Source organism: Paenibacillus curdlanolyticus YK9 (assembly GCF_000179615.1).
Classification (GTDB): Bacteria; Bacillota; Bacilli; order Paenibacillales; family Paenibacillaceae; genus Paenibacillus_T; species Paenibacillus_T curdlanolyticus.
The window spans coordinates 53,428-103,427 of the sequence record NZ_AEDD01000005.1 but is presented as its reverse complement, the minus strand read 5'-3'; the positions used below and the strand labels follow the sequence as shown (position 1 = coordinate 103,427).

The following is a 50,000-nucleotide window of genomic DNA, read 5'->3' as shown; positions in this document are numbered from 1 at the left end:
CTGGGGCTGAAGTAGGTCCCAAGGGTTGGGCTGTTCGCCCATTAAAGCGGTACGCGAGCTGGGTTCAGAACGTCGTGAGACAGTTCGGTCCCTATCTGTCGTGGGCGTAGGAAATTTGAGAGGAGCTGTCCTTAGTACGAGAGGACCGGGATGGACGCACCGCTGGTGTACCAGTTGTTCCGCCAGGAGCATCGCTGGGTAGCCAAGTGCGGACGGGATAAGCGCTGAAAGCATCTAAGCGCGAAGCCCCCCTCAAGATGAGATTTCCCAGTATGTAAGACCCCTGGAAGACGACCAGGTTGATAGGCTCGAGGTGGAAGCGCAGCAATGCGTGCAGCTGACGAGTACTAATAGGTCGAGGGCTTATCCTAAGCGTTTTGGCGAATGCCAAAATCGCAACTTCGTGAGCAAGACTAAGCTAAGGATTCATCATTCGCATCCAGTTTTGAAGGTGTAACCTTCAGCACGCGTCGCAGCAGCTAGTCTGAGCGATTGCACGTTTGGTGTCGATGGCGGAGGGGTTCCACGCGTACCCATCCCGAACACGACCGTTAAGTCCTCCAACGCCGATGGTACTTGGACCGCAGGGTCCTGGGAGAGTAGGAAGATGCCAAGCACGATGAGCCACTGTCCATGGACAGTGGCTTTTTTGTGTTTGTGCCCTTGGTTTGAAATCATATTGGATAAAACTCCTTCTCAACCACGGGCAGCTTTCCGCTCATACTACAAGCATGAACGAAGAGGGGGAGGTCCTGCTGAAAATGTTCACTAACAGCTATCGAATCGGCTTGAAGTTCTTCATTGTAGTCATGTTATTGGTCGGCGTGAGTCAAATTCAAGGATCAATGAAAAGCGCTGCTGCGGCGGCTCGAAAAGACAATCACGTAAAGGGCATATATATATCAGGATGGGTGGCGGGCAGCCCGGCCCGAATGGATCGATTGATCGGACTGTTGAGAAGAACCGAGCTTAATGCAGTCGTGATTGACGTGAAAGATGATTTCGGTCGATTGACTTATCGTTCTAGAGTGCCTGCTATACAGCAAATAGGCGCAGACAAGCGGCCCGCAATTACAAATATAAAACGTTTAATAAACAGGCTGCACCGTGAAGGGATTTATACAATCGGCCGAGTAGTCGTTTTTAAGGACCCTTATTTGGCCCAAAAACGGACGAGCTTAGCGATTCACAATAAAAACGGCTCAGTGTGGAAGGATGGACACGGACGTCCTTGGGTAGACCCTTACCGTACGGAGGTGTGGAATTATAACATTAATGTAGCAAAAGAAGCAGCCGCATTAGGTTTTGATGAAATTCAGTTTGATTATGTTCGATTTCCGGAGGGTATTCGGACGAAGCCGGTTAAGTTCGCCAATAAGGAAGGGTGGAACCGCTCGAAAGCGATTCATCAATTCTTGCATGAGGCGAAGCAGCCGCTTCATCGGCTTGGCGTAAAGGTTTCTGCGGATGTATTCGGTCTCGTAACATCGACTTCAGACGATATGGGCATTGGCCAGAGCTGGCGGGCTGTAAGCACGGAGGTTGATGCGATTTCTCCAATGGTGTACCCGTCCCACTACAGTGACGGGATGTACGGAATTGCTCACCCGGATATGGCGCCCTATGCGGTTGTAAGTCATGCGATGACAGATGCGAAGCGTAGAAACGGATATTTGGCACAAAGCGGTTTGAAGCCAGCGGCTATTCGACCTTGGCTGCAGTGCTTTACTGCTACTTGGGTGCATCCGCATCTCAAATATGGGGATCGGGAGATCAAGCAGCAGATTAAGGCATTGCATGATCAGGGCTTAGAGGATTACTTACTTTGGAATGCTTCGTGCAAATACGATTTTAATTCATGAAAGTTCGCTAAATTGTACATTTTATACATGCGAAATTAATAAAGTTAATGAATTCTACCGGTTGAAAATGATAATGAAAACGCCTTGAAATGGCGTGTTTGTCAGCTTGACAGCCTATAACCCCTCTGATAAGATATGCAATAATATACGTGAGCAAGGCTTGTAAGGGACGAAATAAAGGGAGGAACATACTCGTGTGGGATACAAAATTCGCCAAAGAGGGACTAACGTTTGATGACGTGTTGCTCGTTCCGCGCAAATCCGAAGTGCTTCCGCGTGAAGTTTCGGTTGGAACAGTACTCAGCGCTAACGTAAAGCTGAACATTCCGCTCATTAGCGCAGGCATGGACACTGTTACGGAAGCGGCAATGGCGATTGCAATAGCTCGTGAGGGCGGTCTTGGCATTATTCATAAGAACATGTCGATTGCTCAGCAAGCGGAGGAAGTGGATCGCGTTAAGCGCTCGGAGAGCGGCGTAATTACGAATCCATTCTCGCTGACGCCTGAGCATCATGTGTATGATGCAGAAGCTTTGATGGGCAAATATCGAATTTCCGGCGTGCCGATTGTGGATGACGCTGGCAAGCTGGTAGGCATTTTGACGAATCGCGACTTGCGTTTTGTCCATGACTACTCGATGAAAATCAATGAAGTGATGACACGTGAAGAGCTCGTAACCGCACCGGTGGGTACGACGCTGGAGCAGGCGGAAGGCATCCTTCAAAAGCATAAAATCGAGAAACTGCCTTTGGTGGATGAGAACAATACGCTTAAAGGGCTTATTACGATTAAAGATATCGAGAAGGCGATTCAATTCCCGAACGCGGCGAAGGACCATCACGGACGTCTCGTTTGCGGCGCTGCAATCGGCATCTCCAAAGATACATTCGATCGTGCGGAAGCGCTTGTGAATGCCGGCGTTGATGCGATCGTCGTTGACTCGGCGCACGGCCATCACCGCAATATTTTGAATGCAGTAGCTAAACTCCGCGAAAAATATCCAACACTGACGATCATTGCTGGTAACGTTGCAACAGGCGATGGTACGCGTGATCTGATTGAAGCAGGCGCTTCGGTCGTAAAGGTCGGTATCGGACCAGGCTCCATCTGTACGACGCGCGTAATTGCAGGCATCGGCGTACCGCAAATTACGGCGATCTACGATTGCGCATCTGTAGCACGAGAATATAACATTCCGATTATCGCTGACGGCGGCATCAAGTATTCCGGCGATATCGTCAAAGCAATTGCTGCAGGCGCTAGCGCAATCATGGTGGGCAGCTTGTTGGCAGGCACGGAAGAGAGCCCAGGCGAGCAAGAGATTTATCAGGGCCGTCGTTTCAAAGTATATCGCGGTATGGGTTCGCTCGGCGCGATGAAAGAGGGCAGCAAGGATCGTTACTTCCAAGAGAACGAGAACAAGCTCGTTCCGGAAGGTATCGAAGGCCGTGTACCATACAAGGGTGCAATGGCGGATACGGTTCATCAGCTCATCGGCGGACTTCGTTCCGGTATGGGCTACTGCGGCACGAGCTCGATTGAAGAGCTGAAGAATGATACGCAATTCATTCGGATTACGGGCGCAGGATTGCGCGAGAGCCATCCGCATGACGTTCAAATTACAAAAGAAGCGCCTAACTACTCGCTGTAAGCGATAGAAGCGCCAAGCCAGATAGGGAGAAAGCGGTACTCGCAATCTCCTTCGTCTGGCTTTTTTATACCCTGCTTACTATGTTACAATAATGAACGGACATAGCTTATGGGGAAATGGGGAGAAGACGTTGAAATTGAGTTTCAAGCTGGGGCGCCTGCGCGCGATGACAGCGGCAGGGTTGGCGGTATGGATGTTTATGTTGGCGTTAGGCTCCACAGCTGCGTTTGCAGAAGGAAAAGCGGCGGACGCAACGGCTTCCGCAGGGACAGGCAATCCGCTGGGCATTAATGCGAAAGCAGCCATTCTTATGGAGCCAACGACGGGTCAAGTGCTGTATGAGCTTAACGCGGATGAAGCATTGCCACCGGCGAGTATGACGAAGATGATGACGGAATATATCGTGCTGGAAGAGATTAAGGCAGGACGGTTGACGTGGGATACAGTAGTATCTACTTCGGCTGAAGCTGCAACGGTCCCACCGGACGGCTCGCAGGTATACTTGGCTGAGGGCGAGAAGCATACGGTGAAGGAGCTTTACATTGCGATGGCGGTCGGTTCCGCCAGCGATGCGACGATTGCGCTTGCGGTGCAAATCGGAGGCTCTACAGCAGGATTTGTTGATAAAATGAATGAAACAGCACAAAAGCTCGGACTTACGTCTGCGCATTTTACAGGGCCATCTGGTCTGGAAGAAACGACAGTAATTTCAGCACGCGATATGGCGAAACTGGCATCGACGATTATTTTGAATGACCCGGAATTTTTAACTTACTCCAGCATTCCGCGTTATAAGTTCCGTGAACGGGACCAAGGCGAATTGATTAACTACAACTGGATGCTCGGTTCGAATAAAAATTCGGAAGAGCTGAAATCCTTCGCTTACCCTGGCGTCGACGGTATGAAAACAGGATACATCGGCGCAGCTGGCTATTGCTTCACGGGCACAGTCGAAGTGAACGGTTTGCGTTACGTGAGCGTAGTGATGAATACGAAGACGAAGCAGGCTCGCTTCCGCGAGACGGCGAAGCTTTATGATTTTGGATATGCAAGCTTTGAAAAGAAAACGATTGTAGCGCCAAAATCCGAAGTAGAATCGGTAAAGACGGTTAAAATAACGAAGGGCAAGTCCAAATCCGTACCTGTCATTACGGGAACGGACGTAAGCTTCCTTGTGAAGAAGGGAACAGAGGCGAAAGCAACTGTTCTCAAAACAAACCTGCTGCCGGAGAAGCAGCTTGTCGCGCCAATTAAGCAAGGACAAAAGCTGGGTACAGTTACGTACGAGTACAAAAATCCGGATAACGGACAATCGTTGACGAAGACCGTTGATCTGATCGCAGCGAAGGATGTTAAGAAAGCCGGCTGGTTTAGCTTGCTGTTCCGCAGCATCGGGCACTTCTTCTCGAGCCTGTTCAGCGGAATTGCGAATCTATTCGGTTAATTTATACAAAATGATGCAGCAATCGGCAGCTTCAGGGTTGTCGATTGGCTGCGCTTCATGTAAAATTAGTGGTTAGAATTACATTCGGAGCAAGCAATGTATCCGCATATAAATAGGAGGAATTCAGGAGATGGAAACGGGAACTTCGCGCGTTAAACGCGGTATGGCTGAAATGCAAAAAGGCGGCGTCATTATGGACGTCATGAACGCTGAGCAAGCAAAAATTGCTGAAGCAGCAGGTGCTGTTGCAGTAATGGCGCTGGAGCGCGTACCTTCCGATATTCGTGCAGCAGGCGGCGTAGCTCGCATGGCTGACCCAACGATCGTAGAAGAGGTAACGAAAGTGGTTTCGATTCCAGTAATGGCAAAAGCGCGTATCGGCCACTATGTGGAAGCGAAAGTGTTGGAATCGATGGGCGTTGACTACATCGACGAGAGCGAAGTTCTCACGCCAGCTGACGAAGTATTCCACCTCAACAAAAATGAATTCACAATTCCATTCGTATGCGGCGCTAAAGATCTGGGCGAAGCACTCCGCCGCATTCAAGAAGGCGCGTCGATGATCCGTACGAAAGGTGAGCCAGGAACGGGGAACGTGGTTGAAGCTGTTCGCCACCTTCGTCTCATTCACGGCCAAATCCGTAAAGTACAAAACCTGTCGAAGGACGAGCTGTTCCATGAAGCGAAGCTTCTGGGCGTGCCTTACGACCTGCTGCTTCAAGTAGCAGAAGCTGGCAAGCTGCCAGTCGTAAACTTCGCTGCAGGCGGCGTAGCAACGCCAGCTGATGCGGCTTTGATGATGCATCTGGGCGCTGAGGGCGTATTCGTAGGCTCCGGCATTTTCAAATCGGACAACCCGGAGAAGTTCGCTCGTGCAATCGTAGAAGCTACTACGCATTATACGGACTACCGCCTGATCACGGAAGTATCGAAAAACCTCGGTACGCCGATGAAAGGCATCGACATTAAAACGCTGCAAGGCTTCGATCGCATGCAAGACCGCAGCGTATAAGCAATAGCTTATATCGGTTCGGTTAGCAATATAAAGATAGCGGAGAGAAAAGCCCCTTATACAGGGGCTTTTCCGCAATGCAGGGATATCTGAGCTTATCATGGTTAAGCTTCGTAATGGCGGAAAGGCAGGGATTGTGATGAAAATTGGCGTACTGGCGCTGCAAGGCGCTGTTGTAGAACATATTAGAAGCTTGGAATTGGCGGGAGCGGAAGCTGTTGCTATTAAACGAGTAGAGGAACTGGAAGGTCTTGACGGCTTAGTCGTTCCAGGCGGCGAAAGCACAACGATCGGCAAGCTGATGCGGAAATACGGTTTCATCGAGGCGATTCGTGAATTCTCTGCGCAAGGCAAAGCCGTATTCGGCACATGCGCAGGTCTGATCGTATTGGCAAGCGAAATTGAAGGGCAAGATGAAGCGCATCTGGAGCTCATGAACATGAAGGTTCAGCGTAACGCGTTCGGACGCCAACGGGAAAGCTTTGAGACCGATCTAAACGTTACCGGCATCAATGAACCGATTCGTGCGGTCTTCATTCGCGCACCGCTTATCGCGGAGGTAGGGGAAGGCGTTGAGGTCATCTCCACCTACAAGGATGAGATCGTGGCTGCACGGCAAAACCACTTGCTGGCTTGCTCCTTCCATCCGGAGTTGACGGACGATTACCGGTTGCATGCTTATTTTGTAGATATGGCGCGTGAAGCGGCTGCAGGCCGCAGCTAGTTGAAATACAGGCATTATGCTGCTGATGATATAGAGAGGAGAATGACGCATGTTAGACGTTAAATGGCTGCGCAACGATTATGATAAGGTTGTACAAGCGCTCGTCAATCGCGGTAAATCGGAGGAGCTGGTAGCGGCATTCCCGGCGCTCGATACGCGTCGACGCGAGATTTTGCAAGAAACAGAGCAGCTCAAAAACCGTCGTAACACGGTATCGCAAGAGGTTGCTCAGCTGAAACGCACAGGCGGTGACGCTGAAGCGCTTATTATCGAGATGCGTGAAGTAGGCGATCGGATTAAGGAAATCGATGATGAGGTTCGCGCATTGGAGGCTCAGATCGATGAGCTGATGCTGGCGCTTCCGAATTTGCCAAACGAGGGCGTGCCGATCGGTGCATCGGAGGAAGACAATGTCGAGGTGCGCCGCGCAGGCGAAGTGAAAACGTTCGATTTTGAGCCAAAGCCGCACTGGGATATCGCGCAAGAGCTTGGCATTCTCGACTTCGAGCGTGCAGCTAAAGTAACGGGATCGCGCTTCGTATTCTATCGCGGATTAGGCGCGCGTTTGGAGCGTGCGTTGATCAACTTCATGATGGACTTACATAGCGATAAGCACGGTTATGAGGAAATTTTGCCTCCGTATATCGTTAACCGCGATAGCTTGTACGGAACAGGGCAGCTGCCGAAGTTCGAAGAGGATCTGTTCAAAATTGCGGATTCGGATTATTACCTGATTCCGACGGCAGAAGTGCCGGTGACGAACATTGCGCGCGAAGAAATTTTGAGCAGCGAAGAGCTGCCGAAATATTTTGTCGCTTATAGCGCTTGCTTCCGCTCGGAAGCAGGGGCTGCGGGTCGCGATACGCGCGGTTTGATCCGCCAGCATCAATTCAACAAGGTAGAGCTTCTCAAGCTTGTTAAACCGGAGACCTCGTATGATGAGCTAGAGGCAATGACAGCCAACGCTGAGAAGGTGCTGGAGCTGCTCGGCCTGCCTTATCGCGTACTGGCGCTCTGTACGGGCGACATGGGCTTCAGCGCAGCCAAAACGTACGATCTTGAGGTATGGCTGCCAAGCGCGGATACGTATCGCGAGATTTCGTCCTGCTCGAACGTAGAGGACTTCCAAGCACGCCGCGCCAACATCCGTTTCCGCCGCGAAGCGAAGAGCAAGCCGGAGTTTGTTCATACGCTGAACGGCTCGGGATTGGCAGTTGGCCGTACGCTGGCTGCCATTCTGGAGAACTACCAGCAAGCGGACGGCTCGGTCATCGTGCCGGAAGCATTGCGTCCATACATGGGCGGGATTGAAGTCATTACGAAAAAATAACGGACAAAAGGGCCCTTGGGGCCCTTTTGTAGTTGCTTGTTCAATTTCGATTGTGGTACAATCTTAATGTTCAACTTTTGTGGAGAGGTACCGAAGCGGTCATAACGGGGCGGTCTTGAAAACCGTTAGGGTGCAAGCCCACGTGGGTTCGAGTCCCACCCTCTCCGCCAGTTCTTAATAGTCGACATTCGAAGGATTGCGCTTATTGCGCAGTCCTTTTTTTGTTGCCCTTAGCGTATGGCGACATCGCATAAAATAGGGGAAAGCTTCGCATCTTAAAGGTTGTGGAGGTGGATAGCGATGGGACATAGCGATTTTTTGGATATGGATCAGCAGGTGCTGGCCAATGCATGGGCAAGTACGCTGCCGACAACGATTAATCAGGCTGATCAAGCAGAAGTATGGCCGGATGAAGGCGATCCGAGTGCCTTGCGCGTAACGATTCATACAGCAGGACATCAGGATTATTCGTTTGATTTTAAAGTAGGGTACGTCGATAGCCGTGAGGTGCATGTGGAGCTGATTGATGTCGAGAAGGCAGGCCAATCCGTTGATGAGCGGACCGATATCATTCAACAGCTGGCGCTCGATTATAAACGGCATATTCACGAATGTGCGCAGGCCGTACAGTCGATCACCAATCACTGATTCGATGAAGGAGTGGAGCGACATTGACTAAGGCAAAGGGCTCAGCCGACAAAAATTTATCGAACGTCGTTGACCAGCTCGAGCGTAATCCGGTGAACAGCCATCATGCGCAGCAGCTGCAGCAGGATGCGAATGATCGGCGCAATCAAACGGCGATGAATCATGATCATCCGTCCGATTTGTCCACGCCAGAGACCTAACAAACTCGGTTTTCGACACAAAGCTATGTAAAAATTTAGCTTAAATTTTGTTAAAGTTTTGAACCGGAATTGGAAGCCAGGAACGAGTAGGAGGGACCCCATGAGCAAGCCAGATAGCGTACCTGTACCGAACCCCGAATCGGATAGCCATCGCAGCCAATCCCGCGACAGGAGCGGGAATTCGCCGCAAAAGCCGATGTCCGGATCGAAGAAAACGAAGCAGCAAAACCACTCGCGGCACAACAATGGCGAAGGCTAAATAAGGCGCTTATCCTCATAGAAAATCCCGTTTTCCAGAAATGTTGGAAACGGGATTTTTTGTTTTTTAACTGTTAATCGCGGTGTAAATCGCGTATGATGGATGGGTTGCGTAAAAACACATCATACATTTAGGGGGAACTTATTCGTGAAATGGATCCAGCGTTGTGCCATTATTGTTATGGCTGCTATGTTGTTAGTAGCCGCGGGCTGCAGCAGCAGTAAACCGCCGAAGGAAGTACTCGAGACTTCTATGACGAAAATGTCGGAAATGAAATCATATGGGTTTACAGGTACGATCGGCTTTGATGATGTAAACATTCCGGCAGAAGAAGCGGATGCGCTTGGCGTTTCGATGGTGACGAGCATTCTGAAGGGCGCGAAGCTGACGTTCGAGGGCCAATATGAGAAAGAGCCTTACCGGATGGACCTTAACCTGAAGCTGGAAGTGAAGGGCGATGGGAGCACAACTTCCTTCGAGGTTCCGATTCTGATGAACCAGAACGATCTGTATGTGAAAATCCCTACGATTCCGGGACTTCCAATTCCGGAAGAGCTTACGAGCAAGTTTATCAAAATCGATCTGAAGAAGCTGGCTGAGGAGCAAGGTACGGAGCTGCCATTCAACGATATGGATAAGCAAGTGAAGCTCGGCACGGATATCATGAACACGATCATCACATCGTTCGACGAGAAGGACTACTTCTTCGAGCCGAAGGCGGAAGAGGTTCAAGGACTGCCGAAGGACGGCGATTATGACCAAATCGTCCAGTTCAAAATTACGGACGAAACGTTCGCGCCAGCGCTTGAGCTGATCGTGAACAAAGTGGCTCCTGCCGTGATTGATCTGCTGGCAAAAGACGAAGACTACTTGAAGCTGGCTGACATTACGAAGGAAGATCTCGACGAAGCGAAGAAGCAGCTGGCTGAGAATGGCCCAGACGCGATCAAAGAGCTGAAAAAAGCGGTTAAGATCAACGAATTCGCGATCACGGGCGGCGTCAAAGACAAGTACATGACGTACCAAGGCATCTATGCAAACATTGCAGTGAAGCCAGAGGATAGCGAAGATGAAGTAAAAGTGGATATGTATGTTCGCAGCGAATACAAAGATATCAACAAGAAGCAAACGTTCAAGCATGACATTCCGACAGATACGATTTCGATGGAAGACGCTATGCAGATGTTTGGCGGCTCCGGAGATTTGGAATCTGAGTTTTAAAGGTTAAGGAAAAGGATTCCGGTAGTCCATCAGGGACTATTGGGATCCTTTTCCTTTATTCTTTATAAGAATTTAGAACTACAACATACAACTTTCGACACACTCCGACAGCATTATCTGCTATGATATGAATTGCGTCTAAGTAAAGTTAAATTTATACATATGATTTAAATAGAAAAATTTATAGTTTTACAATTTTATAATGGCGCAAATTTATTGTAATAATCCATTTCAGGGGGAATCATCAATGTCGTTTTGCACACAATGCGGTATGAGGGTCATAGAAGGGGAAGCACATGCGTGCCAGCAGGCAGCTGCCGGGGCGGAGAATCAAACGTGGAACGGCGCGGGAGGGGCAGCGGGGGCTCCTCATCGTTCGAATCAAGGCGGCGGCTTCCAATCGGTAGCGCAGCTAAGCAAGCAGATCGATACGAGTGTCATCGTAAGCTTATTGAAAAATCCGCAGCAAGCGCTGAAGCTGCAGCCTGCAAAGGATTTTATCTACGGCGTTCTCGGCGTCGCAGCTTCGCTCCTTGGCTTCCTTATCTGGGCATGGATTTTCGGCCAAAAAATGGAGAGCCTGCTAGGCGATTTGTTCGGCGGCTTATTTGGGGGCTTCTCAGACTTCGATGATCTGGGAGATTACTCGGACGGATCGTCCATCGGCGCTGCCATTACGGGCAAGCTGATCGTTCTAGGGATTATTTCGATCATCGCGTTGTTTGGATCATTATGGGTCGTAGGCAACTGGAAAGGCGAGCGCAAGCACGCATTCAAGGATGCGATCACGTATCTGGGCGCGGCACAGTATACATTCGGAGCGGGCTTCGTTCTTGCAGGGGTGTGCAGCTTCATTAACCTTCGCATTGCGTTCATCGTTTTGTCGGTTAACCTGTTGACGGTGCTCGTGACGACCGTTATGCACGCTGTGGCGTTATGGCAAGTACGCGAGGATCGCCGGCTGACGGTTGTAGGACTAAGTGTGGGGTTGTATCTCGTGTTAGTTGCACTGCTTTCGGCGATTGTGATGTAACGCGGCAGCGAAAGGATCGAAGAACGAGGAGGATGAGCCGTGTATTGTCGTTCATGCGGTGCCCACAATGATTCGGTGAGCCGGTTCTGCGCATCTTGCGGAGCTGCGGTGGTGGCGAGTAAGGCAGCAGAAGAACAGGCGGCGGATCACCGTTACGCTGCAACAGCTGCCGAACAATCGAGCGTGCCGCTTTCGGAGTTGTCCGTTCATCAGGTTCATCAGCAGCCAGATACGCCGATAAATGCAGCGACGGGTCAGCTGAGGCCGCCCGCTGCTCGCAGGAAGATGATGATGGGCTTTGCGGCAATCGCCATTATCTTAATAGCGGCCTATTTCATGTTAGGCAACAGCAGTACAGAGGTATCCTATAAGGGAGTGTCGCTAGGCGACGATCTGGAGCTGCTGAAGGACAAGCTTGGACCTGCCGAGGGAATCAGCAACGATATGAATGAGAATGGCGTCAAGCTTTATGAGTACGAGAGTGATCCGCAGTTTATGGTGAAGAACGGGAAGGTCGTAGGGCTTTACCTCGATGAGGATGGCTACGAGCTGGAAAACGGCATTACGAGCGGCAAGTCCACGTTGAACGACCTTATTAAAGCGTACGGCAAAGGCAAGCTGCATAACTCCAGCGAGGATGGCGGAAGCTATGTCGTCTATAAGGACAGCAAGACGGTAATCGCATTCGAAATGAACGAATCGGACGACGGGGTTCCCCGCTTGAGCGATGAGATTGGCGAAATTCAAGCGATGCGCGTCGATCTGCTGGATGATGGCCAGATGATCGAGAGCATCGAAGAGATGATTGAGTCCGGCGCGCTGAAATATGAGAAGTAGTGCGACGGACGGATGTTAACGAGGTGCACGGCTTACGGGCTGTGCGCCTTCTTTTATGGGGGACAGGTTCGTTATAATAGAGGGAGATCATTCGCAGCAGGGGAGAGATGAAGATGTGTGCGAAGCAGCAGAAGAAGCCGAAGAGCAAATCCAAGCTGGAGCCGCCTAAGCTGCCCGAACAGCTGCCTGAGCTAGTATGGGGTGATCAGACGATTCAGTCTGAGACGGAATATTCACAATTTGTAATAAGCGACTGCGTCATCGAGGATCAGGAAGCTTATCGCGCAGCATTCGAGCAGGTTATTTTCCGCAATGTGACGTTTGCTTCGACGACGCTTGCGAAAGTGGAGCTGACGGATGTTATTTTTGACAAATGCGATCTATCGAACGTGAGCCTGCAGGATGCGACGATTCATCGGACGGAGTTCCGCGACTGCAAAATCATGGGGCTGGACCTTACGGGCGCGACGCTGCGCAATTTAGCGCTGCGGGATTGTATGGGCGATTATTCGACCTATCGGTTTACGAATATGAAGCAGGTCAGCTTCTTGGATTGCTCGCTGCGCGGCGCCGACTTCTATGGCAGCGAGCTGCAGCAGGTCCGCTTCGACGGCTCGAATCTGGATCAAGCGCAGCTAAGCAGCACGAAGCTCGAAGGAATTGATTTGAGCGTATGCGAATTTACGGAGCTGGGCGTATCCATTGCGGATTTGCAGGGGTGTATCATCGGGCGCGAACAGGCTTCGGTATTCGCCGGCTTGCTCGGGCTTGTGTTGAAGCAGGATGTGTGGGATGAGGATGATGCATAGAACAAGGAACGATCGTCGATCGTTGATCGCCGCGCCTGAAGCAGCGTAAGCTGCGGGGTGCGGCTTTTTTTGAGCTGTTGGACGGCTCGGTCTACTTCCAGCAGGCCATGAATACAATAGGAGCAGTTTGTCCTAGTTTGTAGGCTTGGCCAATTGAGGAGGAGTGGAAAATGTCATTCGAGGATCGCATAGATGCAAGGGGAGACGATCGCAAGGAATCGACGCGGGGAGCAGTAGCGCTGCTGGGCATCGGGACAGCTGCTCCGGAGTGCCGCCTGGATCAGCGTGACACGGCCGCGAGGCTGGCGCTGGGGTTGGAGGATGTCGGCCAGCGCGATCAAGCGAGGTGGGCGAAGCGGATTTTTCATCAGAGCGGGGTGGAGACGCGGTATACCGTCGTGCCGAGCTTGGCAGGTCCGGCAGCGGAAAGCCGCTACGCGCCGGGCACGCCATGGGAGCGGGCGCCGCGGACGTCGGAGCGGATGGCGCTGTATCGCGAGCATGCGCCTGTGCTGGCGGAGCGGGCGGCAAGGGGGGCGCTGCATGATAGCGGCGTGAATGCGGCAGCGATCACGCATGTGATTACCGTTAGCTGCACAGGCATGTATTTGCCGGGACTGGATGCCGAGCTGGCAGAACGCCTCGGGCTGCTGCGCGGCCTGCGTCGATTGCCGCTGACGTTCCTTGGCTGCGCGGCGGGCATGACGGCCATGCGCACGGCGCGGGAACTGGTTGCAGGCGATGCGAGCGCTGTGGCGCTAATCGTCTGCGTTGAGCTGTGCACGCTGCATACGCAGCCATCAGGCGACCGAGAGTCGCTGTATGCTGCTGCCTTTTTCGGAGACGGCGCATCGGCTTGCGTCGTTGGACATGCAGGGGGAGAGCTGCAGGCTGGCGACCACTTCCTATTGGATGAAGGGGTGTCCGAGCTTGCGTCCGAAGCGGCTGATGCGATGAAATGGACTGTGGGGGACAATGGGTTTGATCTGTTCCTGTCCCCGCGGGTGCCGGAGCTGCTGGGGCAGTATGTGCCCGGGATGGTAGAGCGGTATGCGTCTGGCTATAAGCCGGCTTGGTGGGCCATTCACCCCGGCGGACGGGGCATCGTTGATGCGATGCAGAAGCTGTTCGGCTTATCGGATGCGGACACGTACGCAAGCCGCGAGGTGCTGCGCAGCTACGGCAATATGTCATCGGCAACTATCCTGTATGTGCTGCGCGGAATGAGGGAGCAGTTACGGGCGAGCGGCGGCGGTCCGAGCGAGGGGTTGGCCGTGGCGTTCGGGCCGGGTCTGACCGCGGAGCTGCTGCGTATGACGTATGTGCCTGCCGCAACTAGGGAAGGCGAAGGTGGATTGGCCCGAGACACGGATACGGAGAAGGGGATCGTAACAGCGATGGCTACGGAAACGGCGGCGGGAGTGGGAGCTGTGGGATACGATGGCTAACTTGCAGCTGCGAGGACGGGCTAAGCTGCCGGAACTGATGGACGATTACGCTGATGGCGGCGAGCCTCTGCGTCAAGCGTTGCAGCATTTGGGCCGCTTGAATCGGTTGTTCGCAGCGGCCGGTCCTGTTCTGTATGGCGTCAAAAGGCTGTGGAAGGAAGCAGGCCGGCCCCGGCGGCTGGCCATTGTGGATATCGGCTGCGGAGCGGGCGATGTAAATCGGGCGCTGCTCCGGTGGGCGAAGCGGGAGGGCGTTGCACTGGAGCTGACGCTGACCGATATTACGGCGGAAGCCTGCGCGGAAGCGCGCGAGCTGTTCCGAGATGAGCCGCGCGTGAGCGTGGAGCAGCTCGATCTGTTCCAGCTCCCGGCGGGTGCTGCGGATATTGTGGTCGCTTCGCAGGTGCTGCATCATTTTGACGAGGGCGATGTAGAAAAAGCGTTCGCGGCTATGCTCCATGGGGCGCGCTTGGGCGTGGCGGTGGGCGATATTCATCGCCATCCGATTGCTTGGGCAGCGGTCTGGCTGGCGGCGCGCCTCGTGTCGCGCAATCGATACATCCGACATGATGGGCCGTTGTCGGTAGCAAAAGGGTTTCGCGCCGCCGATTGGCGCCGCTTGCAGGCAGCGATGAAGCGTGCATACCCCGATGCGCAGCTGGCGTATGCATGGCGGCCGTTGTTCCGGTACGCCTGCTGGGCGGCGAAACGCCCGCATTCAGCCTAGGGAGGGGATGACGATTCACGATGCCATTATCGTCGGAGCGGGCATTGCGGGCGCCAGTATGGCGTGCGCGCTTGCCGGACAAGGATGGGATACGGTGCTGCTCGACCGCCACACGTTTCCGCGGCATAAGGTGTGCGGCGAGTATTTATCGCCAGAGTCGCGTCGATCGTTAATAGAGCTTGGGCTAGATAGCGTGCTGAGCGGGCTGCAGCCTAGCCCTATTCCAATTGCGCGTATTCGAATCGCTGCGTCTGCTGGCATACCGCTGAAGCTGGAGCTGCCTGCGTCAGCCCAAGCGCAAAGCGTCAGCCGCTATGCGCTTGACCTTGCCTTGCAGGCGGAGGCGCACGCGCGCGGTGCGCAGGTGCGGACAAGCTCGACGGTGACGGCGATTAGCCAGACGCCAGAGGGCTGGCAGGTCACGGTGCGTTCCCGCGAACGGGAGAGCTATACGCTGCAAGCGAGAGCCGTTATTGGCGCGTGGGGACGGATGGCGCCGGCGGGATTATCCGATCGAGCGCCGGCAAAATCCTTCATGGGCCTCCGCACGGAGCTATCCGGCGTGCCTGCTGATGCTGCGGTGGAGCTTTATTTTTTCTCTGGCGGTTACGTGGGGCTTGTCCCCAGCGATGTTGATGCAGGGCTGGCGAATGCGGCTGCGCTTGTGACGCCGGAAGCATTCCGCCGCTGCGGCCAGTCGGTCGAAGGCATTATTGCTGAGGCGGCACGAGCAGTGCCTGCGCTGGGCAAGCGTCTGCTGGATGCGAAGCCAGTCGCGGGCACTGCGGCGGCAGCGACGGTGGAGCTGGGCCGCAGCCCGCAGGCGTGGGGCATTGTGCCGCATATCGGGGATGCGGCGGCGGTTATTCCGCCGTTATGCGGCGACGGCATGGCGATGGGACTGCATGCGGTGACGATATGCGCACCGCTGGCAGATCGTTATCTGCGCGGAACATTGACGCTTGGCGGTTGGCGAGCTGCATACAATGTGGCGTTGACGCAGGATTTTGCCGGGCCGTTGTGGTGGGGCGGACTGCTTCAAGCCGGGTTAAGCAAACGAGGGTTATCCCCCGTGCTGCTCGGGCTGGGACGGGTTCTTCCGAGTCTCGCCTACCGACTCGTAGAGGCGACGCGGCTGCGTGCCAGATAGCATGATTTTTTAATCAAATACTCCCCTAATGATGCGGGCAATGAGACGAATAGAGGGTACGATGAGCTCACCCGCAATTTCAGCCCACCAACTATCGTATATTCCGCGTTTGCGTTTCTCTTGCCTGATTCTAGGATTGCTCATAGCTTCGTCCCCTTCGTATTCCTTTGGACTCTGTTCCCCGGCGCGCCGGTATGCGATAATGCCCATATGCTGTTAATTATTGCATAAAGCTAGTGGTTTAGGGAGGGGGCATATTCCCGCATGGAACTGATTACGCTAGGGCGGCATCATTTCCCCGGTCTCCGGCATGCGATGTGCTGCGGAACGCAGCTGGCACTGGGGGATACGCATAAAGTACGAACGCGGTACCAAGCCATACTCGTCGAGCAGGGGACGGGTATCGTATTCGCGAATGGCCGCGCCTATCCGCTTACATCGCCAGCAATCTATTGCATGAATGAGTCGGCAGACTTGGAGATGGGCGAGTGCGCTGGACTGCGCGTGAAGACCGTCTATTTTCATCCGGAAATTATTAATCACCGGTTTACGTTCGAGCGGTTATCCAGCCCCAATGCGCTTGCGGGCAGCGACTATGACGATTTATGGTGCTTAAAGCCGTTCCGCGAGCATTCCGACGACTATTATGGCTGCATCCCGCTCGATATGGCAATCGCGCGCCATGTATCCATGATGTTGGACCAGATGGCGGACATGTTGAATACGCAGCCTGATGACCAATGGCCTTGCCGCAGCCGGTCGTATTTAATGGAGATGCTGTTTCTCCTTAGCCGGATTTATAAGCAGGGCATTGCTCCGCCTGAGCTTTCGCTTCCTTCGGTGGATAAGAGCTTGCAGCCCATCATTACGCATTTATACACCCATTATCGGGATAAAATTAAGCTGGAGCATCTGACGAAGCAGTTTCATACGAACAAAACGACGCTAAACAACCGTTTCCGATCGAGCACAGGGCAATCGGTCATGGCTTATTTGGGGGGCATTCGCATGCAAATCGCCGCTTCGCTGCTGCGCAATACGCTGCTGCCTACCGAGGAGATTGCATCGCGCATTGGGATGAGCGATGATGCCCACTTCATCCGTAGCTTTCGCAACTATGCGGGCTGTACGCCGGCGGAGTTTCGCCATTTGCACTGCTGGATGCTGGAGCAGGGCTGAGGGGAAGAAGGGACCTGCTGCCGGCACGAAATGCGCTGCTGTGACCGATCCCCTTATTAAACACATGCTGCGTTTTGCGCTGAACGTCTTCTGGCGTTTCCGGGCGCTTTTTTTTGTTTAAACGCGAAGGAGTGGTTAAATACAGTAGTATTTTGCTATAAAAAGTGTGAATTTTTAATTTATTTATACCCTTGTGTTGGTATAATGAGATCGCAACAGGTAATTTAAACCAATTTTTAGTCAGAGGAGGGAATGTGATTAGTTCGCCGGCAAGTCGGAGTTATCCAAAGAGAGATAAAAAAACAAAAACGGGAGAGAGATCGCAATGAAAAAACTGTATGGTGTACTAATTACAATTGCCGTATTTGCAAGTTTGTTCTTTGTGGGACAAGGCATTTCGCAGGCAGCAGGCGTATATCCGATCGATCGGTCGGAAGGCGGGACAGTAACGGTCAGCAACGAGAACAGCCCTGCTAACCAGGGCAAGAGCAGTGCCTTCGACAGCAATAATTTGACCAAATGGCTCATATTTAACAATACGGGGTGGATTCAATATCAATTCGCCGGAAGCGACAAGTACGCTATCAACCAATACACAATTCGCTCCGCCGAAGATTATCCCGAGCGTGATCCGGCTAGCTGGACGCTGAAGGGATCGAACGATGGCACGAGCTGGACGCTGTTGGATACGCAGCAAAATCAAACTTTCACCAATCGTTATGAAGTTAAGACTTACCAGTTCTCTAACACGACGCTCTATAACTACTATCGCTTCGAATTTAACAACCACAGTGGCACCATTTTGCAGCTTGCGGAAATCGAGCTGTTCGATGGCGCTTCGAAATCGTACGCACCCTTGACACCGACGATTACGGCAAGCGGAGAGAATGCGCCTAACGAGGGCGTGGCGCAAATCTACGATGGTACGAGCACGACCAAATGGTTGACGTCGCAGAGCAGCGGGTACGTCCGTTTCGATTTTGTGCAAACGATTGCGCTGGAGAGCTATTCGATAACGGCGGCCAATGACGCCAGCGAGCGCGACCCGAAAAACTGGACGCTGCAAGCTTCCAACGATGGCGTCTCCTGGACGACCATCGACAGCAGAAGTGATGAGAATTTCAACAACCGCCACCAGCGGAAAGATTACGCGGTAAGTAGCAATCCAGCGGCATACCGCTATTATCAATTCAATTTTACGAACCATAGCGGTAACATTTTACAGGTTGGAGAGATTGAATTTTCCTATAAGGATGACATGTGGCATGAGATCGCGCCAGTTATCGATTATCACAATTTTGATACGACCTACAAAGGCACCTTGATCAATCAAGCCTTCTCGGATGCGGAAACAGAAGTAACGGCCATCGTTCGGAAAATTAACGCGATCTTCTATGCGAATCCCGGAGATGCGCTGTTCGGACCTAAGGTCATCCACATCCGGATAGAGGATGCGGATGGCGTCGCTTCCGCTGGAGGCAGCCGCAGCGAATCCGATATTTTTATCAGCTCGCAGCATCTTTTCAATGTATACAATAGCGGCAAGTCGCTTCGCGAGGAAATCATCGGCATCCTGTACCATGAACTTACACATGTGTATCAGGAAAACGATAATGGAGCCGCGCCGGGCTATATGATTGAAGGCATAGCGGATGCCGTTCGGTTCGAAGTCGGCTATCACGACCGATATAGTCATCCGGTAGGCGGAACATGGCAGGGCAGTTACGGCACGACAGGGAATTTCATTCGCTGGATCGACGAGCACAAGCGCCCTGGTTTCCTGCGGGATATTAATGCAAGCTTGTCCTCGTTCGACGGATCGACTTGGACGACGAGCGTATTCTCGGCGTTGGCGGGAGCTGATGTGAACACGTTGTGGAATGAGTATCAAATCTCGCTGGATCATGATGCGCCGACTGTACCGACCGGGCTTGCGGTAGCGGGTAAGACGACTTCGAGCATCAGTTTGTCGTGGACGCCATCTACGGATAACTTAAATGTAGCCGGTTACGATGTCTATCGCGATAACGTGAAGGTTGGCACAGCTTCATCTGCGAGCTATACGGTCAGTGGGCTAAGCGAGGCAACGGCCTACACGTTCTTCGTTAAAGCCGTCGACACGGCAGGGAACGTATCGGGCATGAGCGGTTCCATTACGGCGACGACGAATGCAGCTGCTCAATCGGCCACGATTTATTACAAGCGGGGCTTCTCCACCCCCTATATTCATTATCAAGTGGATGGTGGTTCCTGGACGACCGCGCCAGGGGTCTTGATGGCCGATTCCGAGATCGCAGGCTATAGCAAAATCACGATCAACTTAGGCTCAGCAGCCGGACTTACGGCCGCATTCAATAACGGCAGCGGAACATGGGATAGCAACGGCGGGCAAAATTATCGGTTCGCGGCCGGAACGTCCACGGTTGTCGGCGGTACGGTTACTTCCGGCATGCCTAAGCCCGACAGCGTCACGTTCGTAGTGACGGTGCCGTCCAATACGCCATCCAATGCCAGCATCTATCTGAGCTCTAATCTTGGCAGCTGGAATCCGGGGGATACGAATTACAAGCTGACCAAAAATGCGAACGGCACATACAGCATCACCTTGAGCGTGCCTGCAGGAACCTATATCGAATATAAGTTCACGAAAGGAACGTGGGCGAACGAGGAAGTGAGCAGCAGCGGGGCCGCAATCGGCAACCGAACGCTGACGACGTCAGGCGGAGCGCAGACCGTCAACGTTACAGTCGCACGCTGGAAGGACCAGTAATCAAGTGAGGAAAGTCGCAGGAATTCCTGCGACTCTTTTGTCCCCCGTTATTCATGGTGAAACGACTAGTAGTCGAGGGATATGTCATCCCCATTAAGGCGTATAATTTACTTTCGCAGTGTACCTATTATTGGCATTCCAAATGAGGTATTCACCGATACCGGCATCTTTGAGTGCCTTTATCTGCGCATCTACTTCCGCTTTGCCATAATGGATGTAGCTGCCCTTCGCCAGCCAAGATGCGGTGAAATCTTGAATCCATGGCCGCGATATAGGCGGTTTGGGGAGGGCATCAAGCTTTTCTTTCTCCCGCTTGGCGTATTCCGTTACGAGGCGATAAGGCTCAATGTCAGGATGCTTAATGCCGAAGTAGCCATCGCTCCAGTGGCTCGGATAGATCATCGAAGAGATGACATCGACATTTGCCGAAATGCGGCTGAAGTTCTGTCCGATGCCCGGTGCCTCAGGCAGCGTGGCGGAATAGCCGAATATATCGACCGATACTTTGACCCCGTAAGGCTTTAATTGCTCCCGCGCAAATTGTACGAAGTCCGTTATGGCATCGACGCGCAGCTGTGTGAAGCGCGCTTTTTCGCTGAAGTCCGGCTTCGCTGGCTCGGTTTTCTTGTATGTGCTAAGCGCCTTCTGGGCGTCATTGAGCGCTTTTTTGTTGAGGTCGTTGTTATTGCTGCTATACGCTGCCGTTGCTGAAGCGTAAACGGCTTGCAGGGGAGCGAGCCCTGCTTGGTAGGCGGCGGTCGCTTGGGCATACGCCTTTTCCTGCTCGATGAACTTAGTCGGTTTCTTGTCTTTGTATTCGCCCATCGAGTACGCCAGCACTTTATCCTTCCGTTCGAACCCTTCGGGAAACCGGACATAATCGAACTGAATCTCTTGAAACCCAAGCTTGGCAGCGAGGATCGCCGCATCCACGTTATGCTGCCAGTTCGACTTCAGGAACGGATTAATAAAGCCGTCGCCATTGCCGTTTCGCCACACTTTTCCGTTGAGCACATAGGACAGCTCTGGCCGCTTCTTGGCAAGGACCGTATCTTTAAAGGCAACGATCCGGGCAATCGGATAAATGCGGTGCGCTTCCAGCGTTTTCATCAGCGCCTTCGGATCGCGTATGTAAGGCTGCCCGAATTCCGCAAGACTGCCTTCCGGTTTAAAGGTGATGTAGCCGTCATCATCCTTGATGTCGATAACCATGGCATTCAGCTCAGTATCGTCTAAGAGCTTCAGCAGGGTCTTCATTTTCTCGCCGCCGGCGGACCATCCCGTCACGTAAATACCGCGTACCGCGTCTGGGTACTCGAATACGTAGGGCGATGCAGAGGCCGGGGGAGAAGCGGGCGCAGGCTTGGGATCAGGATCAGGTGCTGTCGTGTTGGGTACCGGGTTAGCGGGCGGACTAGTAGAGGGGCTATTCGTCGTGTCGGGCTTCGGAGCCGCAGTCGGTGGGTCCGAAGCCGGGGATGACGAGGAGCAAGAGGCTGTTAACAGCAGCAGCGCGCATAACAAACCGCAAACGATAAGTTTTTTCACAGCAGAGCGCTCCTTTAATCGAGATGCTAACGCAGGGTCACAGCGGATGAGGCATGTTCACCTTAACTATATGCGGGGCCGCGGGAAGTAGGCATAAAAATCTGGAGAGGAGGCCGGAAGAATCAAAAATGTAAAACTTTAAGTTGTTTTTAAATTCGGTTGGTATAATAGGACTTCCAAAAGGAAATAAAATCCATTTTTATTGATGAGGGAGGGAACATCATTTATTTGCTGGCCAGCCAGCGAGAGTTTAGAGAGAGATCAAAATAAAAAAACGGGAGAGAAATCGCAATGAAAAGACTGTATGGTGTATTGATCGCTATAGCTGTATTTGCAAGTTTATTCTTGGCAGGGCAAGGCGTTTCCGAGGCGGCAGGGACATATCCGATCGACCGGTCGGAGGGCGGGATAGTTACGGTCAGTGATGGGAACAGCCCCGCTGACGAGAGTAAAGGCAATGCGTTTGACAGCAATGATTTGACCAAATGGCTCGTATTCAATAGCACGGCTTGGATTCAATATCAATTCGGCGGGAACAGCCAATACGCGGTCAATAAATATACGATCCGTTCTGCCAACGATTCGCCTGAGCGCGATCCGGCCAGTTGGACGGTAAAGGGCTCGAATGACGGCACGAACTGGACGCTGGTGGATACGCAGCAAAATCAAACCTTCAACGCTCGTTACGAGGTTAAGACATATGCGATCCCGAACACGAGCCTTTACAGCTACTACCGGTTCGAATTCGTTAATCATAGCGGCTCGATTTTGCAGCTTGCAGAGATCGAGTTATTCGACGGGGCGTCGAAATCGTATGCGCCTTTGACGCCGACGATTACGGCAAGCGGCGAGAACGCGCCTAATGAAGGCGTAGCGCAAATCTACGATGGCACAAGCACGACCAAGTGGCTGACCTCCCAGAGCAGCGGCTTCGTTCGATTTGATTTTGGACAAACCATTACGCTGGACGGCTATGCGATAACGGCGGCGAATGACGCTAGCGAGCGCGACCCGAAAAGCTGGACGCTGCAAGGCTCCAACGATGGTGCCTCCTGGACGGCCATTGATAGCAGGAGCGATGAAAATTTCAACCGCCGCCATCAGCGGAACGACTACGCCATCAGCAGCAATCCAGCGGCTTACCGCTATTATCAATTTAATTTTACGAATCATAGCGGCAGCATTTTGCAGATTGGCGAGATTGAATTCTCCTATAAGGAGGATATGTGGCATGAAATCGCGCCAGTGATTGATTACCACAATTCGGATACGACCTACAAGGGCGCCCTGATCAATCAAGCGTTCCCGGATGCGGAACAGGAAGTGACGGCTATTGTACGCAAAATCAACGCGCTCTTCTATGCGAATCCCGGCGATGCGCAGTTCGGGCCTAAGGTCATTCACATCCGAGTTGAGGATGCAGAAGGCGTCGCTTACGCTGGCGGCACGCGCAGCGAGTCCGATGTATTTATCAGCTCGCAGCATCTGATCAATGTCTACAACGGGGGCAAGCCCATTCGCGACGAAATAATCGGCATCCTGTATCACGAATTGACGCATGTTTATCAGGATAACGATAATGGAGCTGCACCGGGCTATATGGTCGAGGGCATAGCGGATGCCGTCCGATTCGAGGTCGGCTATCACGATCGGTATAGCGAGCCGGTGGGCGGAACATGGCAGGACGGCTACGGCAAGACGGGCAATTTCATTCGTTGGATCGACGAGCATAAGCATCATGGCTTCCTGCGTGATATTAACGCGAGCCTGTCCTCATTCGACGGCGCGACATGGACGACGAGCGTATTCTCGGCGTTGGCGGGAGCCGATGTGAATACGTTATGGAATGAGTATCAAATCTCGCTTGATCATGACGCACCGACCGTGCCGACTGGGCTTGCGGTGACGGGCAAGACGAATACGAGCATCAGCTTGTCGTGGACGCCATCTACGGATAACTTGAACGTGGCGGGATATGAGGTCTACCGCGATAACGTCAAGGTTGGCACGTCCGCAACTGCGAGCTATACCGTCAGCGGGTTGAGTGAAGCGACGGCATATGCGTTTACCGTCAAGGCTGTCGATACGGCGGGTAACCTATCGGGGATGAGCGGCTCCATAACGGCGACGACGAATTCGGCTGCTCAATCGGCAACGATTTATTACAAACGAGGCTTCTCCACGCCATACATTCATTATCAGGTGGATGGAGGGTCATGGACGACGGCTCCGGGCGTTGCCTTGGCGGATTCCGAGTTCGCGGGCTACAGCAAAATTACGATCAACCTGGGAGCATCCGCCGGACTTACGGCTGCTTTCAATAACGGCAGCGGAACATGGGATAACAACGGCGGGCAAAATTATCGGTTCACCGCCGGAACGTCCACGATTGTCGGCAGCACCATTACATCCGGCACGCCTCAGCCCGACAGCATCACGTTCGTGGTGACGGTGCCATCCAATACGCCATCTGGCGCTAGCGTGTATCTGGCGTCTAATGTTGGCGGCTGGAATCCTGGCGATGCGAACTATAAGCTGACCAAAAATGCAAACGGAACGTACAGCATCAAGCTGAGCGTGCCGGCTGGCACATCTATTGAATACAAGTTCACGAAGGGTACGTGGGCGAGCGAGGAAGTGAGCAGCAGCGGAGCTACCATTAGCAACCGGACGCTGACGACGTCAGGCGGCGCGCAAACCGTGAACGTCACGGTCGCGCGTTGGAAGGATCAGTGATGTAGCGGTTCGATGTTGATGGCAATTAGGAAGGGGTGTCCCAGAGCCATAGTGGCTGAGGACACCCCTGTTTTTGTTGCGCTGCCGCGGTATGCGTTATGTTTGAAAGCGGACCGACTGGGAAGGTACGTCTAGTTGTGTATTTAAGTCGGCGTTGGTACGTGAAGGAGCCTGCTCATTGCAGTTCATACAATGGAATCAACTTGAGCGTGGACGTGAGGAGGTATCATTGCAAATTGTACAACGGGAAAAGAAGTATTCTACGTTTCGAGCACATCGTGTCTCTACTGGAATCGTATCTCGTTGCACGAACTACAATGGGAGCCTTCGGAGTAGACCAGTCTTGCCTTTCTCGTTGTACAAAGTGCAACGGTGTCCTGCATCGCATGTTGGGACAAATGAAGGCTGCCCCAAAGTCTCTTGATAATGACTTCTAGGACAGCCGATTTTGTGTTATTCGGTTAGGACTTGCTAACCTTCGGTTGTTTCGCCAGAAGCGCGCCAGCTTCTGCTTCCGCTTCAGCCTGCCCTACGCGTTTGATAAAGAACGATAGGACTAGGCCGACGATGCCGATTCCGATAATGACCAGATACGCATCGTTAATTCCTTGAATCGTTGCCTCCATAATCATATGTTCCTTCGTGCCGGATGCGCCGGAAGCAGCCATATCCTTAAGATGCGATTTCGTTTGGGTCGACATGACCGTGACGAGCAGCGAGGTGCCGATTGCGCCAGCTACCTGCTTGATCGTGTTGGAAATCGCCGTGCCATGCGCGTTCAAGCGCGCCGGAAGCTGGTTCAGGCCGGCAGTCGTAATTGGCATGAGGAACATCGCCATACCGAATCGACGTCCCGTAGACATCAGTACCAAGTACGTATAGCTGGTAGAGTCCGTCAAATTGACGAATCCGATCGTGGTCAGAATCGTAATGACCATCCCGATAACCGACAGCCATTTTGCGCCGAACCGGTCGAACAGCCTGCCGGTGATGGGCATCATGAGGCCCATCAGCAATGCGCCGGGAAGCATGAGCATGCCGGACTCCAATGCTGTGAATCCGCGCGCGTTTTGCAAATACAGCGGAAGCAGCATCATATCGGCGTACATGACCATCGTTACTGCGATGTTGATAATCGTCGTTAAGGAGAACATGCTGTACTTGAATGCCCGGAGGTCAAGCAGCGGACTGCTGCTGACCAGCTGCCGCCATGTGAATAATGCCAAAGAGACGGCGCCTACGACAACCGATCCGATAACGATGGCGTCGGACCAGCCTTTGCTGCCCGCGCTGGAGAAGCCGTAGAGCAGCGTGCCGAAGCCGATGGTGGAGATCAGTACGCTCCATATATCAATTTTGGGATAAGTGCGTTCGGCAACATTTTTAAGATACACCCATGCCACGCCAATGACGAGAACCGCAAACGGAATCATGCCATAGAACAGCGTACGCCAAGCATAATGCTCCAACACATAGCCTGCGATCGCAGGACCGACAGCAGGAGCGAATATAATTGCTAAACCAACCATGCCCATCGCCGCTCCGCGCTTATCGGGAGGGAAGACGGTCAGGATTACGTTCATGAGCAGCGGCATAATAATACCTGCGCCGGCAGCTTGAACGAGGCGGCCGACCAGCAGCATATCAAAGTTCGGCGCTATTGCCGAGACGATGGTCCCCGCTAGGAAAATGAGCATCGAGCTTTGGAACAGCTCTCGGGTCGTAAACCGCTGCATAAGAAATGCAGTGATCGGGATGAGTACCCCATTGACCAGCATATAGCCGGTCGTCAGCCACTGCGCTGTAGACGCTTCGATATCAAAATCGATCATGAGCTCTGGCAGAGCGACACTCATAATCGTCTGATTCAGTACCGCAATGAATGCCCCAAGAATCATGACAAACAGCAGAGGTCCTTTTTTAATTGATAAAGTATCCATTCCGTTTCAATCCTTTCTGTTTCTTCGTGAACTAATTTACAACATGTTGTATAATTGACTGGTGTAAAGAATTATAAACAGCCAGCCCTTCCTTCACAAGCAACAGTAAGTTCGAAAGTGTAAATTAGTTTACAAATGAACAGAATCTGTCGTCCACATGGGATAAAATCCACACAGAAGCAAGCAATTGTCGTCCACGAATAACGTCAAATGCAGAAGGGAACGAATGTCTATGTCCACCAAGCCTTCGATCACGGATCCGCGTGTCATTCGAACGCGTCAATTGATTCGAGATGCTTTTATTGAGCTGCTGCAGGAGATCGAGCTTGAGAAAATAACGGTCAATCGCATAGCGGAGCGGGCCACCATTAACCGAGTTACATTTTATCTCCACTATAAGGACATCCCGGACTTGATGGAGAAAATGGCAGATGACATGGTTCATAATCTGCGCATGATTTTGCATATGGAGGAAGGCCAGCTTCAGCTAAAGAGCAGCTGGGCGAAGCTTGTCGAGCTTCTGGAGCACATTGCGGAGCATGCGAAGTTCTATAAAGTTGTGCTTGCATCCAAACGCGTACCCGTATTCACGGAACGGCTTCAAAAGCTGTTGTCCGATGTCATCACGAATCGGCTTGAGCAGCGGAAGGTATTCATGCCTTCTTCGGCTGTGAGCGTGCCTATGGATATAGCGATCTGGCATGGCTCCTCCGCCGTCATCGGTACTATTGTGTGCTGGCTTCGCAATGATATGCCTTACACGCCGCAATATCTTGCCAAGCAGCTGTCGCTGTTGACGCCTTATTCGGAGCAGGCGGAGCGCACGGATGACACAAAAAAATCTCCTACGCTTAATTCGTAGGAGATGGAATCGCACATGGTCTTGCGCTTCGTATGCAGCCTTTGTGAAGCGAGCTTGCCTTACTCGAACATCTGGACTTCAGCGACGGAGGTCGAGTAAGCCCCGCCGTTAGCGGTAATCACAAGCCGGTATTTACTGTAGTAGGAATTGTTAAGAATCGAGAACGTATACGTAAAATTCGGGGACAGCGTGTACGCTGCGGTGTCCAGCACGGTCCAATTCACGCCATCATTGGAGGCTTGGAAGGTCCAGTTCTTCGGCGTGTTCCCGGCAGCTTGGGACGAGGTTCGGAGCGTATAGGACGTTACTTTCTTCTGGCTGCTGAAAGAGAATCTTAGCTCGCCGTAGGAGCCGCTGGAGGTTGACCAATACGTGCTGTCGTTATGGTCGAATGCTTGATACGCTTCGTGGCCTGCCCATTCGCTGCTTGCGTATGCCGTGCCTAGCGAATTCGTATTGGAAGTCATGAGCGGGATAATGTTGCCGCTGGCGCTCGCAGTAATGACGCTAAGGCTGCTTGCAAGCAGCAGCGCCGCTGTCGCAGAGGCTACTTTTTTACGTAAGATACCGTTTAACTTCTTGTTCATCATCGATCACTCCTTCAGTGGGATGGGATTTCAATAGGGTATCGATCTCATCACCTATCCGGTTGTGCTTCTCTATGGGGAAAGACCCCCTTTTTGAATTTGTGCAAACGTTTGAACCATTTGATTATAGCTAGCCCGGGGTGAAAAGTCTGTCGGTTTGTGTAGGTGGACGGGATGTATAGGTTATGTTCCGGTCCGTGCCCAATATGGCTGTTTTATTAAATAGAAAAACAAAAAACCCTTGATATATCAAGGGTTTCAAGGCTTTGTAATGGCGCGCCCGATACGATTCGAACGTACGACCTGCAGTTTAGGAAACTGTCGCTCTATCCTGCTGAGCTACGGGCGCGCGGTGAAGATTATTTTACCATGGAATATTCGCACGGTGCAACTTCGTTAAGAAGGAGTCGAATGCACTGCCTTATATTGAAGCGGTTAAGGCTGCATGTTCGGCACACCTCCAACGGTAAATGCGGCTTCGGGCAATGCAGTGGAGCTCGATGTGGGCGCATGGTACGACAGCTACGTTGTTAGCAGGGAACTCCATCTATCTGTCCGTTCAGGCGTGCAGGATAGTGGCGGAAATGAAATTCAACTTGGTTACAATAACATTCAATCGCAGAAGCAATAATAATGTCGCAACAAAAGCCTTTCCCGATAAAGTTCAAAGGGAAAGGCTTTTTACATGCATTCATAGGAGAGATTCCCTTTGCGCTCCCTCTTTAACTCTGTTATATTACGAGTATAACAGAAACATCGTCAAGAACGGAGGTGCAGCTATGATTATTCGCATCGATCTCGAATCCGATACCCCGATCTACAACCAGCTTACGAATCAGATCATGGAGGGTATTGCTACAGGGGAGCTGAAGCCCGGTCAGGCATTGCCTTCCGTGCGTGCATTGGCATCGGATCTTGGCATTAATTTGCATACCGTGAATAAAGCGTACTCGATTTTGAAGGATAGCGGTTTTGTCCAGATTCATCGGCAAAAGGGCGCGGTCGTGCAAGCTGGCGGCATGCCGCCGGCAGACTTGGCGTTCGAGGAGCGGCTGGAGCGAGAGCTGAGGCCGATGGCTGCGGAGGCAGTCGGTCGCGGGATGACAGAGGAACGATGGCTGGCGTTATGCCGCCAAGCGTTCGAGCAGTTGCATGCAAGACGTGAAGGGGGGACGATATAAATGAACTCGTTTAACATGTGGTTGACGATGTTGATTCCTTACTTGGTCGTATTGCTGGCGCTAGCTACTGTACCCTTTGTATCGCTCCGCACGCCATTCGGCGTGAGCGTGCCAAGCAAGGAGAGGCAGCACGCAGAAATTTCCCGTATGCGCCGGCAGCATACTCTCTTACTGCTCATTATTGCTGTGGTGATAGCAGGGCTTGTCGGCTTTCTTGATGTGAACGGAGTTGGCCGCATCGCGACATCCGCTGCAGCCAGTGCAGATGAAGCGTCTGCTCCTTTATTAGGCTCAGCGGCTACGCTCGGTCTGCTGCTCGTGGGCTTCGCTTTATTTATCGCTTTTCATCGCCGGATGCTTTCGCTCAAGGAACGGGAAGGCTGGCAGCAGGAGCAGCCGCGGCAAGCGGCGACTATGCTCTCTTTTCGCAACGAACCGAACACGTACGGCATCCTATGGTTTATTCCGTCATTGCTCGTAACGATAATATGTGCTGTTATTGCCATTATGTCGTATGACACGATGCCTGCGATCATTCCGACCAAATTCGATTGGGATGGCACCGTAATCGCCTCCCATGCCAAGTCGTGGGGGATCGTTCTGCAGCTGAATTTCATTCAGCTTGCGATGATTGCGGGCTTGGCATTCACGAATATGGCGATCAGTTCCTCCAGTGTGCGGCTAGATCCGAGCCGTCCCGAGCAATCGGCAGAGGCGGAGCGCAAATATCGCCGAGGCATTTCGCTAATAATGGTTATTCTCTGCTTCTTCATCGTTCTGCTGTTGGGCTGGGTGCAGGCAGTCGCGCTCTATCAAGGCTCGATGGGAGGGGAATCGCTGTTCATTGCGGTTATTCCTATGGTTCTAGTTGGGGTGTCTATTTTCTACATGATGCGCGTGAATAAAGGCCGGGAAGCGTTCGATATTCCTTCGCGGGGCGAGGATCGGCATTGGAAGCTGGGGAGCGTATATTGGAATCCAGATGATCCTGCACTGATGGTCGAGAAGCGAGTCGGGATAGGGTGGACGATCAATGCGGCCAAGCCGCTTGCATGGGTCATTCTGATCGTACCGATTTTACTCGTGGTGGGCATTACATCATTTGCAGACCAGGGCATTTTTGTCCGCAAAACATCCGGTCTAGGCTGGACGCTGGATTTCTCCCATCCTGGCGCATGGTTCGTTCTATTTATCCCAATTGCCGTGATCCTATCAGTGCTGGCATGGGTCAATCATCGCCGTCATTAAATGTAAAAAAACAGGTATTTAGACCTAGATAATTTTGGAGTATGTCGAAAAATATGATGGTAACGTCCAAAATATTCGACAGATTCCAACAGACTCTCACACTGTCATTGCGTATAATAGTGGTTATACCACAAGAGTTTACGTCATGATAGGAGCGAGCCTAGAGCGTGTGTCATGGATAAGAATGAACTGCTCACCCAACTGCAAGCGCTCCGTCAGAAGCTTCATGAGATGGCTGAAGCGCGAGGTAACTTGACAGACCCGGATGTATTGGCGATCAGCGAGGAAGCTGACCGCGTCATAATTGTACTGCAGCAGATGCAAGCGAAGAAGAAAGCTTCAACGTAATACAACTTAGGCTAGTTGCTCGCCGGTTTACGGCGCAGACGGCGGAAGAAGGTTGTTAACAATGAGGCGCATTCCTCTTGCATCACGCCACTCGTGAGCTCCGTTTCGTGATTGAAACGGGGCTCTTGTAGTAGGTTCATTAATGTTCCCGCACACCCCGCCTTAGGATCGTGCGTCCCGTAGACAACACGTTTTACGCGCGATTGCACGATAGCGCCCGCACACATAGGACAGGGCTCCAGCGTTACATACAGCGTGCTGTCCAGCAGCCGCCAAGCTTCTATATGCTTGCTCGCCTCTCGAATTGCGATGATCTCGGCATGTGCCGTTGCATCGTGATCCGTCTCCCGCAGATTGTAGCCTCTTCCGATGACCTCGCCATTACGCACGATAACGGCCCCAATGGGAACTTCTCCGATTGCTTCCGCTTTGCGGGCCTCCTCAATCGCTTCCGCCATCCATCGGCGGTCCTCTTCTCTCTCAAAGCGTTCTTCATTACTCACGATAACCATTCACCTCGCGTCTATTGTATCTTGTTTGGACGCTGTTGACGAGCGTTGGCCGTCTCGCGACAAGCTTAAAGGTTCATCGGCGTTAATCGACGCATCACGGATGTCGAACAACCTCGAATTATGCCGCGAACAAACATTCGTTGTTAACAGCTTGTGTATAGTTATGTGGATATCCCAAATAGTTTTCCACAGTTTTATCAACAGATTATCCATAACTGTGTACAACTAATGTGAACAATGTGCGCAAAATGTGAGCAACGAAAGAATAATACACATGTTATCCACAATATTATTGGGATAACTTTTAGAAGGCTGCGGATTTATACCCAAATGCGAAGACAAGCGCGGGATGAGATGATACTTTTGGATCGCTTTCATTTCATGGTAATTATGGTATGATTCTATTAGAAGAAAATAGCGAAATAGAGCGAAAAACCGTAAAAAAAGGGTGTGACGTATTGTGTCGGTCAAACAGAAGCTGACGCTAGTTATAGCAGGCATTATATTCGTCCTGCTAGCGGCTAATTTGATGCATCAATGGACGATGTCGAATACGATCCTTGAACGGCAAGCCGGACTTTATTTGACAGACGTTACCCACAAGCTGGCGGACGGACGTTCTCTTGCCGAAAGCATGAATGATAGGAGTACCGGAAACGGTTTCGTTGTCGAAGGCGTCATGGAGATGAGCGCATTTAAGATGGTCGATCATCAGCCTCTGTTGAAGTATGGAACATACGAGCTTGGTGACCTGTCCCAAGAACTGGAGTCGATACAGCAAGCCGAGCAAGGTGAGGCTTCAATAAAAGACATTCGGTTAGGTGACGGCATACATGCCTTGATCCGGTATGCAAGGATTGATGATCAGCCTGTTCCGCTTGTGGTTCGTGTTGTGCTAAATCTGGAGTACGTGGATCGGCTTGTGCATCAACAGGTCCGTGAGGAGCTCATCGTGTCAGTGATCCTGCTGGTCGTATTGACGAGCATCGCTTATTGGCTGTTGGGCCGCTTCTTCCGACCGCTGGATACGATTATCTGGAAGGTCCAGAAGGTTGCGCATGGCCAATTCGACGATATGATCAAGGTCAAGAGCCGGGACGAATTTGGCCAGCTTGCCTTGCAGATGAATAATATGTCCAAAAACATTAACATCTATATGGGCAAACTGAAGCATGCGTTCGAGGAGAATCGGTCCATGAAGGACTACCTGGAATCATTCATTAATCATACGACGGATGCGATTCATGTGGTTGATCTGGACGGTCAAATTTCGTCGATTAATCGTGCTTTTACGCAGATGTTCGGGTATGAGGAGCATGAAGCGATCGGGCATAAGCTGTCGCTTGTTCCGCCGCAGTGGATGACCGAGGAGAAGAAAGCAATCGATGCCGTGCTGTCCGGGAAGCTGCAGCCTCCGCTGGAGACGATGCGCGAGACGAAGAGCGGCGAATGGATTTCGGTTAGCGTAACCTCCTCGCCGATTCATGACAGCAACGGAGCCGTTCGAGCAATAGCGAGCATTACCCGCGATATGACGAGCCGCAACAAAATGGAGGAATTGCTGCGCCGCTCCGAGAAGCTGACGACGGTCGGCCAGTTGGCAGCGGGCGTCGCGCATGAAATCCGCAATCCGCTCACGACGCTTCGCGGGTTTCTACAGCTGCAGCAGCAGACGAATAAGCTTAATATTCGCCATGTTGATATGATGCTGGGCGAGCTGGATCGCATTAATTTAATCGTAAGCGAATTTTTGATTTTGGCGAAGCCTCAAGCGACGAAGTATGAGGTGAAGGACGTTCGGTTCGTACTTGGCGACGTGATGTCGTTGCTGGATAGCCAGGCGCATTTGTGCGGCATTGTTTTTGATAGCCACTTCAGCTCGGAGACCTGTTATATCGCTTGCGAAGAGAATCAGCTGAAGCAAGTATTTATTAACCTGTTGAAGAATGCAATGGAAGCGATGCCTAAGGGAGGCGTCATTCATATCTCAATCGAGAAGAGCAAGTGGGGCGAATCGATTATTACGATTACGGACGAAGGCTGCGGCATACCGGATGAGATGATCCCTCAGCTTGGCGACCCGTTCGTTACAGGCAAGGAAGCTGGAACTGGGCTTGGCATAATGGTGAGCCAGCGTATCATTCAAAGCCATCGAGGCACGATGGATATCGTTAGCCAGGTGGATGTGGGAACCTCCGTGACGATTACGCTGCCCGGCAATGTAGCGGAGGAGGAGCTGGCGGAATTGCCAGGCGAACAAGATCCCGTTCACTCCATATTGTAAAGAACGGAAGGAGTCTCGATTGACAGCCCAAAATCAGGTACAATAGACGTTACAGATCGCATCGGCGAATGCGGGTGAAGAAGGATGGGATCGCGACGTGGAACGGCATCTATCGGGATCAGCGCAATCGGCTCCGTCAACTGAATATCGGGCCCTGCTTGCGGGTGCGACGGGACTGGTCGGCAGTTCACTGCTGCGAAAGCTGTTGGCTCATAAGGATTGCCGGACGCTTACGGTTTTGACGCGGCGTCCGTTGGATGGCGCATCGGCGAGAATTGTCACGGCAGCAGGGGCCCATGCGGCAAAGCTGCGTGTTATCGTCGCTGATTTCGACCGTCTGGGCGAAGCGCTGTCCGATGTCGAGGCAGACGTCGTATATTGCGCGCTTGGGACGACGATCCGGAAGGCCAGAACGAAGGAAGCGTTCCGTATGGTAGACTTCGACTATCCGCTAGCTCTTGGGGAGTGGGCGAAACAGCGCCACGCTCGCAAATATGTAGCCGTAACGGCGATGGGCGCCTCGACGACTTCGCCGTTTTTTTACAGCCGGGTGAAGGGGGAGCTGGAGGAGGAACTCGCGGAGCTGAGGCTGCCGGAGCTGCACCTCTTTCGTCCTTCGCTGCTGCTTGGCAAGCGCCAGGAGGTTCGGCTGGCAGAGCTGCTCGGGTCATGGGCGGCTATCGCGATTCGGCCGCTAATGTTAGGCGGGCTTCGCCGATATCGGCCGATTGGCGGCGATATCGTTGCTGAGGCGATGCTGCGGGCAGGTACGCGAAGCATGGCGGAAGGCGTATATGTGTATAACTCCTCCGATACGGCGACACTGGGCACAGGTGATAATGACGATGACAACGAAAGCACGGACAGCGGCATGATGGGGTGAAGACAGGTGAGAATTAATAAATTCATAAGCGAGACAGGCTTCTGCTCGCGACGCGAAGCCGATAAGCTGGTCGACGAAGGGCGCGTAACGATTAACGGTATTGTTGCACAGCTAGGTAGTCAGGCTGAACAGGGCGATGATGTACGCATTAACGGCAAACGAATCGGCGCGTCTAGGCGGCATGTATACATAGCGCTGAACAAGCCGGTTGGCATCACGAGTACGACAGAGTCGCAAATTAAGGGCAATATTGTCGATTTTGTAGGCCATTCTGAACGTATATTCCCGATCGGGCGTCTGGATAAGGATTCAGAGGGCTTGATTCTGATGACGAACGACGGCGATATCGTGAATCGGATTCTGCGGGCTGAAGGCAAGCATGAGAAGGAATATATCGTTACGGTAGATCGTCCGGTCACCCCAATGTTCATTAAAGGGATGAGCGAAGGCGTGCGAATACTTGGCACGATGACGTTGCCTTGCCAGGTTACGCGTATTGCAGAGCGTATATTCAAAATTGTACTGACCGAGGGCAAAAACCGCCAAATTCGCCGAATGTGCGAAGTGTTCGGCTATCGTGTCGTGCGGCTGCGCCGCGTGCGGATTATGAACATCCATCTCGGGGATCTCGCTAACGGGCGTTGGCGCGACCTGCATCAGGACGAGCTCGATGAGCTGTTCCGTACGCTTCGCTATGAGCCGCAAGATGGTTAACGTTAATGAATAAAAAAGGCTGGACCGCCAGAATCGCGTGAAGCGCGATCCCGGTGGTCCAGCCTTTTACGTTGTATAGGTTATGCGGTTATTTTGCAGCTGCGGTTGCCGCTTTGCTCGGATCGATGTATTTGCGCATGAGGGATACTTCGACACGGCGGTTTTTCGAGCGGCCTGCTTCAGTAGCATTCGAGGTTAGCGGGCGGAACTCGCCATAACCGGTTGAACTGATCAGCTTCGGATCGAGCTGTGCGCTCGCGAGCAGAATCTGCATGAAGTTAAGTGCCCGATCGGAGCTTAGATCCCAGTTGTCGCGGAAATCGCTGTTGGAGATCGGTTGATTGTCCGTGTGGCCGGCAACAATAATCTCATAGCCCGGATATTGCTTGAGCATCTTCGCGATGGCTTGGCCCAGCTTGCGGGATTCCGGCTTAACGGCCGAGCTGCCTGACGCGTAGAGCGCATTATCGCTGATCGTGATGAGCAGCTGGGACTGATTGAGCTTCGTATCCAGCTGCGTGGTCAGGCCCATCGATTTAATATATTGATCCAGCTGTTTCTTCAGCTTCTCGAGATCCTCTTGCTCTTTCTTACGGAGCTTCTCAAGATCGTCTTGCTGCTGCTGTTGTTGCGTCTTCGTGACGGTTTGCTGCTTCTGCTCTTGCTTCGACTTTTCTCGTTCTTTCTCGTCATTCAGGTCTTTGCCTGTCTGGACGGAGCGGAAGTTGTCGAGCACGCCGACGCCGCCATCCAGCGCCATATTGAATGCGCGGCTCATCTCATCGAACCTTTTGGCGTCCACAGAGCTCATCGAGAATAAGACGATGAACAGGGCCAGCAACAGGGTCATTAAGTCTGCGTAAGGAATCAGCCAAGATTCGTCAGCATGTTCCTCATGCTCTTCATGTTTACGCCTTCTGCTCAACGTTCCCCTCCTCCTTCGCTAGCATGTTAGCACGCTCCGTAGGCGTCAAGTATACCGACAGCTTTTGGTTGATCGCGATCGTCGATACACCCGTTTGAATCGATAGCAAGCCTTCAACCATCATGAGGCGGATTTCCGTCTCGCGCTTGGACAGGCGTTTCAGCTTATTGGAGATCGGATGCCAGAGCACGTAACCGGTAAAGATACCGAGCAGCGTTGCAATGAAGGCAGCTGCGATAGCATGGGACAGCTTCTCCATGTCGCTCATGTCGGCGAGAGCCGCGATCAGACCGATGACGGCGCCGAGTACCCCGAGTGTAGGGGCGTACATGCCGGCTTGGGAGAAGATTAGTGCCCCCGACTTGTGACGATCTTCTGTTGCCGAGATATCTTCAAGCAGAACGTCGCGGACGAAGTCCTGATCGTTACCATCGATAATCATGCGCATACCGTTGCGAAGGAACGCATCTTCGATTTCATCCACTTTTGCTTCGAGCGCGAGCAGGCCTTCACGACGCGTGATCGTTGCCCATTCCATGAATAAGCGAATCAGGTCTTGGCGAGCGGGTAAATTTTGATTTGAGAAGATGATTTTGATCAATGTCGGGAACTTCTTGATTTCCACCAATGGGAAGCCGACGAATAATGATGCAGCCGTGCCGACTAGAATAATGATGTAAGCTGCCGGGTTATTCACCAGGTTGACAATCGGCGCTCCCTTGAGATACATACCGACTACGATGGCGACTAGCCCAAGTCCAATACCGATTCCAGTTGATTTCTCCATAATACACCCCGTCCAGATAGTAGAAAGTATCGAAGCTTTCCCTAGTTTCCTGTGATGCGCCAGGCGCTCCATTTCTATTTATATCGTCAAAAGAGGGGGCAGAAATTAGAGATTTTAGCCCTTTTTGTCGGGATAGCGTCGAAAAGTATCATCTTTTGTTGAGATTCGAGGCAATATGGCTTGCCAGCGGTGAAAGCGGGCATGATTTGGTGTAAAATGGAGGGACCCCAGCGGCATGCGCGGTGATTGGATGGAAGAGAAATGCGGTGCATCATGGGATACAAGCAGGCATCAGGCGATGCGAAAGGACGGATCACTTATGGGCGTTAAGCACGCACGTGAATATGTTGATATATTGCGGGATTTGACGGAAGCGGTAAGCGCAATTCCGAACAGCTTCACTTTCTTTGAGATGACGAAGGAAGAGTGGGAGGAGCTCGGCGAAGAGGAGCGTGCCGAGGTGATGGAGGCGCTGGCTGACGACGTATTCTACGGGCTCGGCCAGCAGACGGATATTCGCGTAGGAGACGGGGCCGTCGTTTATGCGGCGAAGCATCATGTCATCGAGGTCGTGCAGGGCGACAATGTAACGCAGGTTGTGCGCCTGATCTAGTTCCGTGCAGCAGTTGGGACGCTGCATGCGGAACAGATCGGATTAGATTGAATCGGAACAGATCAGATGGAAAACGGGAATCGGCTAGGCAGCTTGGCATAGCCGTTAGTCTGATCCATCCGTTTCGTATACCATACAATGAAATTCGGCAGGACCAGTCGGCGTCTGGCGGTCATAGGTGTCGGTTACTGTGAAGCCTGCCTTGGCGTAGGCCCGAATCGCGCGCGTGTTCCAGGCAAGCACTTCGAGGTCGATCTCATCGTGGGGCGCGCGCTTGCGCGCCTCTTCTGCTGCGGAGCGAGCGAAGGCAGGACCGAGCCCGAAGCCGCATAGGTCGGGACGCAGTCCGAGGCCGAGCCGAGTGACGCCGAGCAGCGGGAAAAATTGCGCGAAGCCGATCATGCGGCCATGCTCGTCTACGGCAGCGACGTACTGGCTGACGCGAATCGCATCGTCGCCGAACTCCATGCTTTCGGCCAACATGCGGTCCCAATCGGACCAGCCATACAAGTCGAACGGCGCTTCATAACGCCAGCGGCAAAGCTCCTGCGCTTGCTCTCGGCTCATGATATGGAACTGCCAAGCGGCGGGAATCTCGGATTTTGTCGGATCGTGTCCCATGATGATGCTCCTGTCTTTTCCCAGCACTGGGAGATTGGAAATTGTCACGAAACATTCGCACCCATTATAACAAAGCCATAAGCGTCATGATATGATGGGAAGATAGTATGCTTCAACAAGCGAGCAATGAATAAGGAGTCCTTATGCGTAAACTGATTGCCATCGGCTGTTTGTCCTACCTGTTGATCGGGTTGGCGATGGTTCTGACTGGGGCCGTGCTGGAGCCGGTAATTGCCCACTACGGGCTTGATTATAAAATGGGAAGTTTGTGGATTACAGACCAATTCGTCGGTTATATGATCGGTGTATTAGCAGCGCCGCTGTTGACTTCTCGGATCGGCAAGCGCAGCACGCTGGTCATTGCTTTTGGCTGCTTAACCGTGGCGGAGGCTGCTTATAGCATGCTTCTCCCATGGAGCCTGATGCTGATCGTCGCGCCGCTGGCGGGAATCGGCTTCGGTGCTGCGGAAGCTATCGTCGGAGCAACGATCATCGAGCTGAGCGAGGAAAATAAGAAAGCTTCGAATATGGCGATGCTCGAAGTATTTTTCGGCGTAGGCGCCCTTATTATGCCGATTGGCGCGGCTTATTTGATCCATATGGGCGTGTGGCAAGTGACGTTCCCGATTCTGACGGCAATCGCAGGCATTACGATGCTGCTGTGGCTGACGCTCTCGTTCGGCAAGGCGGATGACCAGATTGGCTGGCCATCGCGTATGGAAGCAGCGGCAGAGCAGGGAAGCGGAGCGCCTTCGCATGCGGGCTCGAAGTCGGATAAGCCGGTACGCACACATGGGGAGAAACGTAAATATGACCGTAGCGTGTACCCGTTCTTGTTGTTCGGCATGCTGTTCTTCCTAGCGTATGTAGGGATGGAGATGAGCTTCTCCAATTATTTGCCGTCCTTCCTCATGCAGCGTACGGGGGCTGAAGAGACAAGCGCCGCCTCGATCCTAAGCGTCTTCTGGCTGTTCATGGTCATTGGACGGCTGTTCGTCGGGCGAATCGCGGATCGAATCGGCTTTCCGGTGTATCTGATCCTTGCCGCTGCGAGCACGGTCGTCGTATTGATCGTGTCGGCGCTGACGATGCCATTCAGTTGGCTGGTCATCTGGACTTGCGCAGCGGGGCTGGCGATGTCGGGCATGTTCGCCGTCGGGCTTGTGTACGTGAACAGCCGCACAACGGCGGGAATGACGGAGCGGACGACAAGCCTTATGGTGGCAGCAGGCGGGATCGGCGGCGCCGTATTCCCTCGGATTTCGGGATGGCTGATGGACAGCTACGGCACGACGGCGACGATGTGGTCGATCGCTGGCATGGCGGCGTTCATGGTTGTCGTATTCCTGCTGATGGCGATGGCTGGAAAAGGTTTGAAGGCGAGCTAAGGATCTATAGAAGACCGGTAACTCTCGGGCACGGGAGCTGCCGGTTATTTTTTTGTGGCTCAAATGCCAAGCGTTGGGTGGAGAGGAGCCGATGAATTGTGCGATTTTGGCGTATACTACTCCTTCGTTGGTGATGTTGCTGCATCCGACCCTAGCGTAAGAGAAGTGTGTTAGGATAGGGTGGTTGTTAACTATTCTAGGCACAGACAAGCGGAAGGGGTTAAGATGATGACCAGACTAGTCATCTTGGGTTGTATTGCATTTTTGGTCGTCGGGCTTGGACAACTCGTCGTCGGAACCGTCATGGAGCCGATGGTTCATGCATATGGCGTACAGTATGGGGATGGCGGGCAGCTCGTCATGAACCAGTTTCTCGGAGGCGTGGCAGGGGTACTGCTCGCGCCGTGGCTAATGAGACTGCTGGGCAAAAAGAAGCTGCTGTTAACGGCGCTCGCCTGCATGGTGTTAGCCGAAAGTATTTATGCGTTCCAGCCGCCGTGGCTGATGATGCTCATTACGGGGCCGATCGCGGGCTTCGGCTTCGGTACGACCGAGGCGGTCGTGGCTTCATTCATTATTCTGACTGCAGGCAATAACGCCAACGTGGCGATGAGCAGAGTCGAGGTTTCGTTCGGCGTAGGCGCGCTGCTCATGCCGTTCGCAGGCGCTCCGCTCATATCCAGCGGCAACTGGATGACGGGATTTGCTGTCGTAAGCGTGCTTGCCATCGTTACCCTTATCCTATGGCTGGTATTCTGGCCGCGTGAGCTCGACCAATCCAAGGAAGAGGCGAAGGAAGCTGAGCTCAAGAGCGCGCAGGCACAAGCCAGCATCAGCCGGTCGCGCCGAAATATTATCATGCTCGCCTGCGGACTTTTCATCGCTGTGTATGTCGGGTTCGAAATCAGTCTCGTACACTACTTCCCATCGCTGCTCGTTAACAACGGGCTGAGCGATGCGTCGGCATCGCTGTCGCTTAGCGTGTATTGGGGCGCGATGGTGCTTGGTCGGCTTGTGTCCGGACACATCGCCGATCGTTGGGGCGGCGCGCCATATATGTTGGTTACGTGCTCGGCATCCGCAGTGCTGTTCCTGATCCTTGGCATTACCGAAAGCACCGGAGGTATGTTTGCTCTCGCATTCGGTATGGGACTTGTCATGTCGGGAATGTATTCGATTGCAATTGTCTTCTCCAGCCGGGCTCTGCCGGGCTCGAATGAGAAAACGATCAGCTTCCTGATGATGTTCGGCGGCGTCGGCGGGGCGTTCATGCCGAAGCTGACGGGCTGGTTCATTGACCGCAATGGCGTTGAGGACATGCGATGGCTATTCGTTGTTTTCGCTGTTGCAATGTTGGCCGTCATTGCCTGGGCAATAATCGCTTCGCGTAAGACGCGCAAGCTGGCGGATGCGACGTCTGCGTGATAGCAGCGCTCAGATGCAGGGATCATGCAGAATGGAAGGACGGTCAGACTTTATTGTCTGGCGGTCCTTTTTTGCATCTCTGCCCCTGGAATGTTGTATAATTCTGCTATAAGGACAAGTTTAGAGAGGCGGATGAATGTTATGAAAAATATCGTATCGCTGCAATGGCTGCTTGATCATAAGGAAGATTCTGATGTCGTTATCGTCGACTGCCGATTCCAGCTGGGCAAGCCGGATGCAGGCCGCGAAGCCTATGAAGCATCGCATATTGCAGGGGCTGTTTATCTAGATCTGGAAAAGGATCTATCCTCGCCGATCGAAGAGAATGGCGGACGCCATCCGCTGCCGGACATCGCACAGCTGACGGGAACTTTGGGCCGTGTCGGCATCAGCAATACAACGCGTGTTGTCGCGTATGATGACCAAGGCGGAGCGATGGCATCGCGCTTGTGGTGGCTGTTGAAATACCTCGGACACGAGGAAGTATACGTTTTAGACGAAGGCTTCGCAGCATGGGAAAAGGCAGGCTATCCGGTATCGAACGAGCCTTCGGTGAGCATTCAATCGCCTTTCTACGCGACCGTTCAGCACAGCATGCTCGTTGAAGTCGACGAAGTGCGCGAGAACCTCGGCAATGAGAGCATCACGCTGATCGATTCCCGCGAAGCGCCTCGTTATCGCGGCGAGGTTGAGCCCATCGACCGCGTGGCAGGCCACATCCCCGGCGCGATAAACCGCTTCTGGGCCGAAGGCCGCGGCGCGGACGGTAAGTGGAAGAGTGTGGAGGAGCAGGCGGCAAGATTTGAAGGGTTGGATCGTGCGAAGCAGACGATCGTGTATTGTGGGTCAGGCGTGACGGCTTGCCCGAACGTGCTGGCGCTGCAGGAAGCGGGCTTTGAGAAGGTGCGGTTGTATGCGGGGAGCTGGAGCGATTGGATTAGTTATGGGGAGAATCCGATTGCGGTGAAGGACGAGTAAGAGATAAGGGTTCAAAAAATGTAAAGTTTGAATACATCGTCATGAAGGTGCTAGCATTGGACGATGTATTTTTATACCAAGAAGCCAATGCGGATTTACAATTGGCTTCTTTTATTAGCATGTTGATTGAAAATCAACCTCACGGATTTTTGTCAATGATGTAAATGTTATTAGTAATTGTAGGGCCTAAAAGGAAATGATAGTATAGTAATAGTGACATTTTCCATATAGGAGAACTTAATGATGCAAATAAATATTCGAGATTTTATGATTCAATCGTCTGGGGAATTATCTGAAAATGCAATAGTTGCATTCAATGAGAACTCTGCAATATTTTCAGAAATGATGTTAGCATTAGAAATGCTTAATCATTGGGAAATGGGTTTAAATAATCTAGATCAAAATGTTGTCTTAAAAGAAGTATGCTATGATATGCTTTCATCTTTATATATATCTGCTCAGGGAATGTATAGAAATGCGTATATATGTCTACGAAGTGCCTTAGAGCTTGGTCTAAGTTTCATTTATTTTGTTGATAGTAATTATGAGTATTTATTATGGAAGGTGAATGACTACGATATAAAGTGGTCGACACTTAAGGATGAGAACACTGGTGTGCTGTCAAGGAAATATTTATCCCTATTTTTAAGAGATTATGATGTACAAGAGTTTATTGAAAATGTTAAAGATACATATAGAATGTGTTCTGAATATGTACACGGTAAATTTCAATATATGCATACCACGGAAGGGGAAAAGATATTACATCAACAAGATAAATTTGTTGCCTGGTCAAGTGTGTTTATGCAGGTCGCTAAATTAGTGAATATTATATTAGTTATAAGATTTCAAGATGTTGCAAATAACTTTAGTGAGGATAAAAAATTAAGTTTAAAGGAAATGCTTGTTGATTATCATCTTGGAGGTATATTGAACTAATGTCTAATTATAATTATGACGAAGAGTTTATATTTCGAACTGAAGATATAAAACCAAAAGATCTAACAAACATCTTTGTTGAAACCAAGATGGACAGGGATAATCTTAATTATCTCAAAGGAAAATCACCTGTGTTGCTAGAAGGCAGTCGTGGAACGGGTAAAACAATGCTTTTAAGAGTTGCTGAAAAAGAGTTAGATGATGATTTTAATTCTAAGAGAGAGCTCGCAGTGTTTGTAAGCTTTAGCAAAGCAATTTTTGTAGATGCCACTAATGAAATAACCCATTTTAGAAACTGGATGTTTTCAAAGATATTATTTGCATTAAAAAGAAAATTAGAAAAAAAGGGAGTTGCATTAACTAATTCAGGGATAATAGGTAAATACTTTAATTTTATTGAGGACAAAGATGAGATAATAAAAAAACTTGATGAATTTATATATATACTAGAGAACTCTTGGCATAGTAAATCAAAAGGTGAATTTGACCAAATTGGAACTTTATTTGGTGTGGACCCTAGTAGAGTGGGGGTTCTAAAAGAAACAGATTACTTTAAAGCGCTTGTAGAAGATATTTGTGAGGCCTGTGAAATTAACCGAATTGTATTACTTTTTGATGAGGCGTGTCATAATTTAATTCCTCTTCAACAACGAGAGTTTTTTACAATGTTTAGGGATTTAAGATGTCCGTATATCAGTTGCAAGGCAGCAGTTTATCCTGGAATAACATCATATGGAACCTTTCAATCTTTTCATGATGCAATCGTTCAAAAAGTAGAAAGGGATATTACAAGTGAAGATTACCTCGTTAAAATGAGGGAAATTGTAAAAAACCAGGTGGATCATAAAGTATATAAAATATTTGAGCAAAGTGGAGAGAATTTTAATTCGTTGATCTATGCAGCTTCTGGAAATCCAAGATTATTGTTGAAAAGTCTCTTTATTGCAAGTGAGGACTTAAAAAGTCTTAAAACTAATACGGTTAATTCTACAATTAAAAATTTTTATAGGACTAATATTTGGAATGAGCATACAAAGCTTGGAGAAACATATAACGGACACAAAAAACTAATTGATTGGGGTAGATGGTTTGTTGAGAACAAAGTACTTGCAGAGACTTTAATTAAGAATGATAAGAGAGTCGTAGAAGAAAAAAATCAACAAACCATTTATTTTGCAATCCATAGGGACGCGCCGGAAGTTATAAAACAAGCGGTTAGAATTCTTCAGTACTCCGGAATAGTATCATTGCATACGGAAGGTACAAAAGTGCGAACCGAGGTTTATGATAGATACCAAATTAACTTTGGCGTTGTGTTAGCATCCGAATCAAAAAGTACACCAATAAATAGATATAAAGAAATAATAACCGGACTATCAGTGAAGTTATATACGGAATACGGGATTAATTCTCCTGCATATGAGAATACTGAGTCTTTAAGAGATATTAGTACTGAGTTTGACTCGGCAGCTGTATTAAAAAGTCTTTTGAGTGCATCTATAGATAATTTGGATATTACAAATTTCCAGTGTCAGACACTTAAAGATGCTGGATTTAATACTCTTGAAGATGTCCTGAATGCAGAAGAGAAGGATCTTCAAAGGGCATATTTAATTGGTCCGGTCAAGTCTAGAAAAATATTTAATACTGCTTTTAATGCAACAATTGAATATATTTCAGGATAACCTATAGGAAGGTTGGACTTAATTATTCATATTTGTTTTGGTGTTAAAATAGTTAAGGGAAACCGTACGAAACCGTACTATAAGTTGTTTTATCTTTAACTGGAGCGATTGGATTTCTCATGAGGAGAATCCGATTGTGACAGGAGAAGAGTAAGCGCTGAAGGCATATCATTATCAGGCTTGGAGTACATCATTCAAGAGACGATGTACTTTTTGCTTTGTACCTAGATTCGCACTACTACAGCATCACATCACTTGCCCCTTTAACAACTCATGCAGCATCTGAATACGGGAAAATAAATACATTAAAATTCTGTTGTTAGAGAGACTGCTGATATACCAACGGTTCCCCGGTGCAAATAAATAACGGCTGGGCACCCCGGCTGGTCCCCACCGCGTCCAAATGGATTTATTTTCGCGGTGAGACAACAGGTTTTTTGCTTGCTCTGGGTGTGGAACCCATCGAAATCTTAAAATTCAATGTTGATGGAGCGATTGATGCTGACTATCTTGGAAATACTGCGGATATTGGTTTCTCCTTTAAATGGAGAGAGGGTGTGGACGTTAGAAGTCGATTTTATTCTTTTGAGAATTCAGACGTGACGCAATATGCTCAAATATTCAAAGTGGCACTCACAGTTACTTTCGATACCTTTGCTCCCCGAAGATCGGATAGGCAACCAAGGTGAGTTGCTTGGAAAGCCGGAGAAGCTGAGTACTGGCTTGCCGACTACTATCTGTAAGTAAAGGAGATGTGGAGCACCTAGTAAAAACTGCATATCTCATAAGGAGCTGCACCAAACTCAAGTGGCTTCTGTAAACCGAATCAATTGATAAAAACACCCCACCCCACCCATCTGAGCCTCAATAATCTTATCCAAATAACCCCTAACATTCTGAGCCACCCTCAAAACCCCCTGAAGATCCGTATGGTCAACAGCAGCAATAGCTTGTTTAAAACCTACGGTATCCTCTGAATACACAGAGCTTTGCAGCGCTTGAATCAACCGGATCTTAAGCAAATGGGCTCCGTTATATTGACGATATCGATTGTCAGGATCGCGATCTGCCGTTACATATCCTGCTTGCTCCCAGTAGCGAATCGCCGACTTGGGAACCTGCGTCAATGTGGATGCTTCGTTGATGGTGAATGGCCCCTCGGCATGCGGAGACGCACTTCCGCTCGCGTATATCCGGATATCCTGGATTAACCTCTCTAACGTCACTTTTTTCTCGTACAAAGCGACTTCCTTTTCCCTGATGATCCACATTGCAACTTGCGGCTTGTCCTGTTGGACACAACGCAGCACCTCAGTTGTTACCTCCATTCCGAATGCCGGGGCCATGGCCTGGATACACGATAGATAGGCTGCGTGCTGGTCCGTATAAATACGGTAGCCATTTGCTGACCGTTCAACGGGAGGTATTAGACCTTTAGCTTCGTAATTTCTTATCGTACTGGCGCTAATTCTGAATTTAGCAGCCATTTTTTTGGGGTTCGTCAACTCGTTATCGCTCCTCATGACAATAGATAAAGGTTGAACTCAATTATAAGCTTTTCTGTATAAATAACTGATATTCCTTTTAAATCTTCACTTAACCTTCCAATTGGCTTGCAAGTTGTACAATGAATTTAAATAAAGTTAAGGAGGCGTTTGTTAATGGAGAAAGGATTCCCGGTTTTCCGACAAGACATGGTGATCGAAGAGATTAGTGAGGTGGCCAATCGTTACATCGAGTCGGAGTGGAGGTCCCTGTACGAATCCATGCATGAACAATTGACGGCTGCTTTCGCTGAGATTGAAGATGCGGCCTATGGCCTTTATTTAGATCGGCTTATGCCGATTATATTCGAACAGCTGGAGGATGCCGGCTTCAGCACGATGGAGAAGCTCGAAGAGAATGATTTTGTGATCGCCAAGCGCTTGATTTTCCGAAACTCTCTTGAAAAATGGGGTGCGGAAGACAACCGGTCGAGAATATTCTGGAACGTCATCCATAACAAGCAAGGCAACCCGATCGGCACCCTGCTCACGGAAATTCCCCACTCCCATCTGAAATTCGACATCCCTTCGGCACCGGTGATTTACGCACTGCAGGAGACGGTCAAGGAGCGAATCGTGCTGGGTCTCAGAAGCATGAAGGAATCCGGCTAAGCTTATGAATATAAGTGAGAACAGCTAAGACCTCATTGAACAATATATAAGATTCAGCTTCAAGGGAAGTCTGTATTTGCGATTCAAGAAGGCAAAATATCGATAATTGAGGATTACAGTTAAGTAATGCTGAAAGCAGACTTTCTCGAAAAAACATCACTAGGTCGTCTATACGCCCTATGATGTTTTTTAACTCGAAGGCTCTATTCTGGGGGGGCAGCAGAAGTAACAGCATCAATAGTCATGATGGCAGGTAGAACTGAGTGTATACGCCAAAGTGACCACAAGTGAGGCCAATGTTTGCATCCACTAAGAAAATACAGAGCAGGGCAAGGCTGAACGCCTTTACCCTGCTCTGTATTTTCGGGACGGAGTCAACTATTATATAGTCAAGGAAAGTTTTAATGCGAGACCTTGAAGTTCATCATTCCGTGTCCAAGGACAGAAGCGACACGAGAGGCTAGTAAGGCGAGCCCTTCTGTTGCTTGCGCAGCCGATATATCACCAATGTCGTGTATTTGTTTCCAACCGAACGCCTGTTTAAGCAGGGCAGAAACTGCTTGTTTGGCAGTGCCATCGTTTCCGCACATAAATAGATCATGATCCCCACCAGCTATCCTATTGGGATTCACCATCACTCCGGCGGCAATATGATTCATTGCTTTGACCACTTTAGCGTCAGGAAATGTTGATTGAATGCGTTCCCCTAACGATTCTCCTGTTGACGTAAACAGCCGCATTCGACCTTCGCTGAAATCAATTGGCAGTGACACATCCAAGAGGATTTTTCCGTGCAGATTTTCTTCTCCAGCCTGCTTGAGCGCCTCAATCGCCTCACGGCCAGTTACCGCGTGAATGAGAAAATCGCCAAAAGCAGCTGCCTCACTAAGTGTTCCAAGGAAAATTGTTTTTTTGTCCGCTTGCTCTACTTGAACCCAATCCGTAAGCTTCTCTGGTCGCCGGGATCCAAGCATAATGGAATAGCCCTGACTAGCCAATGCAGATCCTAACGTTTTGCCGGCGTTGCCGGCCCCAATAATTCCAATCTTCATTTGCATTCTTCGCCTCCTAGGGTAGTTTGTGAAACCCTTGGAAACAGCATAAGTCAGATACTGTTCTCTCGAAAAGAACGCAAATTTTTTTGCCATACGCTACTTTTCTAGTTCAACTTACGTTTTGTAAGGAGGGATTGTCATGAATGAGCTTAGTGAGCAGCCTTGCTACTCAGCAATTGTAGCAGCAATTGAAGTTATTAGTGGTAAGTGGTCGTATTCCGTGATTTCTCAGCTATGCCAAGGGGCGCAACGGTTCAATCAACTTCATCGTAGTTTAGCCGGCATTAGCATCAAGTCGCTTACTGACACGCTTCGTCATTTAGAGCAACGCGGCATCATTGCTCGCAAAGTGTTTCCAACCGTACCGGTAACGGTCGAATATTCACTAACTGAGAGTGGAATGGCGTATAGCGAGGTGCTTGTACGGATGCGTGAATGGGGAATCAATTGGGGAGTGAAATCTCTCTGATTTGTCCCATTAATAATTCGGGCAGCAATAAGGGCCGGGTAAGCTCAATCTACGTGAACCCCCGACCCTCAATTATTATTCAACTTCCAAAACTAAGGCATGTTCAAAATCAACTTAACGCCCTCGGTCTTCAGCTTATCCACACGAATAACCCAGTCCTTAATTGCCTCGTATTTCTCTTCAGAGATGCCAAACAGTCGTTTCATCTCCATAATGAGCTCTTTCTCGTCGTCATTGTAATCGCCGTCGGCATAGCACAGCAGCAAAGTTTCTACTATGAAAATATGCTGCACATGCTCATCCTGCACACAGCCGAGAATATCCCTAAGCGAGCGCGATGTCGCCGCAGCAGCCGCAGGCAATCCCAGCTCCGCCGCAATCATGCGCAGCCCGCCTCTCTCTTTGAGGTTAACGAAGCCATCGGCGTTCGCTACGATATTCGCCAGCTCCAAGAAAGCTTTTTTATGCTCGTTTTGTTGCAAAAAGTGTAAAAACACGCTGCCAGCTCCCTTATCGGTTAAAGTTGTCGATTTTTCTTAGTCAAATTGTACAATTAGTGAATGAAGGTAGCAATTGCGAATATCGGCAGGTTTCGTTATAAACCATAAGTAAACGGAGGCAAGGATTTTTCGAAATTCATTTTTGGAGGAGGGGCAAATGGAAAATCGCAACCGCCAATCTACCAATAAAGATGGTTTCAGCGTGGAGTATAGCATCGTAGGAGAGGGGGAGCCGGTCCTAGTCCTGCACGGGGGCCATTCAAACTGCGATGAAGAGCTTGGTTACAACGAGCTCATAGCACACGGTTACGCTGTCATTACTCCTTCGAGACCGGGTTATGGCAGAACGTCCAAGGAACTTGGCAGAACAATTATGACTGCTTGCGATGCCTATATTGAGCTGCTGGATGCGCTGCACATTGCTCAGGTGCACGTCATTGCGATTTCCGCTGGAGGCCCAAGCGGTATTCATCTTGCCTCAAGATATCCAACTCGGGTGAAGAGTCTGGTTTTGCAATCGGCTGTGGCCCAATGCTGGTTGACTCCCGACGACCAATTGTATAAATTTTCACAAATTATGTTTCGACCATCCATTGAAAGGTATGTGTGGGGAGTCATTCGAGTCGTGAACAGGTTATTTCCGTCGTTTTTGTTCAAGACTATGATTGCTTCTTTAAGCAAGTTGCCGAAGGAGAAGGTATTGCCGCAAATCAGTAGCGATGATCGTAGGCAATTTAGGAGAATGTTAAACCGACAGAGATCGGGACATGGATTTCTGATGGACTTGGCGCAGACGGGTCATGATTTAACGTCTGTACTCGTTTCCATTCATTGTCCCACCCTGATCCTGCACAGCATTCACGATGCGGCCGTACCGTTGGAACACGCTCGAAATGCGCATCAACAAATTAACGATTCTCAGCTATGGGAGTTGGATTCATGGGGCCATTTGATTTGGCTCGGAACGGGTGCCGACGGTATGTACGAGAGGCTGTTTACCTTTCTTAAAAGCATGGGCTCTGATGCAGCTACGAATAGGTCCACGAATGACTGCGAGAGCTGACAGCTCGAGTGCATTCCTTTCCACGGACGCTAATGGCGGATTTGCTATATTGTGGACCATGATCGTCAAGACGAAACTGTACATTATCGCTAACCGGTTGTAAGTCGGCCTAGATTGATGGAACTGCTGGATGAAGGAAACAACGCCAAGCTGACAATTACAATAACGAGCCAATAATCGAGCAACGGTTGGAACAAGTGAACTTCGTCTAGAACGATACGATTATAAATAATTGCAATGTGGTCTTC

The 50,000-nt window shown here is 50.9% G+C and carries 46 protein-coding genes, 2 tRNA genes, 2 rRNA genes and 1 pseudogene (1 of these 51 running past the window's edge); 40 read left to right on the top strand and 11 right to left on the bottom strand.

Features of this window, described 5'->3' with window-relative positions:
• The 22 genes and pseudogenes from PAECUDRAFT_RS10645 to PAECUDRAFT_RS24610 all read left to right on the top strand — a co-directional run.
• Positions 1 to 371 (top strand): 23S ribosomal RNA (locus PAECUDRAFT_RS10645); it begins 2,560 nt to the left of the window's first position.
• 128 nt (positions 372 to 499) lie between these two features.
• Positions 500 to 616 (top strand): 5S ribosomal RNA (gene rrf, locus PAECUDRAFT_RS10640).
• Between the two features lie 145 nt (positions 617 to 761).
• Positions 762 to 1,862: a putative glycoside hydrolase gene (locus PAECUDRAFT_RS10635; protein WP_006038102.1), complete on the top strand. Its 1,101-nt coding sequence runs from the start codon at positions 762 to 764 to the stop codon at positions 1,860 to 1,862.
• A 194-nt stretch (positions 1,863 to 2,056) separates the two neighbouring features.
• The gene (gene guaB, locus PAECUDRAFT_RS10630; protein ID WP_006038101.1) at positions 2,057 to 3,514 is read left to right on the top strand and encodes an IMP dehydrogenase; all 1,458 of its coding nucleotides are present in this window, start codon (positions 2,057 to 2,059) and stop codon (positions 3,512 to 3,514) included.
• 130 nt (positions 3,515 to 3,644) lie between these two features.
• Positions 3,645 to 4,958, top strand: coding sequence for a D-alanyl-D-alanine carboxypeptidase family protein (locus tag PAECUDRAFT_RS10625; protein ID WP_006038100.1), 1,314 nt, complete (start codon positions 3,645 to 3,647; stop codon positions 4,956 to 4,958).
• 130 nt (positions 4,959 to 5,088) lie between these two features.
• The gene (gene pdxS, locus PAECUDRAFT_RS10620; protein WP_006038099.1) at positions 5,089 to 5,970 is read left to right on the top strand and encodes a pyridoxal 5'-phosphate synthase lyase subunit PdxS; all 882 of its coding nucleotides are present in this window, start codon (positions 5,089 to 5,091) and stop codon (positions 5,968 to 5,970) included.
• Positions 5,971 to 6,109: 139 nt separating this feature from the next.
• The gene (gene pdxT, locus PAECUDRAFT_RS10615) at positions 6,110 to 6,694 is read left to right on the top strand and encodes a pyridoxal 5'-phosphate synthase glutaminase subunit PdxT (RefSeq protein ID WP_040712264.1); all 585 of its coding nucleotides are present in this window, start codon (positions 6,110 to 6,112) and stop codon (positions 6,692 to 6,694) included.
• 49 nt (positions 6,695 to 6,743) lie between these two features.
• The gene (gene serS / locus PAECUDRAFT_RS10610; protein WP_006038097.1) at positions 6,744 to 8,024 is read left to right on the top strand and encodes a serine--tRNA ligase; all 1,281 of its coding nucleotides are present in this window, start codon (positions 6,744 to 6,746) and stop codon (positions 8,022 to 8,024) included.
• Between the two features lie 81 nt (positions 8,025 to 8,105).
• Positions 8,106 to 8,194 (top strand) — tRNA-Ser (locus PAECUDRAFT_RS10605).
• A 130-nt stretch (positions 8,195 to 8,324) separates the two neighbouring features.
• Positions 8,325 to 8,672 (top strand): hypothetical protein, encoded by a 348-nt coding sequence (locus tag PAECUDRAFT_RS10600; protein ID WP_006038096.1) that lies wholly within the window; start codon positions 8,325 to 8,327, stop codon positions 8,670 to 8,672.
• Positions 8,673 to 8,695: 23 nt separating this feature from the next.
• The gene (locus PAECUDRAFT_RS26105; protein ID WP_006038095.1) at positions 8,696 to 8,872 is read left to right on the top strand and encodes a hypothetical protein; all 177 of its coding nucleotides are present in this window, start codon (positions 8,696 to 8,698) and stop codon (positions 8,870 to 8,872) included.
• A gap of 100 nt (positions 8,873 to 8,972) precedes the next feature.
• Positions 8,973 to 9,131 (top strand): hypothetical protein, encoded by a 159-nt coding sequence (locus PAECUDRAFT_RS10595; protein ID WP_006038094.1) that lies wholly within the window; start codon positions 8,973 to 8,975, stop codon positions 9,129 to 9,131.
• Between the two features lie 147 nt (positions 9,132 to 9,278).
• Positions 9,279 to 10,352, top strand: coding sequence for a hypothetical protein (locus PAECUDRAFT_RS10590; RefSeq protein ID WP_006038093.1), 1,074 nt, complete (start codon positions 9,279 to 9,281; stop codon positions 10,350 to 10,352).
• A 247-nt stretch (positions 10,353 to 10,599) separates the two neighbouring features.
• Positions 10,600 to 11,385, top strand: coding sequence for a hypothetical protein (locus PAECUDRAFT_RS10585; RefSeq protein ID WP_006038092.1), 786 nt, complete (start codon positions 10,600 to 10,602; stop codon positions 11,383 to 11,385).
• Between the two features lie 39 nt (positions 11,386 to 11,424).
• A pseudogene (locus PAECUDRAFT_RS26705) lies at positions 11,425 to 11,487 on the top strand (zinc-ribbon domain-containing protein); the annotation flags it as partial.
• A 9-nt stretch (positions 11,488 to 11,496) separates the two neighbouring features.
• The gene (locus PAECUDRAFT_RS10580) at positions 11,497 to 12,222 is read left to right on the top strand and encodes a hypothetical protein (protein ID WP_040712139.1); all 726 of its coding nucleotides are present in this window, start codon (positions 11,497 to 11,499) and stop codon (positions 12,220 to 12,222) included.
• 113 nt (positions 12,223 to 12,335) lie between these two features.
• On the top strand, positions 12,336 to 13,031 hold the full coding sequence (locus tag PAECUDRAFT_RS10575; protein WP_040712138.1) for a pentapeptide repeat-containing protein: 696 nt from the start codon (positions 12,336 to 12,338) through the stop codon (positions 13,029 to 13,031).
• A 170-nt stretch (positions 13,032 to 13,201) separates the two neighbouring features.
• Positions 13,202 to 14,479 carry a type III polyketide synthase gene (locus tag PAECUDRAFT_RS10570; protein WP_006038089.1) on the top strand — a complete coding sequence of 426 codons (1,278 nt, stop codon included), beginning with the start codon at positions 13,202 to 13,204 and terminating at the stop codon, positions 14,477 to 14,479.
• Positions 14,472 to 15,206: a methyltransferase domain-containing protein gene (locus PAECUDRAFT_RS10565; RefSeq protein ID WP_006038088.1), complete on the top strand. Its 735-nt coding sequence runs from the start codon at positions 14,472 to 14,474 to the stop codon at positions 15,204 to 15,206. The genes PAECUDRAFT_RS10570 and PAECUDRAFT_RS10565 overlap by 8 nt, the downstream gene beginning before the upstream one ends.
• 7 nt (positions 15,207 to 15,213) lie before the next feature.
• The gene (locus PAECUDRAFT_RS10560; protein ID WP_006038087.1) at positions 15,214 to 16,356 is read left to right on the top strand and encodes an NAD(P)/FAD-dependent oxidoreductase; all 1,143 of its coding nucleotides are present in this window, start codon (positions 15,214 to 15,216) and stop codon (positions 16,354 to 16,356) included.
• Positions 16,357 to 16,620: 264 nt separating this feature from the next.
• Positions 16,621 to 17,535 carry a helix-turn-helix transcriptional regulator gene (locus PAECUDRAFT_RS10555; protein WP_006038086.1) on the top strand — a complete coding sequence of 305 codons (915 nt, stop codon included), beginning with the start codon at positions 16,621 to 16,623 and terminating at the stop codon, positions 17,533 to 17,535.
• 325 nt (positions 17,536 to 17,860) lie between these two features.
• Positions 17,861 to 20,305 carry a basic secretory protein-like protein gene (locus PAECUDRAFT_RS24610; protein ID WP_006038085.1) on the top strand — a complete coding sequence of 815 codons (2,445 nt, stop codon included), beginning with the start codon at positions 17,861 to 17,863 and terminating at the stop codon, positions 20,303 to 20,305.
• A gap of 93 nt (positions 20,306 to 20,398) precedes the next feature.
• Here PAECUDRAFT_RS24610 and PAECUDRAFT_RS25235 read toward each other — a convergent pair whose 3' ends face one another.
• A complete protein-coding gene (locus PAECUDRAFT_RS25235) occupies positions 20,399 to 21,598 on the bottom strand; it encodes a putative glycoside hydrolase (RefSeq protein WP_407636291.1) in 1,200 nt (399 codons plus the stop codon).
• Positions 21,599 to 22,144: 546 nt separating this feature from the next.
• Here PAECUDRAFT_RS25235 and PAECUDRAFT_RS24600 point away from each other — a divergent pair.
• Entirely contained in the window at positions 22,145 to 24,589 is a 2,445-nt protein-coding gene (locus PAECUDRAFT_RS24600) for a basic secretory protein-like protein (RefSeq protein WP_006038083.1), read from the top strand.
• Between the two features lie 461 nt (positions 24,590 to 25,050).
• Here PAECUDRAFT_RS24600 and PAECUDRAFT_RS10530 read toward each other — a convergent pair whose 3' ends face one another.
• Positions 25,051 to 26,529 carry a DHA2 family efflux MFS transporter permease subunit gene (locus PAECUDRAFT_RS10530; RefSeq protein WP_006038082.1) on the bottom strand — a complete coding sequence of 493 codons (1,479 nt, stop codon included), beginning with the start codon at positions 26,527 to 26,529 and terminating at the stop codon, positions 25,051 to 25,053.
• 232 nt (positions 26,530 to 26,761) lie between these two features.
• Between PAECUDRAFT_RS10530 and PAECUDRAFT_RS10525 the strand changes: the two genes are divergently transcribed.
• Complete coding sequence (locus tag PAECUDRAFT_RS10525; RefSeq protein ID WP_050794318.1) at positions 26,762 to 27,391, top strand: TetR/AcrR family transcriptional regulator; 630 nt, start codon at positions 26,762 to 26,764, stop codon at positions 27,389 to 27,391.
• Positions 27,392 to 27,450: 59 nt separating this feature from the next.
• Here the strand turns inward: PAECUDRAFT_RS10525 and PAECUDRAFT_RS10520 are convergent, their stop codons facing one another.
• Together PAECUDRAFT_RS10520 and PAECUDRAFT_RS10515 are read right to left on the bottom strand one after the other, a co-directional pair.
• Positions 27,451 to 27,981, bottom strand: coding sequence for a discoidin domain-containing protein (locus PAECUDRAFT_RS10520; RefSeq protein WP_006038080.1), 531 nt, complete (start codon positions 27,979 to 27,981; stop codon positions 27,451 to 27,453).
• A gap of 269 nt (positions 27,982 to 28,250) precedes the next feature.
• A tRNA-Arg gene (locus tag PAECUDRAFT_RS10515) sits at positions 28,251 to 28,327 on the bottom strand.
• A gap of 96 nt (positions 28,328 to 28,423) precedes the next feature.
• Here PAECUDRAFT_RS10515 and PAECUDRAFT_RS10510 point away from each other — a divergent pair.
• The 4 genes from PAECUDRAFT_RS10510 to PAECUDRAFT_RS10495 all read left to right on the top strand — a co-directional run bounded on the left by PAECUDRAFT_RS10510 (position 28,424) and on the right by PAECUDRAFT_RS10495 (position 30,755).
• Positions 28,424 to 28,609 (top strand): hypothetical protein, encoded by a 186-nt coding sequence (locus PAECUDRAFT_RS10510; RefSeq protein ID WP_040712135.1) that lies wholly within the window; start codon positions 28,424 to 28,426, stop codon positions 28,607 to 28,609.
• 148 nt (positions 28,610 to 28,757) lie between these two features.
• The gene (locus PAECUDRAFT_RS10505) at positions 28,758 to 29,159 is read left to right on the top strand and encodes a GntR family transcriptional regulator (protein WP_006038079.1); all 402 of its coding nucleotides are present in this window, start codon (positions 28,758 to 28,760) and stop codon (positions 29,157 to 29,159) included.
• Positions 29,160 to 30,407, top strand: a complete 1,248-nt coding sequence (locus PAECUDRAFT_RS10500; protein ID WP_006038078.1) for a DUF1648 domain-containing protein — start codon at positions 29,160 to 29,162, stop codon at positions 30,405 to 30,407.
• A gap of 174 nt (positions 30,408 to 30,581) precedes the next feature.
• Entirely contained in the window at positions 30,582 to 30,755 is a 174-nt protein-coding gene (locus tag PAECUDRAFT_RS10495; protein WP_006038077.1) for a Spo0E family sporulation regulatory protein-aspartic acid phosphatase, read from the top strand.
• A gap of 11 nt (positions 30,756 to 30,766) precedes the next feature.
• On the opposite strand, the gene tadA is transcribed toward PAECUDRAFT_RS10495, so the two are convergent.
• The gene (gene tadA, locus PAECUDRAFT_RS10490) at positions 30,767 to 31,258 is read right to left on the bottom strand and encodes a tRNA adenosine(34) deaminase TadA (protein ID WP_267879179.1); all 492 of its coding nucleotides are present in this window, start codon (positions 31,256 to 31,258) and stop codon (positions 30,767 to 30,769) included.
• A gap of 469 nt (positions 31,259 to 31,727) precedes the next feature.
• Here tadA and PAECUDRAFT_RS10485 point away from each other — a divergent pair, with 469 nt between their 5' ends.
• The 3 genes from PAECUDRAFT_RS10485 (at position 31,728) to rluF (ending at position 35,148) form a co-directional block, all read left to right on the top strand.
• A complete protein-coding gene (locus PAECUDRAFT_RS10485) occupies positions 31,728 to 33,551 on the top strand; it encodes an ATP-binding protein (RefSeq protein WP_006038075.1) in 1,824 nt (607 codons plus the stop codon).
• A gap of 97 nt (positions 33,552 to 33,648) precedes the next feature.
• Positions 33,649 to 34,434 (top strand): NAD-dependent epimerase/dehydratase family protein, encoded by a 786-nt coding sequence (locus tag PAECUDRAFT_RS10480; protein WP_006038074.1) that lies wholly within the window; start codon positions 33,649 to 33,651, stop codon positions 34,432 to 34,434.
• Between the two features lie 6 nt (positions 34,435 to 34,440).
• Positions 34,441 to 35,148 (top strand): 23S rRNA pseudouridine(2604) synthase RluF, encoded by a 708-nt coding sequence (rluF, locus tag PAECUDRAFT_RS10475; protein WP_006038073.1) that lies wholly within the window; start codon positions 34,441 to 34,443, stop codon positions 35,146 to 35,148.
• 88 nt (positions 35,149 to 35,236) lie between these two features.
• On the opposite strand, the gene PAECUDRAFT_RS10470 is transcribed toward rluF, so the two are convergent.
• Both PAECUDRAFT_RS10470 and motA read right to left on the bottom strand, forming a co-directional pair.
• On the bottom strand, positions 35,237 to 36,073 hold the full coding sequence (locus PAECUDRAFT_RS10470) for a flagellar motor protein MotB (protein ID WP_006038072.1): 837 nt from the start codon (positions 36,071 to 36,073) through the stop codon (positions 35,237 to 35,239).
• Positions 36,057 to 36,860, bottom strand: coding sequence for a flagellar motor stator protein MotA (gene motA, locus PAECUDRAFT_RS10465; RefSeq protein ID WP_006038071.1), 804 nt, complete (start codon positions 36,858 to 36,860; stop codon positions 36,057 to 36,059). The genes PAECUDRAFT_RS10470 and motA overlap by 17 nt, the downstream gene beginning before the upstream one ends.
• Positions 36,861 to 37,179: 319 nt before the next feature.
• On the opposite strand from motA, the gene PAECUDRAFT_RS10460 reads away from it, so the two are divergent.
• The gene (locus PAECUDRAFT_RS10460) at positions 37,180 to 37,473 is read left to right on the top strand and encodes a hypothetical protein (protein ID WP_040712247.1); all 294 of its coding nucleotides are present in this window, start codon (positions 37,180 to 37,182) and stop codon (positions 37,471 to 37,473) included.
• A gap of 105 nt (positions 37,474 to 37,578) precedes the next feature.
• Here PAECUDRAFT_RS10460 and PAECUDRAFT_RS10455 read toward each other — a convergent pair whose 3' ends face one another.
• The gene (locus tag PAECUDRAFT_RS10455) at positions 37,579 to 38,094 is read right to left on the bottom strand and encodes a GNAT family N-acetyltransferase (RefSeq protein WP_006038069.1); all 516 of its coding nucleotides are present in this window, start codon (positions 38,092 to 38,094) and stop codon (positions 37,579 to 37,581) included.
• A gap of 143 nt (positions 38,095 to 38,237) precedes the next feature.
• On the opposite strand from PAECUDRAFT_RS10455, the gene PAECUDRAFT_RS10450 reads away from it, so the two are divergent.
• From PAECUDRAFT_RS10450 to PAECUDRAFT_RS10430, 5 genes are all read left to right on the top strand, one after another.
• Positions 38,238 to 39,482, top strand: a complete 1,245-nt coding sequence (locus tag PAECUDRAFT_RS10450; RefSeq protein WP_006038068.1) for an MFS transporter — start codon at positions 38,238 to 38,240, stop codon at positions 39,480 to 39,482.
• A 225-nt stretch (positions 39,483 to 39,707) separates the two neighbouring features.
• Positions 39,708 to 40,907: an MFS transporter gene (locus PAECUDRAFT_RS10445; protein WP_006038067.1), complete on the top strand. Its 1,200-nt coding sequence runs from the start codon at positions 39,708 to 39,710 to the stop codon at positions 40,905 to 40,907.
• Positions 40,908 to 41,048: 141 nt separating this feature from the next.
• Positions 41,049 to 41,885, top strand: a complete 837-nt coding sequence (locus PAECUDRAFT_RS10440) for a sulfurtransferase (protein WP_006038066.1) — start codon at positions 41,049 to 41,051, stop codon at positions 41,883 to 41,885.
• A gap of 240 nt (positions 41,886 to 42,125) precedes the next feature.
• Positions 42,126 to 42,824 carry a hypothetical protein gene (locus tag PAECUDRAFT_RS10435; RefSeq protein WP_006038065.1) on the top strand — a complete coding sequence of 233 codons (699 nt, stop codon included), beginning with the start codon at positions 42,126 to 42,128 and terminating at the stop codon, positions 42,822 to 42,824.
• Positions 42,824 to 44,509, top strand: coding sequence for an ORC-CDC6 family AAA ATPase (locus tag PAECUDRAFT_RS10430; RefSeq protein ID WP_006038064.1), 1,686 nt, complete (start codon positions 42,824 to 42,826; stop codon positions 44,507 to 44,509). The genes PAECUDRAFT_RS10435 and PAECUDRAFT_RS10430 overlap by 1 nt, the downstream gene beginning before the upstream one ends.
• Before the next feature lie 803 nt (positions 44,510 to 45,312).
• Here PAECUDRAFT_RS10430 and PAECUDRAFT_RS10420 read toward each other — a convergent pair.
• Positions 45,313 to 46,014 carry a MerR family DNA-binding transcriptional regulator gene (locus PAECUDRAFT_RS10420; RefSeq protein WP_006038062.1) on the bottom strand — a complete coding sequence of 234 codons (702 nt, stop codon included), beginning with the start codon at positions 46,012 to 46,014 and terminating at the stop codon, positions 45,313 to 45,315.
• Between the two features lie 156 nt (positions 46,015 to 46,170).
• On the opposite strand from PAECUDRAFT_RS10420, the gene PAECUDRAFT_RS10415 reads away from it, so the two are divergent.
• A complete protein-coding gene (locus PAECUDRAFT_RS10415; protein WP_006038061.1) occupies positions 46,171 to 46,665 on the top strand; it encodes a DUF6022 family protein in 495 nt (164 codons plus the stop codon).
• 401 nt (positions 46,666 to 47,066) lie between these two features.
• Here PAECUDRAFT_RS10415 and PAECUDRAFT_RS10410 read toward each other — a convergent pair whose 3' ends face one another.
• On the bottom strand, positions 47,067 to 47,723 hold the full coding sequence (locus tag PAECUDRAFT_RS10410) for an NADPH-dependent F420 reductase (protein WP_006038060.1): 657 nt from the start codon (positions 47,721 to 47,723) through the stop codon (positions 47,067 to 47,069).
• A 136-nt stretch (positions 47,724 to 47,859) separates the two neighbouring features.
• Here PAECUDRAFT_RS10410 and PAECUDRAFT_RS10405 point away from each other — a divergent pair, with 136 nt between their 5' ends.
• Positions 47,860 to 48,189, top strand: coding sequence for a winged helix-turn-helix transcriptional regulator (locus PAECUDRAFT_RS10405; RefSeq protein WP_006038059.1), 330 nt, complete (start codon positions 47,860 to 47,862; stop codon positions 48,187 to 48,189).
• 92 nt (positions 48,190 to 48,281) lie between these two features.
• On the opposite strand, the gene PAECUDRAFT_RS10400 is transcribed toward PAECUDRAFT_RS10405, so the two are convergent.
• Complete coding sequence (locus PAECUDRAFT_RS10400) at positions 48,282 to 48,686, bottom strand: tellurite resistance TerB family protein (protein ID WP_006038058.1); 405 nt, start codon at positions 48,684 to 48,686, stop codon at positions 48,282 to 48,284.
• Between the two features lie 160 nt (positions 48,687 to 48,846).
• On the opposite strand from PAECUDRAFT_RS10400, the gene PAECUDRAFT_RS10395 reads away from it, so the two are divergent.
• Positions 48,847 to 49,752 carry an alpha/beta fold hydrolase gene (locus PAECUDRAFT_RS10395; RefSeq protein WP_006038057.1) on the top strand — a complete coding sequence of 302 codons (906 nt, stop codon included), beginning with the start codon at positions 48,847 to 48,849 and terminating at the stop codon, positions 49,750 to 49,752.
• Positions 49,753 to 50,000 lie beyond the last annotated feature (248 nt).

Bases quoted from the DNA above. Each gene is read 5' to 3' on its own strand.
- PAECUDRAFT_RS10635 (WP_006038102.1), top strand. From the start codon at position 762: ATGTTCACTAACAGCTATCGAATCGGCTTGAAGTTCTTCATTGTAGTC.
- pdxS (WP_006038099.1), top strand. From the start codon at position 5,089: ATGGAAACGGGAACTTCGCGCGTTAAACGCGGTATGGCTGAAATGCAA.
- pdxT (WP_040712264.1), top strand. From the start codon at position 6,110: ATGAAAATTGGCGTACTGGCGCTGCAAGGCGCTGTTGTAGAACATATT.
- serS (WP_006038097.1), top strand. From the start codon at position 6,744: ATGTTAGACGTTAAATGGCTGCGCAACGATTATGATAAGGTTGTACAA.
- PAECUDRAFT_RS10600 (WP_006038096.1), top strand. From the start codon at position 8,325: ATGGGACATAGCGATTTTTTGGATATGGATCAGCAGGTGCTGGCCAAT.
- PAECUDRAFT_RS10595 (WP_006038094.1), top strand. From the start codon at position 8,973: ATGAGCAAGCCAGATAGCGTACCTGTACCGAACCCCGAATCGGATAGC.
- PAECUDRAFT_RS10585 (WP_006038092.1), top strand. From the start codon at position 10,600: ATGTCGTTTTGCACACAATGCGGTATGAGGGTCATAGAAGGGGAAGCA.
- PAECUDRAFT_RS10575 (WP_040712138.1), top strand. From the start codon at position 12,336: ATGTGTGCGAAGCAGCAGAAGAAGCCGAAGAGCAAATCCAAGCTGGAG.
- PAECUDRAFT_RS10570 (WP_006038089.1), top strand. From the start codon at position 13,202: ATGTCATTCGAGGATCGCATAGATGCAAGGGGAGACGATCGCAAGGAA.
- PAECUDRAFT_RS10565 (WP_006038088.1), top strand. From the start codon at position 14,472: ATGGCTAACTTGCAGCTGCGAGGACGGGCTAAGCTGCCGGAACTGATG.
- PAECUDRAFT_RS10560 (WP_006038087.1), top strand. From the start codon at position 15,214: ATGACGATTCACGATGCCATTATCGTCGGAGCGGGCATTGCGGGCGCC.
- PAECUDRAFT_RS10555 (WP_006038086.1), top strand. From the start codon at position 16,621: ATGGAACTGATTACGCTAGGGCGGCATCATTTCCCCGGTCTCCGGCAT.
- PAECUDRAFT_RS24610 (WP_006038085.1), top strand. From the start codon at position 17,861: ATGAAAAAACTGTATGGTGTACTAATTACAATTGCCGTATTTGCAAGT.
- PAECUDRAFT_RS24600 (WP_006038083.1), top strand. From the start codon at position 22,145: ATGAAAAGACTGTATGGTGTATTGATCGCTATAGCTGTATTTGCAAGT.
- PAECUDRAFT_RS10530 (WP_006038082.1), bottom strand. From the start codon at position 26,529: ATGGATACTTTATCAATTAAAAAAGGACCTCTGCTGTTTGTCATGATT.
- PAECUDRAFT_RS10525 (WP_050794318.1), top strand. From the start codon at position 26,762: ATGTCCACCAAGCCTTCGATCACGGATCCGCGTGTCATTCGAACGCGT.
- PAECUDRAFT_RS10520 (WP_006038080.1), bottom strand. From the start codon at position 27,981: ATGATGAACAAGAAGTTAAACGGTATCTTACGTAAAAAAGTAGCCTCT.
- PAECUDRAFT_RS10510 (WP_040712135.1), top strand. From the start codon at position 28,424: ATGTTCGGCACACCTCCAACGGTAAATGCGGCTTCGGGCAATGCAGTG.
- PAECUDRAFT_RS10505 (WP_006038079.1), top strand. From the start codon at position 28,758: ATGATTATTCGCATCGATCTCGAATCCGATACCCCGATCTACAACCAG.
- PAECUDRAFT_RS10500 (WP_006038078.1), top strand. From the start codon at position 29,160: ATGAACTCGTTTAACATGTGGTTGACGATGTTGATTCCTTACTTGGTC.
- PAECUDRAFT_RS10495 (WP_006038077.1), top strand. From the start codon at position 30,582: ATGGATAAGAATGAACTGCTCACCCAACTGCAAGCGCTCCGTCAGAAG.
- motA (WP_006038071.1), bottom strand. From the start codon at position 36,860: ATGGAGAAATCAACTGGAATCGGTATTGGACTTGGGCTAGTCGCCATC.
- PAECUDRAFT_RS10460 (WP_040712247.1), top strand. From the start codon at position 37,180: ATGGGCGTTAAGCACGCACGTGAATATGTTGATATATTGCGGGATTTG.
- PAECUDRAFT_RS10455 (WP_006038069.1), bottom strand. From the start codon at position 38,094: ATGGGACACGATCCGACAAAATCCGAGATTCCCGCCGCTTGGCAGTTC.
- PAECUDRAFT_RS10450 (WP_006038068.1), top strand. From the start codon at position 38,238: ATGCGTAAACTGATTGCCATCGGCTGTTTGTCCTACCTGTTGATCGGG.
- PAECUDRAFT_RS10445 (WP_006038067.1), top strand. From the start codon at position 39,708: ATGATGACCAGACTAGTCATCTTGGGTTGTATTGCATTTTTGGTCGTC.
- PAECUDRAFT_RS10440 (WP_006038066.1), top strand. From the start codon at position 41,049: ATGAAAAATATCGTATCGCTGCAATGGCTGCTTGATCATAAGGAAGAT.
- PAECUDRAFT_RS10435 (WP_006038065.1), top strand. From the start codon at position 42,126: ATGATGCAAATAAATATTCGAGATTTTATGATTCAATCGTCTGGGGAA.
- PAECUDRAFT_RS10430 (WP_006038064.1), top strand. From the start codon at position 42,824: ATGTCTAATTATAATTATGACGAAGAGTTTATATTTCGAACTGAAGAT.
- PAECUDRAFT_RS10415 (WP_006038061.1), top strand. From the start codon at position 46,171: ATGGAGAAAGGATTCCCGGTTTTCCGACAAGACATGGTGATCGAAGAG.
- PAECUDRAFT_RS10410 (WP_006038060.1), bottom strand. From the start codon at position 47,723: ATGCAAATGAAGATTGGAATTATTGGGGCCGGCAACGCCGGCAAAACG.
- PAECUDRAFT_RS10405 (WP_006038059.1), top strand. From the start codon at position 47,860: ATGAATGAGCTTAGTGAGCAGCCTTGCTACTCAGCAATTGTAGCAGCA.
- PAECUDRAFT_RS10395 (WP_006038057.1), top strand. From the start codon at position 48,847: ATGGAAAATCGCAACCGCCAATCTACCAATAAAGATGGTTTCAGCGTG.